Source organism: Lysobacter cavernae (assembly GCF_042648505.1).
Classification (GTDB): domain Bacteria; phylum Pseudomonadota; class Gammaproteobacteria; order Xanthomonadales; family Xanthomonadaceae; genus Lysobacter_L; species Lysobacter_L cavernae.
In genome coordinates, this window is the sequence record NZ_JBHRXK010000006.1 from 55,536 (window position 1) to 113,206 (window position 57,671).

Here is a 57,671-nt window from a genome sequence, read left to right on the forward strand (position 1 = left end):
CGCCTCCAGCGCGGCATCGAGCAAGGCTTCGGGCACGGCGCACTCGACCTTGAGCTTGGGCAGGAAGTCGACCACGTACTCGGCACCACGGTAGAGCTCGGTGTGGCCCTTCTGTCGACCGAAGCCCTTGACCTCGGTGACGGTGATGCCGGACACGCCGACTTCGGTGAGCGCTTCGCGCACCTCGTCGAGCTTGAACGGCCGGATGATCGCGGTGATCAGTTTCATCTCGCAGCTCCGTGGGGTAACAAAACGTGAGGTGGGTAGGAATGCGCCATCGCTCAGAACGCCTTGCTCAGCGTGAGCACGACCGTGTCGTCGGCGATGTGGTTGCCGTGCGGGTTGGTGTAGAGCGCCTGTTCGGCATCGGTGTCGCTGTAGGCCAGGGCGATCGAGAAGCCGCTGTCGAAGCCCTTGGTGACGCCGAGCTTCCAGTCGATGTAGGCGAAGTCCTCGTTGTTCTCGATCCACTGCTTGCCGACGTGCGCGTTGAGCGTCCAGCTGGGCTTGAACTCCCAGTTCGCATTCGCCTCGAGGTAACCGCTGCCGTCCGAGTCGGCGTAGCCGAACAGGTCGGTGAGGGCATAGGAGTACTTGGCCGTGAACACACTGGCGCTGATGCCGACGTAGAGCTCGGCCGTGTCGGCGCTGTTGAAGCCGGACGGAAAGTCGCCCGGGTACCAGTAGTAGATCGCGCCGACGTCGAAGCCGACGACGTCGTTGAACTTGCCGCGATAACCGCCGTAGCCGTCGAGCTCCAGGCTGCTGGAGATCGGCGCCAGCGGCGTGGACAGGTCGGACAGCCAGTTGATGTTGCTGCCCCAGGCGCCGAGGTAGAAGCCGTTATCGGCCGCGAACTCGACACCGCCCTGCAGCGCGGGCTCCTGGTTGGTCTGCGAGACGCCGCGGAACAGGTAATCGCTGGTCAACGCCAGCGAGCCGGATACGCCGGCGTGCGCAGGCGCCATGCCCAGGCAGGCAACGGCGAGTACGGCCGATGTGGCCAACGTATTGCGAACAGCATGGATGCGAACTGCATTGATGCGAGACGACATGACGCAGGCTCCTCATAAGCGGTGGCCCCTCCCCGGTCATTGCTTCATTGCGCTTGCACGCGGGCCTTTTCCTGGCGGCCGCGTCACTCGCCCTGCGGCGGGTGGAGCCCGTCGATTCGGTTACCTCACTGGTGGATTACTTGCCGTTCCTTCTCCCTCCGGAGAAGGTGCCCGAAGGCGGATGAGGGTCGGGCGCTCCGTTCACTCGACGGCCGCGGCACGCTGTCACCCCTGCCTGGCGTCACGACGTTCCCGCGAGCGGCCGGTCATCCGCCGACCCTCACCCCAGCCCCTCTCCATCGGGAGAGAGGCTGCAGCAGCTGCATCAGATCGCGTAGTACATCTGGTATTCGAGCGGGTGCGTGGCGGCGCGGAACTTGGTCACTTCCTGCATCTTCAGTGCGATGTAGCCGTCGATGAAGTCGTCGGTGAACACGCCGCCAGCCTTGAGGAAGTCACGGTCCTTGTCGAGCGCTTCCAGCGCCTGGTCGAGGCTGTGGCACACGGTCGGGATGTTCTTCTCTTCTTCCGGCGGCAGGTCGTAGAGGTCCTTGTCGCTCGGTGCGCCCGGGTCGATCTGGTTCTTGATGCCGTCCAGGCCGGCCATCATCAGCGCGGCGAAGATCAGGTAACCGGAGTTCATCGGGTCCGGGAAACGGATCTCGATGCGGCGCGCCTTCGGGTTGGCGACGTACGGGATGCGGCACGAGGCCGAACGGTTGGACGCCGAGTACGCCAGCATCACCGGCGCCTCGAAGCCCGGCACCAGGCGCTTGTAGCTGTTGGTGGTCGAGTTGGCGAAGGCGTTGATCGCGCGCGCGTGCTTGAAGATGCCGCCGATGTACCACAGCGCCATCTGCGACAGGCCGCCGTAGCCGTCGCCGGTGAACAGGTTGACGCCGCCCTTGGCCAGCGACTGGTGCACGTGCATGCCGCTGCCGTTGTCGCCGACGATGGGTTTCGGCATGAAGGTCGCGGTCTTGCCGTTGCGGTGGGCGACGTTCTTGATGATGTACTTCATCGTCAGCAGCTCGTCGGCCTTCTTGACCAGCGAGTTGAACTTGGTGCCGATCTCGCACTGGCCGGCGTTGGCCACTTCGTGGTGGTGCACCTCGACCTCGATGCCGACGGCTTCGAGCGTCTTGCACATCTCGGCGCGGATGTCGTGCAGCGAGTCGAGCGGCGCGACCGGGAAGTAGCCGCCCTTCACGCCCGGACGGTAGCCGGTGTTGCCGCCTTCGTACTCGCGGCCGGAGTTCCACGCCGCCTCTTCCGAGTCGATGTGGAAGAAGGTGTGGCCCATGTCATTGGCATAGCGCACCGAGTCGAAGATGAAGAACTCCGGCTCCGGGCCGAAGAACGCCTGCTCGGCGATGCCGCTGGCCTTGAGGTAAGCCTCGGCGCGCTTGGCGACGCCGCGCGGGTCGCGCGAGTAGGCCTGCATGGTGGCCGGGTCGAGGATGTCGCAGGTCAGGACCAGGGTCGGGTCGGCGGTGAACGGGTCGAGGAAGGCGGTGCTGGCGTCGGGCAGCAGCACCATGTCGGACTGGTGGATGCCCTTCCAGCCGGCGATCGACGAGCCGTCGAACATCTTGCCGTCCTCGAACAGGCCCGGCTCGATGATCGACTTGGGGAAGGTGACGTGGTGCTGCACGCCGCGCAGGTCGGCAAAGCGCAGGTCGATGAATTCGACCTTGTGGTCACGGATCAGCTTTTCGACGTGTTCGATCGACATTGCGGGCACAGCCTCGAGTGAAGGGATACCCTCATGTAGCAATCGGCGTGCCAACTTTTTTCACCGTCTAACAAATTGATTTATAAGGATTCACAGGCACAGCGCCCGGCATTTAGCATCAATTTCGTGCGTTTTGTGCATCTATTGCACCAAACTGGTGCTTTCAAGGCATCCGTTATGCTGGCCGGCCCGTTCACGCCCGCCACGACCTCCTGCATGACCGACCTGCTCGCCGCGCTGCTGCTCGGCATCATCGAAGGCATCACCGAATTCCTGCCGATCTCCAGCACCGGCCACCTGCTGATCGCCCAGCACTGGCTGGGCCGGCGCAGTGACCTGTTCAACATCGCGATCCAGGCCGGGGCGATCCTGGCGGTGGTCCTGATCTACCGGCAGCGGCTGTGGGGCTTGGTGATGGCGTTTGCCGGCCGCGACAAGCCCGGCGCCTACGACCCGCTTGGGGTCGACATCACTCCGGCGCAGTGGCGCGGCTATGCCTACAAGCTGGCGGCGGCCTTCGGCGTGACCGCGGCGGGTGGGCTGCTGGTCAAGGCGCTGGGCTGGGAGCTGCCGGAGACGGTCACCCCGATCGCCTGGGCGCTGATCCTGGGCGGCGTGTGGATGGTCGCCGCCGAACAGCTGGCGGCGCGGCGCGCGGCGGTACTGGGCGAACGCCAGCACATCACCTGGCTGGTGGCCGTGCTGGTGGGCATCGCCCAGGTGGCGGCCGGGGTCTTTCCGGGCACCTCGCGCTCGGGCGCGACCATCTTCGTGGCGTTGCTGGCGGGCACGACCAATCGTGCCGCCGCCACGGAATTCGCGTTCCTGGTCGGCATCCCGACCATGTTCGCCGCCACCGCCTACGAGCTGGCGCACGTGATCGGCAACGGCGAGGCCGCGCACGAGGACTGGAGCGCGCTCGCGGTCGCCTTCGTCGCCTCGGCGATCACCGCCTTCGTCGCGGTGAAGTGGCTGCTGCGCTACATCCAGAGCCACCGTTTCACCGCCTTCGCGGTGTACCGCTTCGTGCTGGGCGCGGCGTTGCTGTGGCTGGTGCCGACCGGCAGCTGAATCGGCAATGCACCCGGCGCCTGCGCCTTCACCCGGTTCTGCGCAGCGGTGCGTTTCCATAGGCCCACCTTCTGGAGACTGGCGATGAAGCGACTTGCACTGCTGACCCTTCCCTTGGCCTTGACCGCCTGTACCAAGGCACCACAGGACACGCCGCCGGCACAGACCGCGCCTGCGGCTGCAGCCACGGCACCGGCCAATACGGCCCTGGATGCGGCCGCTCTCGGCGGCTACCACTGGCAGCTCGACCAGGCGCTCGACGCCAAGGGCCAGCGCATCGAGGCGCTGTTCGCGCGCGCCGACCGGCCGCTGCAGCTGGATTTACGCGACGGCCGCGTCAGCGTCAGCAACACCTGCAACCGCATGAGCGGCGGCTACACGATCGCTGGCGACAAACTCGAGATCGCGCGCCTGGCCTCGACGATGATGGCCTGCGCCGATCCCAAACTGATGGCCTTGGACCAGGACATCGGCCAGCGCCTGCAGGCGCCGCAGACGCTGGCGCTGCGCAGCGGCGACACGCCGCAGCTGACCCTGACCTCGGCCGGCGGCGACGTGCTGACGTTCCGCGGCGAAGCCACCGCGGACACGCGCTACGGCGGCCCGGGCGCGACCGCCTTCTACGAGGTCGCGGCGCAGACCCAGCCGTGCAGCCACCCGTTGATCCCCGACAAGCAGTGCCTGCAGGTGCGCGAGCTGCACTACGACGAGCGCGGCCTGAAGTCCGGCACGCCGGGCGAGTGGCAGCCGCTGTACCAGGACATCGAGGGCTACGAGCACGTCAACGGCGTGCGCAACGTGGTGCGGCTGAAGCGTTACGCCGTCAAGAACCCGCCGGCCGATGCGTCGTCGGTGGCCTATGTGCTCGACATGGTCGTCGAGTCGGAAACCGTGAAGGCGAAGTAAGACCGCCTTGCCGCAACGGCTGTGGCGCCGTCAGTCGGGTGACGGCACCGCAGCCTCGCCGGTGCACCGGCTCACCCGGTGACGTCGGGGTTCAGCGAGTACGTCGCGTAGATCACGGCCTCGTCCAGCACGTGGCCGTGCATCGCGGCGAACACGTCGGCGGCGGTGAAGCGCGCCGGCACGTCCAGCTTCTCGACATCCAGCGCGAACACGCGGAAGAAGTAGCGGTGCAGGCGCAGGTCGTTGGGCGGCGGGAACGGGCCGTCGTAGCCGCGCCAGTCGCCGGCCATGGCGCTATCGCCGGCGAACCAGCCGGTGTAGTCGTTGAGGCCCTGGCGCGCGCCGGCCGGACCGGCCGGTTGCGCCTTGCCGTGCGCCACCACGCCGTCGCTGCAGCTGCCAGCCGTGATTTCGCGCAGGCCGGCGGCCAGGTCGACCATCGCCCAGTGCACGAACTCGCCGCGCGGCTGGTCGGCCGGGATCAGCACGCCGGCCTGGCCGACCATCTCGGCCACGGTCGGCACGTCCGGGTCGATGCACAGCAGTGCGAACGAACGGGTGCCGTCCGGCACCCCGTCCCAGGCCAGGTGCGGGTTGCGGTTGGGCGCAAAACCGAAGCCGTCGGCCGTGGCCTGGCCGGCGGCGAACTGCGCCGGCAGGCGCTGGCGGTGCTCGAAACTGTCGCTGCGAATGCGCATGTCGCCTCCGTGGATCGGGGATGAGGGTCGCTGCGGTGATCAGGCCGCCGGGTAACCCAGCCGCTGGGCCACCGGCTCGAGCAGCGCGAACGCCTCGGCCAGCGGCTCGGCGAACGTGCGCCAGTGGCCGGGGGCGAGGCGCGCCGTGCCGAGCGTCGCCGGCGATGGCGTCATCACCCGGGTCTGCAGGGCGTCGGCGAGTGCCTGGGCGACGCCACGCGGGTCCTGGGCGATGTCGTCGAGCCGGACCAGCCGATGCGGGAACAGGTCCTGCTCGTGCAGCTGCGCCACCTGCTCCAGCGTCGCCGCCAGCCAGCGCGCGCCGGCTTCCGGCGAAGCCAGTGCAAACGGCACCGGGCTGCCGTAGGCCAGCCAGTCCAGCAGCATGTCGCGCGGGTCGCGCAGGGCGATCATCAGCACCGCCTCGGGCAGGTACGGGCGCAGCGCCAGCAGCAACGCGTTGTCCCACCACAGCAGCCAGTCGAACACGGTGCCGTCGCTGATCCCGCGTGCCGGCAGCCCGGCGCGCCACAGGTTGATCTGGTAGGCCGCATCGAGCGTGCCGTCGACCAGACCGGCCGTGGTCGGATAGCGCTGGAACAGGTCGTTCGGCGGCGTGGCGCCGAGGCGATCGGCGCGCACCGGCGCCCCGCTCTCGCCGAGCGTCACCGCCAGCCGCTCGACCAGCGAGCCCGGCGCGCCCCACAGCAGCAGCACCGGTGGGGTCGATTCCGCCACCGGCGCCAGCTCCGGCCACTGCGCGATCGGCGCGCTCGGTTGCGGCAGCGGCAGGCGCTCGCCGACGACCTCGGCATGCAGTTCGGCCCAGGTCGCCGCCGCCGCATCGGGCTGGCCGGCGATGTCGAAACAGCGGCCGAGCAGCTGCCGCAGCGAACGCTTGATGTTGATGTCCTGCGCTTTCGCCAGCAGGCCCTCGACGCGCATCACCGCCGCGTCCGGGTCGCGCCGCAGCAGCTCGTCGACGATTCGCAGCTCGGCCTGGGTGTGGCCGGGCTGCAGCTCGATGATGCGGCGCGCGACGGCTTCGGCCTGGTCGTGCTCGCCGGCGCGGCCGTGGATGGTGGATTGCGCTTCCAGCGCCGGCACGTGCTCCGGCATCGCCACCTGCCAGCGCGCGACCACGTCCCGCGCGCCCTCACCGGCGAACGGCTCGAGCGCCAGCCGCGCGCGCCACAGGTCGGGCAATTGCGTGTGCGCTTCCAACGTCGTGTCGAGGGTGCTGCGCGCTTCGTCGACGGCCTCGAGCCGACGCCAGGCCTCCATCAGGGCGAGCAGGGTGCGGCGGTCCAGCGGCTGCGCCGCGAACGACTCGCGCAGGCGCGCCAACGCGCTCTCGTTGCGGCCGCCTTCGAGTTCGAGCTCAGCGACCAGGCGCTGCAGGGCCGGGGTCGCGGCGGCGCCGTCCAGCAACGGTGCCAGCTCGTCGGCGGCCTCGCCCGGGCGACCCTGGCGGCGCACCAGGTCGGCGATCAGCGAGCGCAACGCGCGCGAATCCGGGTCGCGTTCGAGCAGGCGGCGGAAGGCCTGCTCGGCGAAGGCGAAGTGGCCCTTGGCCAGGTAGGCGAAGCCCAGCGCGTGGCGCAGCTGCAGGTCGTCCGGCGCGCGCTCGGCGGCGCCGCTGAGGATAGCCAGGGCGCGGTCGGCGTCGCCGCGGCGCAGCGCCAGCGAGCCTTCGACCGCGGCCACGTGCGGGTGCTCGGGGGCGATGCGCGCGGCGGTGCGGACCAGGCGCTCGGCCTCGTCGAGGTCGCCGCGGCCGACCGCGAGCTGCGCCTGCACGATGTAGGCCGGGAACTGGTTGGGGTCGAGCCCGGTGGCGCGGGCCAGCGCGGCCTGGGCCTCGTCGAGCTGGCGCTCGGCCAGCAGCAGGCCGGCGCGTTCCAGATGCAGGCCGGCGTCGTCCGGGGCCAGGCCGATGGCGTGGTCGATCGCCGCCAGCGCGGCCTCGCGATCGCCGTCCAGGCGCAGCGCGGCAGCCAGCAGGCGGTGCGCGGTGGCGTCTTGCGGCTGCGTGGCGACGGCATCGCGCGCGGCGGCCAGCGCTTGCGCGGCGGCGCCGCGACGCAGCGCGTCGAGAATGGGTTCGTACATGGACAGCTCGGTTGCTCGGACGAATCCGCGATTGTAGCGGCTGCGGGCATTGCGACCGGGCGCGACGGCACTTCCAGCGTTGCCTCGGGCTGGAAACAAACTCAGCCCATCGCGTCCATCATCCGCTGCGCGATCCAGCGTTCGGCGAAGCCGTCGAGCCGGGCGCTTTCGAGGAAGCCGCAGTGCCCGCCCCACGGCGCGATCTCCAGCCGCGCCGACGGCGGCAGCCGCAGTTCGTCGAAACCGGCGACCGGGATCACCGGGTCGTCGGCCGCCATCAGGATGCTGGCCGGCACCTGCAGCGCGGCCAGGCGGTCGCCGGCGATCGAGTAACCGTCGAAATAACGCTCGAGCGTGCCGAAGTCGGTGTGGCGCTCGATCATCCATTGCGTCAGCGGGCGCATGCGCAGGCCCAGCACGCTGTCGTCAAACGCATGCTGCTGCGGGAACAGCGCTCGCTTGCGCGCCAGCGAGCCGCGCCACTTGCGCTCGAAGTACCACAGGTACAGCGGCAGGCCCTGTTCCATCGCGTCCATCGTCCGCCCCGGGTCGAGCACCGGGCAGACCGCGGCCACGTGCGCCAGCGCCAGCCCCGCGGCCGGCGCGTGCAACGCCAGGCGCAGGGCGAAGTTGCCGCCGAGCGAGTAACCGGCCACGCACAGCGGCTGCAGCGGAAAGCGCCGCGACACCTCGCACGCGGCATGCACGACCTCGCCGATGCGGTTGGAGTGGAACAGCCCTTCATTGAGGTGATGGGTGTTGCCGTGGTCGCGGAAGTTGAGGCGGAACACGGCGAAGCCACGCTGCAGCAGCTGCGCCGCGGTCAGGCGCATGTAGCTGGAATCGACGCTGCCCTCCCAGCCGTGCAGCAGCAGCACCAGGCCGCGCGGCGACACGCCCGGCATGACGCTGTGCAGGCCGTGCAGGCGCACGCCGTCGCCGCCGTCGATCAGGTGCTCGCTGGTGACCGCGCCGAGCACGGCCAGGCTGCGCTCGCCGTAGCGCCGGCGCAACGGGCTCGAGCCGAGCACCGACTGCACGTGCGCGTTGCGCAGCCAGTGCGGCGGGCGGTAGTCGGCGGCGGTCAGCATGACGGGGACCATAACCGGTGAAAGTCCGGGTGTTGCAAATCGTGCAGTCGCACCAGGGCCAACGCAGTCCTCAACCGGTCATGGCCTCGACGATGCGCGCACGTGCGAGTTCGGCGATGCGGCGGCGGCCATCGGTCTCGCCGGGCGCGATCGGTTCCAGGAAATGGATCTCGGCCAGGCGCGGCGGCTCGCCGAGCAGGCGCACGAAGTTGCCGAAGAAACTCTCGCCCGGCGCAAACGCGACCACCGCCTGGGCGTTGCCGCGCTCGCCGTAGCGCAGCGCCACCGGCTGCACCGGCACCCCGGCCTCGACCGCGGCCAGGAAGATGCGGGCGTGGAACGGGCCGATCTCGCTGCCGCCGCGGGTGCCGCCCTCGGGAAACACCCCGACCGAGCGCCCCGCGCGCAGTCGCGCCAGCATCTCGTGCAGCACGCCGCCAAGCGATTCGGTGCTGCCGCGCGCGTGGAAGATGGTTTCGCCGCGCGCAGCCAGCCAACCGACCACCGGCCAGCTCTCGATCTCGCGCTTGGCGACGAAACCCATCATGCGCTGGCTGTGCAGCGCCTCGATGTCGATCCAGCTGACGTGGTTGGCGACGAACATCGCCGCGCCCGGCAGCGGCTCGCCAATGCGGCGCAGGCGGAAACCGAACACGCGCATCAGCCCCGCCGACCAGGCACTGATCAGGCGGTGCTCCAGGCGCTCGTCGCCCAGGCGCAGGCTGCCGATCGGCGGCGTCGACAGCAGCAGCACCAACGGCAGGTCGATCAACACGTGCCACGCCAGCAGCGGCACGCGGATCAGGTAGCGGAGCGCGCGCGCGGCCGGCGTCGCGAACGGCGCCGTCGCGCCGGCGTGGGGGGACGGCGCATTCATTGTCGACCACGATACCGAAGCACCGGCAGCGCAGCCAGCGTTATGCGCTCATGCGTGCGCCACGACCGCCAGGGTCAGGCGCGAAACGCAGACCAGACGGCCGCGTTCGTCCTCGATGCGGATCTCCCAGACCTGGGTGCGCGCGCCGACATGCAGCGCACGCGCGGTGCCGGTGACCACGCCGTCGCGCGCGGCGCGCAGGTGGTTGGCGTTGATCTCGACGCCGACGCAGACCTCGCCCTCACCGACGCAGAGATTGCCGGCACTGCTGCCCAGCGTCTCGGCCAGCAGCACCGAGGCGCCGCCGTGCAGCAGGCCGTAAGGCTGCCGGGTGCGCGCGTCGACCGGCATGGTGGCGCGCAGGTAATCGGGGCCGAGCTCGGTGAAGACGATGCCGAGCGTCTCGATCGCGGTGCCGTGCGACAGCGCGTTGAGTTCGGCCGGGGTCTGCGTGCCGCGGAACAGCGGCCGGGGCGATGCGTGGGCGTTCATCGCGCCACGATAACGAGCGATGCGGCCGGCGGCCAAGTCGTCACGGCCGGCTCGGGTGCCCGGTTCGAGTGGCTCCAGGAAAAAAAGGGCCCGGGTTGGCGACGCCGTCGGAGAGGGGGGGCGTCGCGGCCCGGGCCGGGGAAACAGGGGAGGACTCCAGGGGTGATGACCCAGGGTCACGCGCAACGGAAGCGCGGCTGCGCCCAGTCACGGGTGTAGCGGCGGTTGCTGGCGTAGCCACTGCTGTTGCCGTAGCCGATGCCGAAGTCGCGCTCGCGGTGGGTGTGGCGGACCGGCGGCGGCGCGGCGAGGGCGCGCGCGATCGGGGTGGTCGGGGCGGCGTTCGGGCGGAAGGCGTTCATGGCTTGGGTCCTGGAAGTCGGTGCAGCAGGGGGATCAGGCGCAACGGAAGCGCGGCGGCGCCCAGTCGGCGATGTAACGGCGGGCGCTGGCGTAGCCGCTGCTGTTGCCGTAGCCGATGCCGAAGTCGCGCTCGCGGTGCAGGTGGCGGACCGGTGCGGCCAGCAGCGTGGCGGCGGGCTTGACCGTGGAGGACGTGGGGACGGTCAGCGGAAGGCGGATGACGTTCATGGCGGTGTCCTGTCGGGGGCTGTGAACTGGTGTGCTGGTAAAGTACAACACCACATCAATTCCGCCATGGGCCAAAAGTCACCCCACCGAAGACCTACCTGCGTGGGGTGCGGCCGCAGCCGGAACTCCCTGATCAAGATAGGGATTTGGCCGAAATGGTTGCCATGACTGATGACAGGGGGGCCGCCGGGACCCGCGCTGGCGCCGCTCCCGGCCGGAAACAGGCCATCGGGCGGGGGGACTGCCGTCACGTTCACCGGCCTGACTCGAGCCCGGCAACGGCAGGCCGGAAGTCACGACTGCGCGAAACCACCCCTCCGTCTGCAGTCCGGGCTACGGGCCCTGCGATGCGCGGTTTCTAGAGGATCGGCGCCAGGCCCGCGCCGAAGGCGGTGAAGATGCGCGTGGTCAGGCCCTTGAGGCCGAGCGCGACCTCGGGAAAGTCGCCGACCGGGCGGTAGCAGGCGCGAAAGCCCGGATCGCTGGGCGGCAACGGCTGCGGGCAGGCCGGGCCGGGCACGAACTCGTAACTGGTGGCGTAGCGCATCGGCCAGAAATCAAACAGCGGCAGCGCCTCGAACGCCTTGCCGATCGAGTAGTCCAGGCCGGAGAACACCGGCGGCTTGTCGCGGCGCGCGATCACCCAGGAGTTGGCCGGGGCGATGTCGCGGTGGATGCTCGCCGCCAGCGCCGCGGCAAAACCGGCGTCCTCGATCACCACCGCGCTCTCGGTGTTGTAGTGGTCGCCGCGCGGGTCGAAGTTGTGGGTCCCGACCACGCCGATCCGGCCGTCGATGACCAGCGACTTGGCGTGCATGCCGATGCGCACGCCGGCACGCTTGAGCGGCACCGGCTGGTTGGCGCCGCGCGTGGTGTAGCGCAGCGCGGCGTACTCGCGCGACAACGCGCGCCGGTACTGCTCGCGCCCGACCGCGCTGCGCCGGTCGTAGCGATCGCGCAGTTCGCGGTGCCGGGTCTGCACCTCGTCGTCGCCCGCCCCCCCCGTCTCGCCACTGAGCGCACGCTCCGGCGAGAGCGCACCGGGGTCGGCATCGGTCGCGGCCACCGCCGTGCTCACGCCCAGTTCCGGCAGCGCCGCGCCGGTGGCGGCGATGTCGATCGGCGCGTCGGCCGGAAAGGGCTTGTACTCGTAGATGTTGAAACCGAATTCGCGCAGGTAGCGGCGCTTGTACTTGTACGACAGCGCGTAGGCGATGAAGGCGTCGGTCGCCGCCAGGCTGTTGGTCGAGACGATCACCCGCGGTCGTTGCTCGCGCGGACGCTGCTGCAGCTGCCGGAACATGTCCTGCGCCGCTTTCGACAGCACCAGGTACGGCGTCTGCAGCAGCACTTCGTCCTGCGCCGACTCGATCAGCTCGCGCAGCGAGCCGGTGGCCTGCGCCTGCTCGACGGTGTGGGCGCGGTGCTTCTCCGGCGTGTCGGAGATGTAGCGCACCGCGCCGACCGGCAGCGCCTGCGCGCTCAGTCGCTGCGCTACCAGCGCCGCGTCGCCGGCGTCACGGCGCATCGCCTGCGCCCGTTGCGGACGCTCGAACTGCGCCGGCGGCAGCGCCGGCACGCCCTGCTTCAGCAGCCGCGCGCCGACGTCGTTGAGGCGCTCCACCGCGACGCTGCGGCGGTCGTCCCAGAACAGCGCGAAGTCCGCGCCCATCACGTGCGCAACCGGACCGGCCACGAGCAGGTCGCGGTCGCGGAAGTTGTACTCGTCGTCCCAGTCGTAATAGTCGTCCTGGTAGTTGCGCCCACCGGTGATGCCAACCGCGCCGTCGATCAGCAGCAGCTTGGTGTGCATGCGCTGGTTGAGCCGGCGCCAGCAGCACGCGGCGGCCAGCGCGTACTGCGGGTAGCTGGTCTGGGCGCGGCCGAGCACCGGGCTGTACAGGCGCAGCTCGAAGTTGACATGGGCGCCGGCCAGCGCCGCCAGCGTGTCGACGTGCTTGAGCGCGGCCAGTTGGTCGATCAGCACGCGCACGCGCACGCCGCGGCGGGCGGCGGTGAGCAGTTCGTCAAGCACCAGCCGGCCGGCGTCGTCCTCGTCGAAGATGTAGGTCTGCAGGTCGATGGCGGTGGTCGCGCTGCGGATCAGGTTGATCCGCGCCAGCAGGGCCTCGGGGCCGCGATCGAGGATCAGCGCGTAATGGCGCGGCGCCGACGCTGTCGACTCGGCAAACGCGCGCGTCGCCAGCTCGCGCAGCGGCGACGGCTGTGCGCAGGCATCGATGCGGGTGCAATCGAGTTGTGTCGAGCGCGCCGCCGCCACCAGGGCCGTGGCGCGATCGCGCTGCACGTTCGACAGCGAGGCGCAGGCCGACAGGGCCAACGCCAGCACGACGACCAGCGCGCGCGCGGCCGCCGTCACCGTGCCGGCTCCAGCAGGCGCACGCGCAGGGTGAAGCGCACGCGGTCGATCAGGGCCAGCTGCCAGCCGTCGAGGCCGTAGTCGCCGCGGCTGATGCTGCCGGTGGCGAGCACGTCGCAGTCCTTGCCCGGGCGCGCGCAGGCGGCCGGCGCCAGCACGAAGGTTTCCATGCGGCTGACGCCGTGCATCGACAGCTTGCCGCGCAGGCGACCGCCACGATCAACCACGTCGGCGTGGTGCGGCTCGGACAGGAACTCGATGCGCGGGTAGCGCGCCGAGTCGAAGAAACGCGGGCCGCGGGCGAGTTCGGTGTAGCGCGCCGAGTCGGCGACCTGCACCGCCGCCGTGGCCAGCACGATGCGCACCTGGTGGCGGCCGTCCGGCAGCACCGTCAGCTCACCGGCGTAGTCCGGGAAGTCGCCGGCCACGCGCTGGCCCCAGCGCGTGCGCAACTCGAAACCGAAGCGGGTGTGGAGCGGGTCGAAGGACTCGGTCGTGGCTTGCTGGGCCGTGGCTGGCGCGGCAAGCGCCGCCCAGGCCAACAGCGCGCACAGCAGGATCCGGGCGGAGCGGCGCAGGCTTGCTGTCACGGCCACCAGAAGGCGCTGAGCTGGGCCGCGCCCGGCTCCAGTGCGCTGTCGACCGGCACGCTCAGCACCGCGATGCCGCCCGGCGGCATGCCGCGGTAGTCGCCGGACTGGCCGCTGTGCAGCAGCGCGGCCAGGCGCTCCAGGCCCGGGTTGTGGCCGACCAGCATCAGTCGCTCGACCTCCGGGTGGGTGTCGGCCAGCGCGATCAGGGTGCCCGGCGAGGCCTCGTAGATCGACGGCTCGATGCGCTGGTCGATGTAACCGACCGTCGCCAGCACCGCTTCCAGGGTCTCGCGGGTGCGCCGCGACGGCGAGCACAGCACGCAGTCGGGCACCAGCTTGTTGGCGGCGAGCCAGCGGCCGGCGGCCTCGGCTTCGGCCAGGCCTTCGGCCGACAGCGGCCGGTCGAGATCGGCCTGGCCGTTGCCGGCGGGTTCGGCATGGGCATGGCGCAGCAGGATCAATTCACGCATTCGCGTCACTACCTCGAAGTGTGGGCGCCATTATCGTCGAGCCACGGTGCGATGCCGCACTCAGGCCTTCTTCAACCACTTCAGCAACGGCTGCCAGTCGTCCTGGTGCTCGCGCACCTGCAGCGAGTGGTAGTCGAACAGGCTCTTGCCGAGCCCGGTCATCAACACGTAGGCCTGGCTGTCGCGCAGCTGCGCCACCACCGGGTAGGGCCAGGCCGCGAGCAGGTCGAGCGCCTGCTGCGAAGCGTTGGTCCACGGCTTGAGCTTGTTGCCGACCAGGCCGACGCGCAGCGCGCCGCGGCGCACGCGCGGATGGCGGGCCAGCGAGTCCAGGAACGGCACCGTCGCCTCGATGTCCAGGGTCGAGGGCTGCACCGGCACCACCACGGTGTCGGCGACCTCGAGGAACGCGTCCAGCTCGTCGGCCATGGCCCCGGCCGGGGCGTCGATCACCAGGCGCTGGGTGTCGTCGGGCAGCTGCTTGCGCCAGGCCTTGCGGCGGGTACCGTCGAGCGGCAGCACCGCGCTGTCGAGGCCGGCGCGGCGCTGCGCCCAGCGCGTCGAGGACTCCTGCGGGTCGGCGTCGACCAGCGCGGTGCGCAGGCCGTCGAGCGCCGATTGCGCGGCGAGGTGGGTGGCGATCGTGGTCTTGCCCACGCCCCCCTTGGAACTGGCCACCAGCACGGTCTTCATGCGAGCTCCCTCTGGGCGGAAGCCGCAGCGTACACCGCGACCGCAGCCGGAACCATCGCCAGCGCACCGGCGGGGCCATGGGGAGAATCGGGAGGAAGAAGAAGGATCGCACCCTTGCTCGTCATTCCCGCGCAGGCGGGAACCCATGGACGTTGTCTTTGACTCACCCTCGGCACGGACGCCGTCCCTGGACTCCCGCCTGCGCGGGAATGACGAACCGTGGGGCATCCACGATGCTCGTGCCCATGAGCAGTCCTGCGGAGCTACCGATCCCCTTCGACAGCCGATCGCGGAGCGCGTGATCGCCGTTCGACATCAAGATGCGTCAGATACAAGCGCAAATCGAACTCCAGCTGGTGGTAGTCCGGCGCCATGTGCGTGCACAGCTGGTAGAAAGACTTGTTGTGCTCGGTTTCCTTGAGGTGCGCCAGTTCATGCACCACGATCATCTTCAGGAAATCGGCCGGCGCATCGCGGAAGACGGTGGCGATGCGCATCTCGCGGCTGGCCTTGAGCCTTCCGCCCTGCACCCGGGAAATGGCCGTGTGGGTACCGAGCGCATGCTTCATCACCTGCAGCTTGCTGTCGTAGATCACCTTGCCCAGCGGCACCGATTGGCGCAGGTGCCGGTCTTTCAGCGCCTGGACATAGGCGTACAGCTGGCCGTCGCTTCGCACGGCGTGGGGCTGGCGGTACTTGTCGACCAGCATCGCGCCCAGTCGATCGCGTTCGATCAACTCGTGCACCCGCGCCTGTATGTGCTGCGGGTAGCCGGCGAGGTACTTCAGGCGTTCCATCAGCGAAGGCAAGGTGGTCAGCGGGGACGGCGGGTATGATGGGCCGGAAATCCTGAACAAGTAACTGCGACATGGCGAAGGCGAATCCGCTTCAGGAACAGCTGCTCAAGGCGGGCCTGGTCAAGAAGTCCAAGGTGGCCGAGGTAGCGCGCGAGCAGAACAAGGCCCGGCATGCCAAGGGGCCGTCGGAGCCCAGCGAAATCCAGCTGGACGCGGAGCGGGCACGGGTCGAGAAGGCCGAGCGGGACCGCGCACTCGCTGCCGAGCGCAAGGCCCAGGCACGCATCACCGAACTTCGCGCGCAGGCGCGGCAGATCATCGAAGACCGGAAAGTGCCGCGCTCGGGCGAGAGTGAGTACCGCTTCACCGTGGACGGCGCCATCCGCACCGTGCTGGTCGACGATGACCTGCGCAAGAAGCTGTCCCTGGGCGCGCTGGTGATCGTCCGCCTGGACGAGCGCTACGAGCTGTTGGCGCGCGCGGCCGCCGACAAGGTGCGGGAGCGCGACGCCAGCATGATCGTGCTCGATCATGGCCAGGACGCGGGCGCCGCGCCGTCCGCCACGACCTCCGAAGACGAGGCGTATTACGCGCAGTTTCAGGTGCCTGACGACCTGGTGTGGTGACCGCGGCGGCCAGGAGCTGGCCCAGCCCTGCTAATAACCCCAATCGCCCACCGTCGCTCGATGGTGGGACAACTTCCGGCTGCGGGTTAAGGCAACGCTGAATAAGTGCCGTCATCCCCGCGAAGGCGGGGATGACGGGCAATAGGGATTTGATCAGCGTTGCCTTAATCGATCCGCCACCGATTCAGTACCCCGCCGCCTGCCCGTCCTTGCGCGACTCGCTGGCGCCGATGTAACCGCCATTCGGATTCACCATGATCGCCTGGTAGCCGCCGTAGGGGCCGTCGGCGAAACGCACGCTGTGGCCCTTGCGCATGAGCTCGCGCACGGTCTCGTACGGGAAGCCGGTTTCCAGGTCGAGCTCGCCGCCGTCGCTCATCGCCGCGGCCTGCCCGGTCGGCTCGGTGGAGCCGTCGTGCTGGATGCGCGGCGCGTCGCCGGCTTCCTGCAGGTTCATGCCGAAGTCGATCAGGTTGATCACGATCTGCGCGTGGCCCTGCGGCTGCATCGCCCCGCCCATCACGCCGAACGACAGCCACGGCTTGCCGTCCTTGGTGGCGAACGCCGGGATGATGGTGTGGAACGGACGCTTGCCGGGCGCAAACAAATTGGGATGATCCGGCTCTTGATCAGAATGCTTGAGCACGAACTGCTCGCCGCGGTCCTGGAAGATGAAACCCAGCCCCGGCGGCGCCATGCCGCTGCCCATGCCGCGGTAGTTGGACTGGATCAACGAAACCATCATGCCGTCGCTGTCGGCGACGGTCATGTAGATGGTGTCGCCCTCGTTGAGCTGCGCGATCACGCCCGGCTCGACCGCCTTGGCGGCGCGCTCCATCGAGATCAGCTTGCCGCGTTCGCGCGCGTAGTTTTTCGAGACCAGCTTCGCCACCGGCGTCTTGTAATACGCGGGGTCGGCGTAGGAGGCGGCGCGATCGGCGAAGGCCAGCTTCTTGGCCTCGGTGAACAAGTGCACGTGCTCGACGCTGCCGAAGCCGTAGCGCTTGAGGTCGTACGGCTCGAGCAGGTTGAGGATCTGCAGCGCGGCGATGCCCTGGCCGTTGGGCGGCAATTCCCACACGTCGACGCCGCGGTAGTTGGTGCTGACCGGCTCGACCCATTCACCGGTGTGCGAGGCGAGGTCGTCGTAACTCAGGAAACCGCCATTGGCCTTGAAATAGGCGTCGATGGTGCGGGCGATGTCGCCCTTGTAGAACGCATCGCGGCCGCCCTGGGCGATCTTTTCCAGGGTGCTGGCCAGGTTCGGGTTCTTCCACATCTCGCCGGTGCGCGGGGCGCGTCTTTTCCCGGGGATGTCGCCATCCACCGTGAACTGCTCGGCGAAGCCCGGCCATTTCGACAGGCTGGGGACGCTGCGGTTCCAGTAATAGGCGATGACTTCATGCACCGGATGGCCCTCGCGCGCGTAGCGGATGGCCGGCGCGAGATCATCGGCGATGGGCTTGCGGCCGAACTTGCCGTGCAGCGCAAACCAGGCGTCGACGGTGCCCGGCACGGTCACCGGCAACGGGCCGTGCGGCGGGATGTCCTTCAGCCCGCGCCGCTGGAACTCGGCCAGCGTCAGCGACCTGGGCGAACGGCCGGAACCGTTGTAGCCGTACAACTTTTTTGTCTTCGGGTCCCAGACGATCGCGAACAGGTCGCCGCCGACGCCGTTGCCGGTCGGCTCCATCAACCCGAGCGCGGCGTTGGCGGCGATCGCCGCATCGACGGCGCTGCCGCCGGCCTTCATCACATCGAGGGCGATCTGGGTGGCCAGCGGGTGCGAGGTCGCGGCGATCGCGTGCGGCGCGTAGACCTCGCTGCGGGTGGCGAACGGCTTGCCGGTGATGCGGTCGGCGCACATGGCGGTCAGGGGCAGGCAGAGCAGGAGGGTGGCGAGCAGAGGACGCATGGCTGGGCCATTGAGGAAAACCAGCCTCGATATTATCGCTGCGTGAAATCGCGCACGACCCTACTTTCGGCATGCGGCCAGGCCGTCACCGCGCACGCGACACCGCGCGGCCGCACGCGCGTGCGGCCGGATCGTGACGCTTCGAGCACCGGAACCGATGCGGCCACCGCGGCCGCAACGGCGCTTACGGCCAGCTCGGCGGGTTCTGCGCCCAGGCGGCCTGCACTTCGGCCAGTGCGGCGCGCTCGCCTTCGCTCCAGTCCGGCAGCAGCGTGGTCAACCCGGCGCTGCTGCTCCACTGCTGCGGCTCGCTGCGCACCGCGGCGGCGTACCACTGCACCGCCTCGTCCTTGCGATCCAGCGACCACAGCACCAGCGCGAACGTCGGCGGCATCCACGCCGCGGCGATGTTGCGCGACTCCAGCAGGGTGCGCCATTGCGCCAGCGCGCCTTCGCTGTCGCCGGCACGGTACAGGTCCCAACCGTAGTTCCACGCCACCGAGCGCCAGATGCCGTCACTGCGGTCGATCGTGGCCAGCGCGCGACCGTAGAGCTGTCGCCCCAGGTCGGCCCGGCCGGCTTCCATGGCCAGATGCGCCAGCTGCGCCACTTCGGCCTTGGCGCGCGGGTTGCGTTCGATCGCCTTGGCCAGTTTTTCCATCGCGGCGTCGCCGCTGTCCTTGATGGCCTGCACCGGTTTGGTGGCGCTGGCGTCGGCGGCGAAATAGAACTCGACCGGCTTGGGCAACGTCTGCGCCGCCGCCGGTCCGGCCACGGCCAGCAAGCCCGCGAGCAGCAGGTGTCGTTTCATCATTGTTCGGGTCCCCTGAGAACATCCTCCCCGCGCGCATGCTAACCCGGACGCGGGCGCAGGCGTGACCGCAGCCACGCTTCCACCCGTGTCCGCACAGGGATCAGCCGCCGCTGGGCACCAGGGTCACGCGATCGGCGACCCACATCGCCGGCCGGGTGTCACCGGTCATCAACAGGCACAGGTCCTGCTTGCCGCGCACGTCCTGAGGCAGGTCGACCGTCAACTCGACGAAACCGTCCTTGTCGGGAGCGGCCGGCATCGGCGCTTCGGCAATGACCTTGCCTTTGCAGCCACCGGCGCGGACCACCAGCTCGCCGTGCGCGCTCTTGGCCGGCTCGAAGGTGCGGCTGGGCTCGTCGTGGGCCAGCTGGAAGTAGTACGGGATGCGCCCGGCGCGCACGCGGATCTGGCCGATGCCGTCCAGGTCGGCGGCGTTCCACTGCCAGCACGGGTAGAAGATCGTGACGTTGAAGATGGCGCGCTCGCCGTCGGCCGGGCCGTCGTCCTCCAACCGCAACAGCAGACGACCGGCATCGGGGCACACCGCCAGTTGCTCGTCGCTGCGGCTGAGCAGCGAAGCGGCATCGATGCGGAACTCGCTGCTGGCAACCAGGGCCCGGTCGCCGTGGAACGCCGCCGCGCGCACCTGCGCGGGCAACTTGACCGGGAACGGCGCGTCGTACGCCTTCGCAGTGGCGCCCGGCTCGGAACCGTCGGTGGTGTAGCGCACCGGATAACCCAGCGGATTGCTCAGCGTGATCTGCGCGGTACCGGCGCGGCGGTCGTCGTCGACCGCAATGGCGACCTCGAACGGCGTGCGGGCGTAGTCGATGCCCAGCGCCTGCAGGCGGTGCAGGTGGCCGGGCAGGCGCGCGAGGAAATCCTCGAAGCGCTTGTCGGCGCGCGGCGTCCAGCCGGTCTCGGCCACCGCCGCCAGGCGCGGGTACAGGTGGTGCTCCAGGCGCGCGTCGGTGCGGGTGTGCTCGGTCCACATGTTGGCCTGCAGGCCGAGGATGTGGCGCTGCTGCGCCTGCGTCAGCTCCTTCGGCACCGGCTCGAACGCGTACGCGTCCTGCAGCGTGTTGGTGTCCGGGCGCCCCGGCGGCTCGTTGGGCGAGGTGGTCTGCAGGTAATCCAGGTACAGGTCCGAGGACGGCACCATCACCACGTCGTGGCCCTGGCGGGCGGCCTCGATGCCGCCTTCGATGCCACGCCACGACATCACCGCGGCCTCCGGCGGCAGGCCGCCTTCGAGGATCTCGTCCCAACCGATCATCAGCTTGCCGTGCCCGACCAGGAAGCGCTCCAGGCGCTTGAGCATGTAGCTCTGCATGCCCTCTTCGCCGGCGACGCCCAACTCCTTGATGCGCTGCTGCACGCGCGCGGATGCCTTCCACTGGTCCTTGACGGCCTCGTCGCCGCCGAGGTGGACGTAGCGGCCGGGGAACAGCTCGACCATCTCGGCCAGCACGTTCTCCAAAAACACCAGCGTGCTGTCCTCGGCGTTGAACAGATAGGTATTGACGCCCCATTCGTTGAGCGGCGCCGGGCGGTCGCCGAGCACGCCCAGCTCCGGGTACGCGGCGATCGCCGCCTGCGCGTGGCCGGGCACGTCGAGCTCCGGTACCACGGTGATGTGGCGCGCCGCCGCGTAGGCGACGACCTCGCGGATCTGATCCTGGGTGTAGTACCCGCAGTACGGACGCGGCTGGCCGCTGGCCGGATCACGCCCGCCGTCGCCGGCCGGGATGCGGCAGCCGCTGATCTGCGTCAGTTTCGGGTAGCGCTTGATCTCCATGCGCCAGCCCTGGTCGTCGGTCAGGTGCCAGTGGAAGACGTTGAGCTTGTGCAGCGCCATGGCGTCGAGCAGCGTCTTGATCTCCTCGACGCTCTGGAAATGCCGCGCCGAGTCGAGCATGAAGCCGCGCCAGCCGAAACGCGGCGCATCGTCGATGGTGACCGTGGGAATGGCCGCCGTCGCAGCCGGGTCGAGCGTGGCCAGCTGCCACAGCGTCATCGCGCCATTGAACAAGCCGGCCGGCGTCCGCGCGACCACGCGCGCGCCCTCGGGCTTGACCTCCAGCCGGTACGCCTCCGGCGAGGCGCCGGCGAATTGCGCATCGAGCACGAATGCGATCGCCCCGCTGGCCGGGGCTGCAATCGCCGTCTGCAGCTTCGGCTTGCCGCCGGTCACCAGCAGGTCGGCGAACGTGCGCGCCACCGCCTCGGCCTGGGCATCGGACGCCAGCAGCGCGGTGGTCGGCGTCAACGTCAACTGGCCCGGCCCGCGCTCCAACCGGGCGGGCCGCGGAATCAATGACAGCGGTGCGATGGCCGGAGCGGCGCTGACCGGCGCCTGCACCGGCGTCGCCTCATCGCGCGCCTTGCAGCCGCCCAATGCCAGCACGGCCAGGCACGTCGCCATCCAGGCCGCCCGATGCGGCGCGCAGGTCATCCAGCTCATCGATCCACTCCCTAATGTGTGTCAACCCATAGCAAGCAGGCCCGGGGTTGCCGGGCCCGCCTTGTCGCCTGCCACCGCAATGAATCTTGTAACCCGGCAACGCATCGAGTGACTCGTGCGGGCGGATCAGCGAAGTGTTTTTTTGAACGGGCAGCGGCCGGGGGTATTCCCGGCCGCGTGCCGTGTCGCGGGGCCCGTGGGCCGCCGACTCAGTACTTGAAGCGGAAGTTCAGGTAGTACTGGCGACCGTTGTTGTAGAACGCCTGCGGATGGCCATCGGCCACGTAGTAGCTCAGTTCCGGGTCGTTGAGGTTCAGCGCATCCAGCGAGATCGACAGCCAGTCGGTCGCCTTGAAGCCGACCGAGGCCGACAGCGTGCCGAAGTCGTCCTGGAAGTACTGATTGGCGCGCAGCATGCCGTGGTAGAACGACGAGCGGAACGTGTAGCCGATACGGGCGTTCCAGCGGTCGTTCTCGAACCAGCCCGACACGTTGTAGGTGTTCTTCGAGGTGCCCACCAGCGCGTCGCCACCATCGGCCTCGCCATCGGCGTAGGTGTAGTTGGCCGAGATGCCGAAGTAGTCGCCGATCGGCTGCTCGTAGGTCAACTCCACGCCCTTGACCTTGCCGTCGCTGTTGACCGGCAGGGTGACCTCGTAGTTCTCGATCATGCCGGTCTGGTCATTGACGTACGGGCGCACCACGGTGCCGTACTTGACGTAATTGTCCAGGTCCATCGAGAAGATGCTGGCCGCCAACAGGCCACGTTCGACGAAGTACCACTCCAGCGAAGCGTCGAAGTTGGTCGAGATGATCGGGTCCAGTTCCGGATTGCCGGCCGAACCGGTGTGGGTCAGGTTGGACAGCGACACCGAACCGGCCAGCGCCGAGTAGTCCGGCATGGTCATCGTCTGCGACGCCGCCAGGCGCATCACCAGGTCGTCACCGAAGTTGTAGCGGAAGTTGGCACTCGGCAGGACCTTCTGGTGCGAGTTCTTGTCACGCACGCGGATGAAACCACCAAACAGGCTGACCACGTCCGGCGCCTGGCCGCTGCCGGCGACGCTGTCGAAGTAACGGATGTCCTGGCTGACATCGACATAGCGCAGGCCGGCGTTACCGCTCCAGTTGTCGCCCTCGAAGTTGAACTGGACGTAGGCCGCGGTGTTGTCTTCGGTGATGTTGAACTCGCTGGCGTAGTTCTCGCGGGCACCGTCCTTGCGCACGGTCGAGTTGTTCTTGACCGCCTGCTCCAGCGCGTCCTGGGTGAAGTACCAGATGTTGGTCGGGAAGCTGCCGCCCAGGGCACTGCCGAAGTCGTTCGGGTAGTTGCCCACCGGTGCACCGGCCAGCGCGCCGGCGATGTTGCCCGGGTCGGAGCCGTACGGGCTGTTCACTTCGCGGGAGTGCTGCGAGTAACGGGCACCGAAGTTGATCGACGACAGCACGCCGCCGTTGCCGTACCAGGTGGCGTCCAGGTTCAGCCAGTCTTCCTTGTCGATGACGTCGAAGTACTGGATGCCCCAGGTGCCGAAGCCGGCGGTGGTCGGGCCCGACGGGTTGTTGAGGTACCAGTTGACGGTGCTGTCGGTGCCGCGCACCTGCCAGCCGCCGCCGCTGGTGCCGGTCACGACCTCGGCGATGTTCTGCGTCGGCGTCGAACCCTCGCCCTTGGTGTGGCCGATCTGCGACTTCAGCGAGAAGCTGTCGTTGACGTCCCAGTCGGCGTCGAAGGTGACGTAACCGGTCTTCGCCGCCGATTCCGGACGCGAGATCATGTCGTAGATGCCGTTGCCGATCGGGTTGCCGTCGGCGCCTACGGCGCCGGCATAGTCGGCCTTGACCAGGGTGCCGTCTTGCACCACGTAACCCGGCAGCGGCGCCACGCGCGGCACGAAGTTGCCGGTGTGCAGCATGTAGTTGCGGTTGTAGTTGGCCGCGTCCATGTCGGAATAGAACGCGCTCAGGCCCAGGGTCAGATCGTCGCTGGGCTTGGCCTGGAATTCGAGCAGGCCGCCCTTGCGCTCACGGGTCTGGCTGAAATACGCCGAGCCCGGCAGGCTGGGGTACTTCACGCCGACCAGGTCGGGGTTGGTGGCCGCCACCGGATCGGTCGGGGCGATGGTGAGGAAGCCGCCGACGATTTCCTGGCCGTCGCGGCGCAGCTCGCGCTCCTGGTAGAACATCTGCGCCATGAAGCCGAAGGTGTTGGCGTCGTTCTTGTAGTTGAACAGGCCGCTGACCTGCGGCTTGGTGCTGCCGGCCAGGTCGGAGTAGACCGCGCCCAGCGTGCCCTCGGCCGAGATCTGGTTGGCGAACTCGAGCGGCTTGCGGGTGATGACGTTGACCGAGCCGGCGCTGCCGCCTTCGATGAAGCGGGCTTCGGAGGTCTTGTTGACGATGGCCTGGCTGACGATTTCCGACGGCAGCAACGAGTAGCTGACGCTGCGGCCGACGGTCTCGGTCTGGCTGAGGATGAACCAGTCGGCGCTGGCGATGGTGTGGCCGTTGACCAGGGTCTGGGTCAGGCTCGGGCTGGTGCCGCGCAGGCTGATGCGGTCGTTCTCGTCGAAGCCGCCTTCATTGGCGCTGGAGGAGCTGGTGCTCACGCCCGGCAGGCGCTGCAGGGTGTCGGCGACGTTGTGCGCCGGCAGCTTGCCCACGTCCTCGGCCGTGACGGCCTCGATGTGCGTGGCGGCGTTGCGCTTGGTGTCCAGCGACTTTTCCTGCGACGCGCGGATGCCGGTGACGATCACCGCGTCCAGGTCGGTGGCCTCCTGCGACGAGGCGGCCGGTGCCTGTGCCGCTTCCGGTGCAGTGGTCTGCTGCGCCATAGCGGATCCGGCGAAGCCGAGCGCCGCGACAATACTGACCGACAACATGGTTTTGCGAAGTTTCATTGCTCTCCCTCCCACGGGCTTGTGTGCGACTTCGCCGTGCTGATCTGTTGATCAGCGCTTCGGCGTCATGTGTCCGATGCCGCGCCCGGCTCGCGCCGTGGCCCGGTTCCGTTTGGTTGCGCGGCATTGCTGCCGCCCTGCTCTTGCACGTACTCCAGGTACCAGCTGGCGGCGCCGATCACGCCCAGCCGTTCGTTCTCGATCAGCCGCACCGGCACGCGCTCGAGCGCGGCGTGCATCACGCCCTTGTTGAGCAGGCGCGCCTGGAAAGTGCTGTGCGGCAGGAAATCCTTGAGCTGCGGCAACAGGCCGCCGGCGATGAACACCGACTTGGCGCTGCTGACCGAGATCAAATCGCCGATCACGCTGCCGAGCAGCGCGCAGAACGTCAGCACCGCCTCGCCGGCAGCGTTGTCGCCGCGCCGTGCCGCTTCGGTGATCGCGGCCGGGGCGCGCAGACTCGGCTCGATGCCGTCGAGCGCGCAGATCGCGTCGTACAGGTTGACCAGGCCCGGCCCGGAGACCAGCTGCTCGGTCGGCACGTGGCCGCCGCTGCGCTGCTGCAGCCAACGCAGGATGTCGATCTCGCGTGCATTGCCCGGGGCGAAGGCGGTATGCCCGGCTTCGGTCGGCAGCACCACGGTGCCGCCACGGTGCGGAATGCGCACGGCGGCGCCGAGGCCGGTGCCCGGACCGACGACCAGCACCGGGCCGGGGGCCGACTCGGCCACGCCGGGCGTGAGCAGGGTCGAATCGCTGGGGTCCATGCACTGCGCGGCATGGGCCGCGGCCTGGAAGTCGTTGATGACCAGGATGTCGTGCAGGCCCAGCTCGCGGCGCAGCTCGGACAGCGAGATGCGCCACGGCAGGTTGGAATTGATCACCGTGTCGTCGAGCACCACGCCGGCGCTGGCGATGGCGACGCGGTCGACACCGGCGCAGCCGCCGTTGGCGGCGATGAAGTCGGCCAGGATCGCCGCCAGGCTCGGGTAATCGGCGCACACGTACTTGCGGTGCGCCAGCACGGCGACCGCGTTTTCACCGGGGCCACCGGCGCGGACCAGGCCGACGCGGGTGTGGGTGCCGCCGACATCGGCGGCGATGAAGCGCGGGTCGGGCTGGGCGATGGGGTGCACGGCGTTCACCGCAGACACCGGCCGGCGCGCGCGCGCAGCGCGGTCCCGTGTCGGCTGATCCGGTTTGGTGACTCGCTCCAATCCCACTGCATGCCTCCCTCCGTTGACCGCCGGCGCCCCACCGGCGTGGCCGAGACTGCCCTCCAAATGACAACGTTGTCAACAAGGTGTTACGAAATTGTTGTAAGCCCTTGCAAATCCGAGCCAGGCCCCGCCTGTATTGATGCATCGCAACATCGCCAAACTCCCTGTTCATGTTGTTCGGTGGCGCGATTTGAGGCGCAGATGTCTGGCTTGCCGGTCAAACTTATGACAACGTTGAGTCAACGGATGTCGTACGAGCCATCGAGCTCGGTGCAGACGTGACGCGGCGGGGCGGCTCCCCCGCATTCCTTGGGAGGGGAGTCTCAATGTCCACATCCACCGCCGCCGGGCGCAGCCACTACGGCTCGATCGCGATCATCGGCGCGCTGTTCTTCATCTTCGGCTTCGTCACCTGGCTCAACGGCCCGCTGATCTCGTTCGCGCAGCTGGCCTTCGATGTCAGTGAATCGCTGGCCTTCCTGATTCCCAGCGCGTTCTACATCTCGTACTTCGTGCTCGCGCTGCCGTCGTCGCTCATCCTCAAGAAGACCGGCATGAAGAAGGGCATGGCGCTGGGCCTGTTCCTGATGGCGGTGGGCGCGGTGGTGTTCGGCCAGTACACGACGCAGCGTGTCTATGGCGGCGCGGTCAGTGGCATCTTCATCATCGGCGCCGGCCTGGCGATCCTGCAGACCGCCTCCAACCCCTACATCAGCATCCTCGGCCCGATCGAGGGCGCGGCGCAGCGGATCGCGGTGATGGGCATCTGCAACAAGCTCGCCGGCTGGGCCGCGCCGTACGTCATCGGCACGCTGGTGATGCACGGCATGGGCGACGTCGCCAGTCGCGTCGCCGGCGCCGATGCAGCGAGCAAGGAGCAGATCCTCAACGACTTCGCCGCGCGCATCCACGACCCGTACATGCTGATGGCCGGCCTGCTGGCGCTGCTCTCGGTCGCCATCCTGTTCTCGCCGTTGCCGGAAATCCGCGCCGAAGACGTCAATGCCGACGGCGGCAAGAGCGGTTCGCGCAGCCTGTTCCAGTTCCCGCATGTGTGGCTGGGCGCGCTGTGCATCTTCGTCTACGTCGGCGTGGAAGTGATGGCCGGCGACGCCATCGGCACCTACGGCCAGGCGTTTGGCCTGCCGCTGGACGAGACCAAGTTCTTCACCGGCTTCACCCTGGCCGCGATGCTGCTGGGCTACATCATCGGCCTGGTCCTGATCCCGCGCTTCATCTCGCAGGAGCGCTACCTGAGCCTCTCCGCCGTCCTCGGCGTCGCGCTGGCCACCGGCGCACTGCTCACCCACGGTTACGTGTCGGTGTACTTCGTCGCCGCGCTGGGCTTCGCCAACGCGATGATGTGGCCGGCGATCTTCCCACTGGCGATCCAGGGCCTGGGCCGCTTGACCGAAAAGGGCTCGGCGCTGCTGATCATGGGCATCGCCGGCGGCGCGGTGATCCCGCAGCTGTTCGTGCACTTCAAGCAGCATTTCGACTTCCAGGCGGTGTTCTTCGCGCTGGTGGTGCCGTGCTACCTGTACATCCTGTACTTTGCGCTGCGCGGCCACCGTGCCGGCCTGACGCGCGCCGCGGTCAACGGCACGGCGGCGACGCAGAACGGTTGACACTCCAGCCTCCGGCTTCGGTGCAGCCGAAGCCGGAGGGCCCCAGACGCCCGCGCACGTCATTCACATCGCCGGCGCGGGTGGTTAGGCTAGTCGCATCTCCGCCGTGTCGGCCGACACGGCGGTTTCGTCGGCGGCGCTGCTGCCGAAATCACGCGAGGCTTCGGTGCGCAGACCCACGATCAAAGACGTCGCCGAGCGCGCCGAGGTTTCGCTCAAGACCGTCTCACGCGTCATCAACGACGAACCCAGCGTGCAGGCCAGCACGCGCGACCGCGTGCAGCAGGCGATCGCCGCACTGGGCTACCAGCCCGACCCGTCGGCGCGCAGCCTGCGCAGCGCGCAGCCGTACGCGCTCGGCCTGGTCTACGACAACCCCAATCCCTATTACGTGATCGCGGTGCAGGCCGGCGTGTTGTCGGTGTGCCGCGAGACCGGTTACGGCCTGCAGATCCATCCCTGCGACTCGTCGTCGAAGAACCTGGCCAGCGAACTGATCGACCTGGTCCAGCACTCGCGCCTGGCCGGGCTGGTGCTGGCGCCGCCGATGTCGGAGCGCAACGAGCTGGTCACCGAGCTGGTCGCGCACGGCGTGCGCCTGGTGCGCATCGTCTCGGCCGCGGCCGACCCGCAGGACGGCAGCGCCTGCGTCTACGTCGACGACCGCGACGCCGCCTACGACATCACCGAGCACCTGATCCAGCTCGGCCACAGCCGCATCGGCTTCCTCTGGGGCGGCCAGTCGCACGGCTCCTCGTGGGAGCGCTACAAGGGCTACGAGGACGCGCTGCGCGAGTACGGCATCGAGCTCGACCCGGCGCTGGTGGTCGAGGGCGACTACTCGTTCGACGACGGCTTCCGTGGCGCGAGGCGCCTGTTCGCCCTGCCCGACCGGCCGACCGCGATCTTCGGCAGCAACGACGAGATCGCCGCCGGCGTGCTCGCCGCCGCCAAGTCCAGTGGCATGAACGTGCCCTACGACCTGTCCATCGCCGGTTTCGAGGACAGCCCGTTCTCCAAGCAGAGCTGGCCGGCGCTGACCACCGCCAAGCAGGCCACCCAGGAGATCGCCCAGCACGCCGCGCGCCGGCTGCTGCAGGAGATCCGCGAGCACGCGCCGCTCAAGCCGCTGCCCAACGAGGGCTTCAGCCCGGAGCTGGTGGTGCGCGGCTCGACCGCGCCGCCACGCCCCAAGCCCTGACGCCGACGGCCGCACGGCCGTCACCGCCCTTTATCGTCGGTACGCGCAGCCTGCTGCGCGACGATCGCACGCGCACGACGCGGCGGTCTTTGCACCGTCGTTTCGTGCACCATCGTTCGGTACGGCAGAACCCACGCGAACGGAGACGTCTGCATGTCGGCCCAACCCGAAACGCCACAGACCCTGCCACCCGCTCCGCCCGCGCCCGAGGCGCTGCGCGACCCGGCGCTGGTGTCCGTGTTCGAACACGACCGCGCCCTGGTCAAGCTTGGCCGCGGCATCCACGTGCTCAAGGCGATCGACTGGCCGCTGGAACTGGAGCAGCGCTTTCTCGACGGCTGGCGCGCCGGCCGCCCGGAACTGCCCGCCCCGCCCACGCAGGCGCAAGCGCTGGCAGCGGAGATCGAGGCCCTCGATGCCTTGATGCACCGCATCGACCGGGGCCACCCGCTCGGCCAGTGGCTGTACAAGACCGCCTGGAGTTATCGCGTCGCGGCGCAGATGCTGGCCAGCGTCGGCACGCCCGAGTACACGCGTTGCGCGACCCTGCTGTATGGCCGCCCCGATCATCTGTACCCCAGTCAGGACGCGACCAACGCCGATGCCGCGCGCGAGTTGCTGCGGGTCACCGACGAACTGATCAACGACCGCCTGCTGCCCGAGGTGCCGAGCGACATCGAAGCGCCCGAGTTCGCCCGGCGCCTGCGTGAGCGCATCGACCCGTTCTTCGACCGCGATCGGGTCGAGGTCGTGCTCGATCCGGCGTTGCCGTCCAAGGCCACCGCCGGCAGCAAGCGCGTGACCCTGCGTTCGACCGCCGTGTTCTCCGAACGCGACCTGGAGCAGCTGATCCAGCACGAGGCCTTCATCCACACGGCCACCTCGCTCAACGGCAAGCACCAGCCGTATCTCACCGCGCTCGGCCTGGGCGCGCCACGCACCACGCGCGCACAGGAAGGCCTGGCGACGTTCTCGGAGATCATCACCGGCGCCATCGACATCGCGCGCCTGCGCCGTGTCGCCTTGCGCGTGGTGATGGTCGAGCGCGCGCTCGACGGCGCCGACTTCATCGAGGTCTTCCGCGGCTTCCTCGATGCCGGACAGAGCGAAGTCGAAAGCTATCGCAGCGCGGCGCGCGTGTTCCGTGGCGGCGACGTGCGCGGGCGCGTGTGCTTCACCAAGGACGGCGCGTACCTGGAGGGCGTGCTGCGCATCTACGCCTTCATCTGCAAGGCGTTGCAGGAAGGCCGCGGCGAACTGCTGCCGCTGCTGTTCGCCGGACGCGTGACGGTTGCCGACACGGTGCTGCTGGAGCCCTACCGCAACAACGGCCTGATCGTGCCGCCGCGCTACCTGCCACCGTGGGCGCGCGACCCGCAGCGGGTGCTGTCGATCATGGCGTTCTCGACCGTGGTGCAGCGGCTGCGGCTGGACCGCCTGACGGTGCAGCGCTTCGTCGACTCGGAGGACGAGATCATCGAGGCCTCCGGCATCGGCGATTGACTGGCCGCCGACGGCAGGGCCGCGCGCACCGCGCCAGGCCTGCCGTCTTGCCGCGCGGTACGCGACGGACGCGGATCAGGCGCGCAGCAGGGTCGCCGCGCGGGCCAGGGCTTCGATCGCGCCCCATTCCTCGGCCGCGAGCAGGCGTGACGGCGTGATCCAGGAGCCGCCGACGCAGGCCACGTTGGGCGTGGCCAGGTAGTCGCGGGCGTTGTGCGCGCCGATGCCGCCGGTGGCGCAGAAACGGATCTCCGGCAGCGGGCCGTGCAGCGAGCGCAGCGCGGCAGCGCCGCCGGCGGCTTCGGCCGGGAAGAATTTCTGGAAGATGAAACCGTGCTCGGACAGCGTCATCGCCTCGCTGGCGGTGGCGGCGCCCGGCAGCCACGGCAGCGCCGAATCCTTGGCCGCGGCGATCAGCGCCGGCGTCGAGCCGGGCGATACGGCGAAACGCGCGCCGGCTGCTTCCGCGTCCTTCAGGTCCTGCGGCTTGCGCACGGTGCCGACGCCGACGATGGCGCCTTCGACCTGATCGGCAATCGCACGCACCGCATCGAGCGCGGCGCGCGTGCGGAGGGTGATTTCGATCGCCGGAATGCCTCCGGCGACCAGCGCGCGCGCCAGCGACACGGCGTGTTTGGCGTCTTCGATCACCACCACCGGCATCACCGGGGCGACGTGCAGTACGGATTCGAGCAGGCTCATTCAATTCTCCAACTGTTGTTTGCTGTCACCCCCGCGAAGGCATGTCCTGCGCGGGGGTGACGGAATGGATTTGCTGTGGCGTGGCGTGTCACGGCACAAGGCCGAAGATGCCGCCACCGGCATCGGCGGCGGCGGCAGCGTTACGGAATACCGTGAACAGTTCACGGCCCATGCCGAACTGGTTGGTCGACAGGTCGGCGCTGGCGGCCTCGCGCGCGTTCCAATCGGCGACGTCGACCTGCACCTCAAGCGTGCCGGCGTGCGCGTCCAGCCGCAGCACGTCGCCGTCGCGCAACCGGGCGATGGCGCCACCGCAGGCCGCTTCCGGACTGACGTGGATGGCGGCGGGCACCTGGCCGGACGCGCCGGACATGCGCCCATCGGTGACCAGGGCGACGCGGTGGCCGCGCTTCTGCAGCACCGACAGCGTCGGCGTGAGCTGGTGCAGCTCGGGCATGCCATTGGCGCGCGGGCCCTGGAAACGCACGACCACAATCACGTCGCGGTCGAGCTCGCCGCGTTCGAAGGCCTGCTTGACCTCGTGCTGCTCGGCAAACACCCGGCACGGCGCTTCAATCACGAAGCGGTCTTCCGGCACCGCCGAAACCTTGATCGCGGCGCTGCCGAGCGGGCCGCGCAGCATGCGCAGGCCGCCGTCGGCACGGAACGGCTCGGCGACCGGGCGCAGGACCGTGGGATCGCCGCTGCGCCCGGTCGCCGGCACGTAATCGAGCTGGCGTTGCGCATCCAGTCGCGCCTCGACGCGGTAGCGCGCCAGGCCCGGGCCGGCGATGGTTTCGACATCACCGTGGACCAGGCCGGCGTCGAGCAGCTCGCCGATCAGGTAGGCCAGACCGCCGGCGGCGTGGAAGTGGTTCACGTCGGCACTGCCGTTGGGGTACACGCGCGCCAGCAACGGCACCGCATGCGACAGCGCCTCGAAATCCTCCAGGCGCAGGTCGATGCCGGCCGCCGCGGCGATCGCGATCAGGTGCAGCAGGTGGTTGGTCGAGCCACCCGTCGCGTGCAGGCCGACCACGCCGTTGACGATGGCGCGCTCGTCGATGATCCGCCCGACCGGACGGTAGTCGTCACCGAGCGCGGTGATCGCGGCGGCGCGGCGCGCGGCCTGTGCGGTCAGAGCATCGCGCAGCGGGTCGTCGGGGTTGATGAAGCTGGCGCCAGGCAGGTGCAGGCCCATCAGCTCCATCAGCATCTGGTTGGAATTGGCGGTGCCGTAGAACGTGCAGGTGCCGGGGCCGTGGTAGCTCGCCGCCTCGGCTTCGAGCAGTTCCTCGCGCGTGGCCTTGCCCTCCGCGTAGCGCTGGCGCACGCGCGACTTCTCGTCGTTGGGCAGGCCCGAGCTCATCGGCCCGGCCGGCACGAAGATCGCCGGCAGGTGGCCGAAGCTGAGCGCGCCGATCAGCAGGCCCGGCACGATCTTGTCGCACACGCCCAGGTACAGCGCGGCGTCGAACATGTCGTGCGACAGCGCCACCGCCGTCGACAGCGCGATCACCTCGCGCGAGAACAGCGACAGCTCCATGCCGGTGCGGCCCTGGGTCACGCCGTCGCACATCGCCGGCACGCCGCCGGCGACCTGCGCGGTCGCGCCGACGCTGCGCGCGGCCTGCTTGAGCAGGAACGGGAAGCGCTCCAGCGGCTGGTGCGCGGAGAGCATGTCGTTGTAGGCGGTGACGATGCCGAGGTTGGGCGCATGGCCGCCGCGCAGCGCGGCCTTGTCGCCGGCGCCGCAGGCGGCAAAGCCGTGGGCGAGGTTGCCGCACGACAGCGTGGCGCGATGCGGGCCGTGGCCGGCGGCGGCGTCGATGCGGGCGAGGTAGGCGGCGCGGTGCGTGCGGCTGCGCTCGCGGATGCGGTCGGTGACTTCGGCGATGGTGGGGTGCAGGGTCATTGCGGGTCGCTCGATTGCGGGACGCTTGGTGGTACTTGTGACTTGCTTGCGGCGTTTCGGCCGGCCCTTCACCCGTCATTCCCGCGAAGGCGGGAATCCAGGGACGTTGCTTCTGCTTTTGAGTCAGCGCTGGTAGCCCGGGTAAGCGCAGCGCACCCGGGGACGAGCAAAAGCCAAAGCTTCCGTCCGCTATCGCGGCCGGGTCACTTTCTTTTGCTGGCCCAAAAGAAAGTGACCAAAGAAAACGGCCTTCCTCGACTCGGCAAACCTAAGGTTTCGTTGTTATGGGGATTTTCCGACTCGCCTTCCTGGCTCGGTCGGAAAACGACGTGCATCCATGCACGTCACCCTTCGGGTCTGGAGACTCCTCGGGCATTCGCAGATCAATCAACATCACGGACTCCAAAACAACTGCGGCACCACCGGCGCACCGGCCAGCACCGAACGAATCGGCAGCGTCGAGCGCGGATCGCGTGCGGCGGTGTCGAGCACCTCGCGTTTCTTCGCGCCCTCGATGTGCAGGTACAGCGCCGGCGCGGTGAAAATCGCGCTCAGCGTCAGCGTCATGCGCGGTTCCGGCGCGGCGGCACTGCGGATCGCCAACACCGGCGCACGGCCGCTGGGTTGCAGGCCGATGTCGCGGTGGCCCTTGCAGTGCGCGCCCAGGTCCGGGAACAACGACGCGATGTGGCCGTCCTCGCCCATGCCCAGCACCACCGCATCCAGCGGCAACGCCTCGTTGGTGACCCGGGTCAGCACCGGCAGCAGCGCCGACTCCGGGGTCGGCGTCGGCCGCCGCAGCGGCAACAGCTGTGCCTGCGCGGCCGCGCCCTGCAGCAAGGTCTCGCGCAGCAGGCGCTCGTTCGAACGCGGGTGATCCGGCTCGACCCAGCGGTCGTCGACCGGCACTACCAGCACGTGCGCCCAATCCAGGGTCTGCTTCGACAACTCGGTGAGGAACGCGCGCGGCGTGCTGCCGCCGGACACGGCTAGACGCGCGCGGCCGCGCCGCGCGATCGCGCCGCGCAGGTCGGCGGCGACGGCTTTGGCCAGGGCCGAAGCCAGCGTCGCACTGTCGTCGAAAACGTGCTCGCGCAGCGGCAGCGGGTCGGGGGTGAGCACGGTCAGTCGCTCTGCATGCAGTCGTTCAGCCCGCATCTTCATGCCAGGTCCTTCCGTCGCGTTCGATCAGGGCCACGGCGGCGCTGGGGCCCCAACTGCCGGCGGTGTAGGGTTTGGGCGCATCGCTGCTGGCCTGCCAGGCGTTGCGGATCGGATCGATCCAGTCCCACGCCGCCTCGACCTCGTCGCGGCGCATGAACAGCATCGCGTTGCCACGCACCACGTCCATCAGCAGGCGCTCGTAGGCCTCGGGCTGGCGGCCGCCGAAAGTCTCGGCGAAGCTCAGATCCATCGGCACGCGACGCAGGCGCAGGCCGCCGGGGCCGGGCACCTTGTTCATCAGCCACAGCTTCACGCCCTCGTCGGGCTGCAGGCGGATGACCAGCTGGTTCGGCGCGATCGGCTCGGCCAGTTCGCCGAAGATCGAATGCGGCACCTGGCGGAACGTCACCACGATCTCGGACATGCGCTCGGCCAGGCGCTTGCCGGTGCGCAGGTAGAACGGCACGCCGGCCCAGCGCCAGTTGCGCACCTCGGCCTTGAGCGCGACGAAGGTTTCGGTGCGCGAGTCGTCGCGGCCGAGTTCGTCCAGGTAGCCCGGCACCGGCCGGCCCTCGACCGCGCCGGCGCGGTACTGGCCGCGCACGGTCAGCTGCGAGGTCGCGCCGTTCTCGATCGGGCGCAGCGCGCGCAGCACCTTCAACTTCTCGTCGCGGATCGCGTCGGCGGCCAGCGATGACGGCGGCTCCATCGCCACCAGGCACAGCAGCTGCAGCAGGTGGTTCTGCACCATGTCGCGCAGCGCGCCGGACTTGTCGTAGTAGCTGGCGCGGCGCTCCAGACCGACGGTCTCGGCCACGGTGATCTGCACGTGATCGATGTGCTCGGCCTTCCACAGCGGCTCGAACAGCGCGTTGCCGAAGCGCAGCGCGGTCAGGTTCTGCACCGTCTCCTTACCCAGGTAATGGTCGATGCGGTAGATCTGCGACTCGGCGAAGACATGGCCGAGAGCGTCGTTGATCGCGGCGGCGCTGGCGCCGTCGTGGCCGATCGGTTTTTCCACGACCACGCGCGTGGTCTCGCCGGTCAGGCCGTGCGCCTGCAGGCGCGCACCGACGCTGCCGAACAGGTCCGGGCCAACGGCGAGGTAGAACACGCGCACGCGTTCGCTGTCGACGCGCTGCGGATCGGTGAGTTCGGTGGCCAGCTCCGCCCAGCCGGCGTCGGCGTTGAGGTCGATGCGGCGGTAGTGCAGCAAGTCGAGGAACGGCTCGAGCGCGGTGGGCGCGCGCGGGTCGTCGGCCAGCGACTTCTGCAGCGCCTCGCGGACGCGGGCCCGATAGGCGCCGTCGTCCTGGCTGTCGCGGGCCAGGCCGTAGAGCCGGGTGCCGGCGACGATCTGGCCGTCGACGTAACGGTGGAACAGGGCCGGCAGCAACTTGCGCAGGGCGAGGTCGCCCGTGCCACCGAAGATGATCAGATCGAAAGGCGCCATCGGCGCGGCAGCGGGGGTCACGGCACTCTCCACGAAAGCAAGACCAGAACCATACCAGTGACGATACCAGTCAAATACCAGCCGCGCAAACACCGTTCGCCAAAGGATTTATTGAATACGTACTGGGGGCCATGTTGCCGCATTGGTATCTCACTGGTATTGTTACGCCATGGAGACCTATCTGGTCAACGAGTTCCGCCGCCAGACCGACGCGCGCCGCGCGCCGGCCTACGAGCACCTGCGCCGCACCCTGCAGCACGCCATCGAGAACGGTGAGTTGACCGCCGGCCAGGCCCTGCCCGGCGAACGCGAACTGGGCAAGCTGCTCGACCTGTCGCGCGTCACCGTGCGCAAGGCGATCGCCGGCCTGGTCGGCGACGGCCTGCTGCTGCAGCGCCAGGGCGCCGGCACCTTCGTCGCCGAGCGCATCGTCAAATCCTTTTCCAAGCTGACCAGCTTCACCGACGACCTGCGCGCGCGCGGGCTCGACCCAAAATCGGTGTTTCTGGAGCGCGCCATCGGCGAGGTCACGCCCGACGAGGCGATGGCGCTGAACCTGTCGCCCGGCGCGCAGGTGGTGCGTTACTACCGTCTGCGCACCGCCGGCGATCAGGCGCTGGCGCTGGAGCGCACCGTGGTGCCGCAGAGCGTGCTGGCCGACCCCGAACTGGTCGTCAACTCGCTGTACGACGCCTTCGATCGCCTCGGCCTGCGCCCGACCCGCGCCCTGCAGCGGCTGCGCGCGATCGCCTTCGATGCCGAGCAGGCGCGCTTGATGAACCTCGCCGAGGGCAGCCCCGGACTGTTCATCGAGCGCCGCACTTTCCTCGACGACGGCCGTGTCGTCGAATACACGCGCTCGTTCTATCGCGGTGATGCGTACGATTTTGTCGCGGAGTTGCAGAGCGAATGAGTGCGGCCGCAGCCTTCGCTGGCGCTGCGGCTTTTGAACAGCCGACCAGCTTTCCAGACCCGAAGGGCGGCGTGCATGGATGCACGCCGTTTTCCGACCGAGCCAGGGATGGCGAGTCGGAAAATCCCCTTAACTCTTCCGATCACTTGATTGGTTTGTCGAGGGCTGCCGTTTCTTTTGGTTACTTTTCTTTGGGCAAGCAAAGAAAAGTGACCCGGCCGCGGCAGCGGGCGGAAGCGTTGGCTGTTGTTCTCAACGACACACCACGGCAAGAGCAACGTCCCTGGATCCCCGCCTGCGCGGGGATGACGAACAAGAGCAGCGGCAAAAGCCGGCGCACATCCATGTGCGCCGCCCTTCGGGTCTAGCAATCTGCTCGGCTGCTCACAAGAAAAAAACAACAAATGCGCCCACTTGCTCGGGCACCACACACCAACCCGGATCACCCAGAGTCATGATCGCCGCCACCACGACCAAGATGTACGCCGAAGCGCAGGAGACGGCCGACGCCGTCGCCCGCCAGTTCGCCGCCAACGCCGACGTCATCGACGCACTGGTCGCGCAGCTGAAAGCCAACCCGCCGCGCTTCATCGTCACCTGCGCGCGCGGCAGCTCCGACCACGCCGCCACCTACGGCAAGTACCTGTTCGAGACCACGCTGGGCCTGATCACCGCCTCGGCCTCGCCGTCGGTGGGTTCGGTCTATGCGGTGCAGCCACACCTGGACGGCGCGCTGTTCGTCGCGATCTCGCAGTCGGGCAAGAGTCCCGACCTGGTGCGCAACGCGCAGATCGCCAAGGCCGCCGGCGCCCGGGTCGTGGCCCTGGTCAACGTCGAGGACTCACCGCTGGCGCAACTGGCCGACACCGTGATCCCGCTGCGTGCCGGCCCGGAGAACAGCGTCGCGGCGACCAAGAGCTACCTGTGCTCGCTGGCCGCGCTGTTGCAGCTGACCGCGCGCTGGAGCGGCGATGCCAAGCTGCTGGCCGCACTCGATGCCCTGCCCGACGCGCTGCGCGCGGCCTGGGCGCAGGACTGGTCGGCGCTGGTCGATGGCCTCAAGGACGCGCGCAACCTGTTCGTGGTCGGCCGTGGCCTCGGCCTCGGTGCGGCGCAGGAGGCGGCGCTGAAATTCAAGGAAACCTGCGGCCTGCACGCCGAGGCGTTCTCCTCGGCCGAGGTCAAGCACGGCCCGATGGCGATCGTCGGCCCGGGCTTCCCGGTGCTGGCCTTCGCCCAGGACGACGACACCGGCGCCAGCACGGTCGCGGTGATCGAGGAATTCCACAAGCGCGGCGCGCCGGTGTGGCTGGCGCGTCCAGGCGCGCACCGTGACGATGCGCTGCCGATGCCGGCCTCGCCGCACCCGGCCTGTACGCCGCTGCTGGCGATACAGAGCTTCTACAGGGCGGTGAATGCACTGGCCGTGGCGCGCGGGCACAACCCCGACGTGCCGCCGCACCTCAACAAGGTCACCGAGACGGTCTGAGGCCGATCATGTCCAGCGCGCCGCACACCCTGGTTTTCCATAACGGTCCCGTGCTCACCCAGCGCGGCTTCGAGGAGGACGTCAGCGTCGTCGTCGAGGACGGCCATATCGTCGCCGTGCTGCCGGGCGAGGCCGCGGGCCAGGGCGCGCAAGTCGTCGACCTACAGGGCCGGTATCTGGTGCCGGGCTTCATCGACACCCAGGTCAACGGCGGCGGCGACGTGCTGTTCAACGACGAGCCCACCGTCGACGGCCTGCGCCGGATAGCCACAGCGCACCGCAAGTTCGGTACCACCGGGCTGATGCCGACGCTGATCAGCGACGACGTCGCGGTGATGTGCCGCGCCATCGCCGCCACGCGCGAGGCGATCGAACAGGACGTGCCGGGCATCCTCGGCATCCATCTGGAAGGGCCGTACCTCAATGCCGCGCGCAAGGGCGTGCACGACCCGGCCAAGTTCCACACGCCCGGCACCGAGGAGCTCGACATGATCGCCTCGCTCGACAACGGCAAGACCCTGCTGACACTGGCGCCGGAGCGGTTCCCGGCCGAGACCCTGCGCGCGTTGGCCGCGCGCGGCGTGGTCCTCGCCGCCGGCCACACCGCGGCCAGCTACGAACAACTGCGCGACGGCTTTGCCGCCGGCATCCGCGGCGTCACCCACCTGTTCAACGCGATGACGCCGATGAACAGCCGCGAGCCGGGCGGGGTCGGTGCCGCGCTGGAAAATCCCGACGCCTGGTGCGGCCTGATCGTCGACGGCCACCACGTCCACGATGCCTCGCTGCGCGTGGCGATCGCCGCACGCCCGCGCGGCAAGATGATGCTGGTCACCGACGCGATGCCACCGGTCGGTGGCGAGCGCGAGGACTTCGAGCTGTACGGCGTGACGATGAGCTGCCGCGACGGCCTGTGCAGCACCGCCGACGGCACCCTGGCCGGCTCGGCGCTGGACATGGCCACGGCCGTGCGCAACACCGTGCAGCGCCTGGGCCTGCCATTGGAAGAGGCCTGCCGCATGGCATCGGCCTACCCGGCCGACTTCCTCGGCCTGGGCCACCTGCTGGGCCACATCGCCCCGGGTTACCGCGCCGACCTGGCGGTGCTCGACCGCGAGCTGCACGTGCGCGGCACCTGGATTGGCGGCGCCGCGGGCTGAAGAAAAGCACTCCACCTCGGCACGTTCGTCCTGCGTAGCGCAGCGAAGTTGAAAGATCCGGCAGGTCGCTGAGACCTGGTTGGCCCGCTCATCCTTCGACTCCAACGCTGCGCGCCTACAGGACGAACGGTGCAAGGAGACGGGGGACCAGACCCTGAACAGGCCTGGGCCGTGATTCTCCGTTGGATGGCGAAGCTCTCCTGAGGGCCCGGATAGCTCCGATCGGCCCTATTTGGTCGCGCTGCTACAATTCCGGGTCTTTGCCCGGCACTTTCGACCGGCCCCGGATGGGGCGGCGACGCGTTGCCCGGCAGTCCTCGCAGCCACCACGCGGCGTACCGCCGCGACGAGCCATGCCCATGACCAGCACCGCCGAACTCAGCTCGCCGTCCTCGGCCAACACCGCGCTCACCAACTCGGTGCTCGACACCGACTACTCGCTCGAGCACAAGTACAGCCGCGAGAAGGGCCGCATCTACCTCAGCGGCGTGCAGGCACTGGTGCGGCTGCCGCTGATGCAGCGCCTGCGCGACGAAGCCGCCGGCCTCAACACCGCCGGTTTCATTTCCGGCTACCGCGGCTCCCCGCTCGGCGGTTTCGACCTGGAGCTGTGGCGTGCGCGCAAGTTCCTGGAGAACGCCGGCGTCAAGTTCACCCCCGGCCTCAACGAGGACCTCGGCGCGACGATGGTCTGGGGCACGCAGCAGACCAACCTGTTCCCCGGCGCCAAGGTCCAGGGCGTGTACGGCATGTGGTACGGCAAGGGCCCGGGCGTGGACCGCACCGGCGACGTGTTCAAGCACGCCAATGCCGCCGGCACCTCGCAGTACGGCGGCGTGCTGGCGCTGGCGGCCGACGACCACGCCTGCCGTTCCTCGACGCTGCCGCACGGCTCGGAAGACGAGTTCGTCAGCGCGATGATGCCGATCCTCAACCCGGCCGGCGTGCAGGACATCCTCGACATGGGCCTGCTCGGCTGGGCGATGTCGCGCTACACCGGCCGCTGGGTCGGCTTCAAGACGATCGCCGAGACGGTGGAGTCCTCGGCCTCGGTCGAGGTCGACCCGATGGCCACGCGGATTGTCTTGCCGGACGACTTCGAGATGCCGGCCGGCGGCCTCAACATCCGCTGGCCGGACCCGCCGATGAACCAGGAGATGCGCCTGCACAAGTACGCGGTCAAGGCCGCGCAGGCCTTCGCCCGTGCCAACCAGATCGACCGCATCGTCATCGACTCACCGCGCGCGCGCCTGGGCATCGTCACCACCGGCAAGTCGTACCTGGACGTGCTGCAGGCGCTGGAATACCTGGGCCTGGACGAGCAGGCCTGCGCCGATCTCGGCATCCGCGTCTACAAGGTCGGCATGACCTGGCCGCTGGAGCCGGTCGGCATCACCCGCTTCGCGCAAGGGCTCGAGGACATCGTCGTCGTCGAGGAGAAGCGCGCCTTCATCGAGCGGCAGATGAAGGAGACCATGTACAACTGGTCGCACGGCGCGCGCCCCAGCATCGTCGGCAAGTACGACGAGTCCGGCGAGTGGATCCTGCCGAGCACCGGCGAGCTGACCCCGGCCACCATCGCCGGCGTCATCGGCCGCCGCATCCAGAAGTTCCACAACTCCGAGCACATCGAGAACGTGCTGCGCTGGATGACCGAGAAGGAGTCCGAGCTGGCGCTGCCGCGTGCGCAGTTCCCGCGCGTGCCGCATTACTGCTCGGGCTGCCCGCACAACACCTCGACCGTGGTGCCGGAAGGCTCGCGCGCGCTTGGCGGCATCGGTTGCCATTACATGGTGACCTGGATGGACCGCAGCACCGACACCTTCACCCACATGGGCGGCGAAGGCGTGACGTGGTCGGGCCAGGCGGCGTTCACCGAAACGCCGCACGTGTTCCAGAACCTCGGCGACGGTACCTACTTCCATTCCGGCTCGCTGGCGATCCGCCAGTCGGTCGCCACCGGCGTCAACATCACCTACAAGATCCTCTACAACGACGCGGTCGCGATGACCGGCGGCCAGCCGGTGGACGGCACGCTGTCGGTGCCGCAGATCGCCCAGCAGGTGCGCTCTGAGGGCGTGCAGACCATCGTGCTGGTGTCGGACGACATCGCCAAGTGGTCGGACAAGAGCATTTTCCCGAGCGGTCTCGAATATTTCGATCGCAAGGAACTCGACAACGTGCAGAAGCGCCTGCGCGAAGTGAAGGGCACGTCCGTCCTGATCTACGACCAGACCTGCGCCACCGAGAAGCGCCGCCGCCGCAAGCGCGGCAAGATGGTCGATCCGCAAAAGCGCGTGATGGTCAATTCGCTGGTCTGCGAGGGCTGCGGCGACTGCGGCAAGAAGTCGTTCTGCGTGTCGGTGCTGCCGAAGGAAACCGAGTTCGGCCGCAAGCGCGAGATCGACCAGTCCAACTGCAACAAGGACTACAGCTGCGTCAACGGCTTCTGCCCGAGCTTCGTCACCGTCGAAGGCGGCGGTTTGAAGAAAAAGAAAGGCAGCAACGCCAAGGATCGCCTCGCCGACCTGCCGATGCCGCAGATCGCCAGCGACCTGTCGCAGCCCTGGAACATCCTGCTCACCGGCGTCGGCGGTACCGGCGTGGTCACCATCGGCGCGCTGCTGGGCATGGCCGGGCACCTGGAGGGCAAGGGTTCGTCCGTGCTCGACCAGACCGGCCTGGCGCAGAAGGGCGGCGCGGTGACCACGCACATCCGCATCGCGCGCACACCGGCCGACATCCACGCCGTGCGCATCGCCGCCGGTGAAGCCGACCTGGTGCTGGGCTGCGACATGGTCGTGGTCAACGATTACTGGGTGCTGTCGAAGATGCGCGCCGGTCGTTCGCGCGTCGTGCTCAACAGCTACGAGGCGATGCCCGGCACCTTCACCACGCGCCCGGACATGCAGTTCCCGGCCACCGACATCATCGCCGCGGTCAAGGTCGCGCTCGGTGGCAACCCGCGCGCCGATCAAAACATGCACGTCGTCGACGCCACGCAGCTGGCGACCGCGCTGATGGGCGATGCCATCGCCACCAACCTGTTCATCCTCGGCTACGCCTGGCAGCAGGGCCTGGTGCCGCTGTCGCTGGACTCGCTGATGCGCGCGGTCGAACTCAACGGCGCCGCGATCGAGATGAACAAGACCGCGTTCGCCTGGGGCCGCCTGGCCGTGATCGACCCGGCCGCCGTGGCTGCGGCCGCCGGCCTGATCCGCAACGCCCCGACCGCGGCCGAAGCCACGCCAGGCACGCTGCCGATGCTGTCGCCCGGCCCGTGGGAAAGCACCGAATGGGGCGCCACGTCGGCGCCGCGCAGCACGCGCAAGGAAGACGAGCTGCGCCACGTGCCGGCGCACGGCGGCGACAACATCGCCTTCCTGCCGCTGGACGATGTGCGCCTGTCGCGTTCGCTGGACGAGCTGGTCGAGCGCCGCGTCAAGTTCCTCACTGACTACCAGGACGCCGCCTACGCCAAGCGTTACAGCGATTTCGTCGCACGCGTGCACGCCGCCGAACGCAACGTCGCCGGCACCACCGACCTGACTGAGGCCGTCGCCCGTTACGCCTTCAAGCTGATGGCCTACAAGGACGAGTACGAAGTCGCGCGCCTGTACACCAGCGGCGATTTCAAGAAGAAGCTGGAGCAGCAGTTCGACGGCGACTACAAGCTCAAGTTCCACCTCGCCCCGCCGCTGTTGGCCAAGAAGGACGCGCAGGGCCGCCTGATCAAGCAGGAATTCGGCCCGTGGGTGTTCACCGCGTTCAAGCTGATGGCCAAGCTGCGCTTCCTGCGCGGCGGCGCCTTCGACATCTTTGGCAAGACCGAAGAGCGCAGGATGGAGCGCCAGCTGATCGAGGATTACTTCACCACCGTCAACGGCCTGCTCGGCGCGCTCGACCGCGGCAACGTCGCCTTGGCCGCCGAGATCGCCAGCATTCCCGAGCACATCCGCGGCTACGGCCACGTCAAGGAAGACCACCTGCACAAGGCCAAGGCGCGTGAGGCCGAGCTGTTGAAGGAGTGGAACAACCCGCTGCGGATCGTCAAGGTCGCGTAAGCGCACCTCGCCACGGATTGAAAGCAAGCCCCGCATGCGCGGGGCTTGTTGTATGGCCGATGCGCTATCGCACCGGCGAGCGTGTCACTTCGGCGCGTAGATCTTCGACAGCCGGTCCGGCATGCCGGCGATGCGTTCCAGATGCGGGTACTTCAACCCGTCGCGGTAATCCAGGCGCACGGTCTTGACCACTTCGCCGTGCTTCACCACCAGCTCGATCGGGCGCTGGCCGTCGCGGTTGGCCTTGATCGCATCCTCCAGCCGCTCGTTCTCGAAGGCGTAGCCGTTGATCGCCAACAGCGTGCTGCCCGGGGCGATACCGGCGTCGAACGCCGGGCCGTCCCAGCGCACGCCGCCGACGGTCGCGTCCTTGTTCGACACGGTCATGCCGAGCGAGGCGCTGTAGTCGGCGGACTTGCGATCGCCCTGCACGGTCTTGTGGTAGGCGCTGGGGGTATCGGTGTAGACCAGCTTCCAGCCGCTGCCGGCCAGGCCGTCGAGTGGCGCGGCATTGGCGTCGACACGCTCGCGCAGGAAGCTCGCCCAGTCGTGCTTGACCACGCCGTCTAGGGTGCGCACGACCTCGTCGAAGTCGTAGGGATTGACGTCCCAGTCGCCGTCGTTGACGCCGAAGAACGCCTTGGCGAAGTCGTCGAGCGAACGCTTGTCGCCGCTCAGCGCGCGCAGCTTGGCATCGACCGCGAGCCAGATCAGCTGGCCGGCGCTGTAGTAGTCCTCGCTGAGTTGCCAGCTGCGGTAGGCCTGCGGTTTGCGCGCGTTGATGATCGGGTCGAACGTGGTGTCCTGGACGTTGCGCCAGGCGAAGCCGGGGCGGTCGTTGCTGTAGGTCGCCACCGTCAGCGCCAGCGCGTCGCGCGCCTGCTCGGCCGTCCACAGGCCCGAGCGCGCGGCCAGCACGACGCCCCAGTACTGTGTCTGGCCCTCGTACACCCACAGCAGGGTGTCGCTCATCGGCACGTTGAAGCTGGGCGTGGCCAGGTCGGCTGGGCGCCGGTACTTGCCGTTCCAGGAATGGGTGAATTCGTGCGGCAGCAGGTCGCGGTCGGGCGCGTTCTTGTCCCAGTCGGTGAAGTATTCGGGGCCAACCCCATTCTCGCTGGAGCGCTGGTGCTCCAGGCCGTTGCCGCCCATCTGGTCGGACAGCGAGAACAGGAAGTCGTAGTGGTCGTAGTGGCGCGCGCCAAACAGCTTGTAGGCCTGGTCGACCAGCTTGCGGTGCGCGGCGATCTGCTCGGGCTTGGCCTCGAGGTACTTGGGGTCGTCGGCGACTATGTTGAGTCGCACCGGCACCTTGGCGCCGGGGTCGAGGTCGACCTGCTTGAAATAGCGGCCGGCGTAGACCGGTGAGTCCAGCAGCACGTCGAACGGCACCGGCCGGTAACGCACCGTGTCGCCGTCGCGCGCGGCCACCTCCAGCGCGGTGCCGGCCTGCCAGCCGGCGGGATACTTCACCGTCGGCGCGATCTGCACGCGCCGCGCGTAATGCCCGGCCGGGTACAGCGCGACCTGGTTCCACTGCAGGTTGAGCATGTCCTGGGTCATGGTGATGCGGCCCTGCTCGCCGGCGGTCGGCGTCAGCACGTCGAAGCCGACCTGCAGCTCGCTGACACCGTCGGGCACGACCAGCCGGAACGCGTAGACGTCGAGCGGATCGCGGCGCCAGTCGATGCGCTGGCCGTTGCCGCTGATCTTCAGCCCGGCGACGCGGTTGATCGGGCCGCTGGGCGAGTGGTTGCCGGGGATCCACTGCGGGTACAGCAGCGTCAGCGGGCCGGGCCGCACCGGAATCGTCTGCGTGGCATGGAACACGCGGTGCGCCAGGTCGGTGGCATCGACGGTCAGCGTCAGCGTGCCGGGATAGGCCACATCCTGCGGCGGCGCGGTCTGCGCCTGGGCCATGGAGGACAACGACAGCAATGCGGCGGCGAGCGTGCTCAGGCGCAGCGCGCCGGACAACGGACGAAGCATGGATCGACCCCTGAAGGTTGCGGTAAATGTTGACGCGGTGAATCCCGCATCCTCGGTGCAGCGGCCGGCGCCGCCCCCTGCCATTCGGCACGGTTGGCGTGACCACGGCCACGTTCGCCCGCTTGGGCAAAGTCGTCGGCCCGCGCTCAGACCGGCCGGCCGCTCTCGCGCATCAACTGGTCGAACCGGGTCCAGCTGAGCTTGCGCCGGTAGACCTTGTTGGTCGGCCGCCATTCGATCGCGCCCTTGGACACCAGCAGGGTGCCGAAGCGCTTGCCGTCGCGCTCGACGACGAATTCGATGTCCTCGCGACCCAGCTCGCGCTTGGGCAGGTTGAAGATGACCTTGTGTGCCATGCGCCAGCTCCGTCGCGCCGCCTCGCGCGGCTGCCGTGGACTCTAGCGCGGCGGCGTCAACACCACGTCGGCGCCGCCACGTCGCCACACCAGGCAGCGGTTGTGGGCCGGCATCGCCACGTCCTCGACCAGGCGCAGGCCGATCGCCCGCGCCAGCGCATCGACCGCCTCGAAATCGCGGATGCCCGAGGCCGGATCGCGTGCCTTCAGCCAGCCGTCGAACTCACGGTTGCTGTCGCTGGTGCAGGCGCCGTGGTAGTTGAACGGCCCGTACACCGCGACCACCGCATCCTCGGCCAGCACGCCGTCGAGCCCGGCGAAGCAGGCCTCGGCCTGTGGCCAGGCCATGATGTGCAGCGTGTTGGCGCTGAACGCCGCATCGAAACGGCCGCCCTCGCCGCTCGCACGCGGCCACGGTCCGCTGGTCACGTCGAGCGCAACCGGCGCTGGCGTATTGGCCAGCGCCGCGTCTTCCAGCCACAGGCGGATGCCCGGCAACGCCTCGGCGCGATCACTGCATTGCCAGCGCAGCCACGGCAGCGCCGCGGCGAAATACACCGCGTGCTGGCCGGTGCCGCTGCCCACTTCGAGCACCTGCCGTCGATCGCGGAAATGGCGCTGCAGCACCGCCAGGATGGGGTCGCGGTTGCGGTCGCAGGCGGGGGCGTAGGGCTTCAACCCGCTTCTCCTTCACCCGAGCGGGCGTCATCGTGCATGCGCGGACTCTAGCGCCGGGGCGCCAAGGCCGCGACCGGGTGGTTCCACTTCGCACTTCCACGATCCCACGGTCGCCATCTAGCCCGAACGTCACTTGACGACCCGCAACCCCCTCCGCACAGTCCGAAAGGCTTTGCCGTCTTCTCTGTCCGCTGCATCGTCCTATGCCTGCGGGCCCATCTGGGGGTACAACAACAATGGATAGACGTTCTTTCCTGACCATGTCCGGCATCGGTGTCGCCGGGCTGATGCTGCCGTTCGGCCGCGCCATCGCCGCCGAGGCGCTGCTGGTGCCGCTCGACGTCGCCAAGAAGAAGGCCCTGGCCGATGCCGCACTGGCCGCGGCGACCGCATCGGGCGCCTCGTACTGCGACGTGCGCATCGGCCGCTACCTGCGCCAGTTCGTGATCACGCGCGAGGACAAGGTCCAGAACGTGGTCAACACCGAGTCGACCGGCATCGGCATCCGCGTGCTGGTCAACGGTGCCTGGGGCTTCGCCGCCACCAACGAGCTGGGCACCGCCGGCGTGGCCAAGGCCGCGCAGCAGGCCGCCGCGATCGCCAAGGCCAACGCCAAGATGCAGACCGCGCCGGTGCAGCTGGCCAAGGCGCCGGGCGTCGGCGAGGTGTCGTGGAAGACGCCGATCAAGAAGAACGCGATGGAAGTGCCGCTCAAGGACAAGGCCGACCTGCTGCTCGGCGTCAATGCCGCCGCGATCAACGCCGGCGCCAGCTTCGTCAACTCGATGCTGTTCCTGGTCAATGAGCAGAAGTACTTCGCCTCCACCGACGGCAGCTACATCGACCAGGACGTGCACCGGATCTGGGCGCCGATGACGGTGACCGCGATCGACAAGGCCAGCGGCAAGTTCCGCACCCGCGAGGGCCTGTCCTCGCCGATGGGCCTGGGTTTCGAGTACCTCGACGGCGACAAGGCCGGCAAGTTCGTCTCGCCCAACGGCGTGGTCAACTACGGCCTGTCCTACGACATGTTGGAAGATGCGGTCGCCGCGGCCAAACAGGCCAAGGCCAAGCTGACCGCGCCGTCGGTGAAGCCGGGCAAGTACGACCTGGTGCTCGACCCGTCGCACACCTGGCTGACCATCCACGAGTCGGTCGGCCATCCGCTCGAACTCGACCGCGTGCTCGGCTACGAGGCCAACTACGCAGGCACCAGCTTCGCCACGCTCGACAAGCGCGAGCAGCGCTTCCAGTACGGCAGCGACCTGGTCAACCTCTTCGCCGACAAGACCCAGCCGGGCAGCCTCGGCGCGGTCGCTTACGACGACGAAGGCGTGAAGACCAAGAAGTGGGACCTGATCAGCAACGGCAAGCTGGTGGACTACCAGACCATCCGCGACCAGGCCCACATCCTCGGCAAGACCGAATCCGACGGCTGCTGCTACGCCGATTCGTGGTCGAGCGTGCAGTTCCAGCGCATGGCCAACGTCTCGCTGGCGCCTGGCAAGAGCAAGCTCAGCGTCGCCGACATGGTCAAGGACGTCGAGAACGGCATCTACATCATCGGCGACGGTTCGTTCTCGATCGACCAGCAGCGCTACAACGCCCAGTTCGGTGGCCAGTTGTTCTACGAGATCAAGAACGGCCAGATCACCCGACAGATCGAGGACGTGGCTTACCAGATCCGCACGCCGGAGTTCTGGAACGCCTGCGTCGCCGTCTGCGACGACAGCGACTACCGCCTGGGTGGCTCCTTCTTCGACGGCAAGGGCCAGCCGGGCCAGGTCTCGGCTGTCTCGCACGGCTCGAGCACGGCGCGCTTCAACGGCATCAACGTCATCAACACCGCCCGCAACCTCGGCTGACCGGCGCCAGGAGACTTACGAATGAGCATTCTTACCGAAGAGCAGGCCAAGGCCATCCTCGACAAGGTCATCAAGCTGTCCAAGGCCGACCAGTGCACCGCGTCGCTGACCGGTTCGATCGACGGCAACATCCGTTTCGCGCTGAACAACATCTCCACCAGCGGCATCGTCAGCAACACCGACCTGGCCGTGGAAGTGGCGTTCGGCAACCGCGTTGGTACCGCCACCATCAACGAGTTCGACGATGCCGCGCTGGAGCGCGTGGTGCGCCGGGCCGAGGACCTGGCCAAACTGGCGCCGGAAAACCCGGAGTTCATGCCGGCGATCGACAAGCAGAGCTACAAGGCCAGCCCGACCTTCAGCGCGTCGACCGCAGCGATCACGCCGGAGCAGCGCGCCCAGATCGCCGCTGCTTCGATTGCGCCGTGCAAGGCCGAAAAGCTCATCGCCGCCGGCTTCCTCGAGGACGGCCAGAGCTTCGTCGCCTTCGCCAACTCCAAGGGCAACTTCGGCTACCAGCAGGCCACCGCATTCAACTACACCTGCACGGTGCGCACCGAAGACGGCCGCGGCTCGGGCTGGGTCGGCCGCAACGTCAAGGACGCGTCCGACTTCAAGGCCGACAGCGACATCCGCACCGCGATGCGCAAGGCCACCGAGTCGGCCGAAGCCAAGGCGCTGGAGCCGGGCAAGTACACCGTGATCCTGGAGCCGGCCGCGGCCGCCGGCCTGATCTCGTTCATGATGAACTTCTTTGACGCGCGCCAGGCCGATGAAGGCCGCAGCTTCCTGTCGAAGAAGGGCGGCGGCAACAAGCTCGGCGAGCAGGTCTACGATCCGCGCGTCAACATCAGCGCCGACCCGTGGGACGAGCGCGCGTCGGTGATGCCGTGGGACAGCGAGGGCCTGCCGCGCGAGAAGACCGCGATCATCGAGAACGGCAAGGTGTCGTACCTGCAGTACTCGCGTTACTGGGCCAAGAAGCAGGGCAAGCGTGCGGTCGGCGAGCCGGGCAACCTGCTGATGGCCGGTGGCGACAAGACCACCGCGCAGCTGGTCGCGGGCACGCAGAAGGGCATCCTGGTCACGCGCACCTGGTACATCCGCATGGTCGATCCGCAGACCGTGCTGCTGACCGGCCTGACCCGCGACGGCACCTTCTACATCGAGAATGGCGTCATCAAGCACCCGGTGAAGAACTTCCGATTCAACGAGTCGCCGGTGATCATGCTCAACAACATCGAGGAGCTCGGCAAACCGGTGCGTGTGTCCGGCGACGAGTCCTCGTTCGTGATGATGATTCCGCCGATGAAGCTGCGCGACTTCACCTTTACCTCGCTCTCGGATGCGGTCTGATCAGCAATGCAACGCCGGGATTTCCTGAGTTCCACCGGCCTGGGCCTTGCCGCGATGCTGCTGCCATTCGGCCGCAGCATCGCCGCCGAGGCACTGCTCGAACCGGTTGATGGTGCGCGTCGTCGGCTGCTTTCCGACGCCGCGCTGACGGCCGCCCGTGGCGCCGGTGCGCAGTATTGCGACGTGCGCATCGGGCGTTACCTGCGTCAGTCGGTGATCACCCGCGAAGCGCGGGTCGAGAACATCGTCAACGGCGAGTCCTCCGGGGTCGGTGTACGCGTGCTGGTCGACGGCGCCTGGGGCTTCGCCGCCACCAACGTCGCGACGACCGATTCGGTCGCCGCGGTAACCCGTCAGGCCGCCGCGATCGCGAAGGCCAACTCGCGCCACCAGACAAAGCGCGTCGAACTGGCGCCGACGCGCGGTGTCGGCGAAGTGCGCTGGGCCACGCCGATCCGCAAGAACGCGATGGCGGTGCCGATCAAGGAGAAGGTCGACCTGTTGCTGGGCGTCAACGCGGCGGCGATGAAGGCCGGTGCGGACTTCTTCAACTCGACCCTGTTCCTGATCAACGAGCAGAAGTACTTCGCCTCCACCGACGGCAGCTACATCGACCAGGACGTGCATCGCATCTGGTTGCCGACCACGGCCACCGCGATCGACAAGGCCAGCGGCAAGTTCCGTACCCGCAACGGCCTGTCGGCACCGATGGGCATGGGCTACGAGTACCTGGATGCCGACCCGGCGGGCAAGTTCGCCCTGCCCGGTGGCGTGACCGCATACGGCCGCAGCTACGACGTCATGGAAGACGCGGTGGCCAGTGCCCGTGATGCCCGTGCCAAGCTCAAGGCGCCATCGGTCAAGCCGGGCAAGTACGACCTGGTGATCGACCCGTCCAACCTGTTCCTGACCATTCACGAGAACGTCGGCCACCCGCTCGAGCTCGACCGCGTGCTCGGCTACGAGGCCAACTACGCCGGCACCAGCTTCGCCACGCTCGACAAGCGCGAGCAGGGTTACAGGTTTGGCAGCGACATCGTCAATTTCGTCGCCGACAAGACGCGCCCCGGCAGCCTCGGCGCGGTCGGCTACGACGACGAGGGCGTCAAGACCCGGCAGTGGGACCTGATCCGCAACGGTGTGCTGGTCGATTACCAGGCCACGCGCGACGAAGCGCATATCCTCGGCCACAGCGAGTCGCACGGTTGCAGCTACGCCGATTCGTGGTCGAGCGTGCAGTTCCAGCGCATGGCCAACGTCAGCCTGATGCCGGGCAAGACGCCGCTGAGCGTGGCCGAGATGATCAAGGACGTCGAGCACGGCTTGTACGTGCATGGCCGCGGCTCGTACTCGATCGACCAGCAGCGCTACAACGCCCAGTTCGGCGGGCAGCTGTTCTACGAGATCAAACAGGGCAAGGTCACCGGCCTGGTCGAGGACGCGGCCTACCAGATCCGCACGCCGGAATTCTGGAACGCCTGCACGGCGATCTGCGACGAGCGCGATTTCCGCCTGTACGGGTCGTTCTTCGACGGCAAGGGCCAGCCCAGCCAAGTCTCGGCGGTCTCGCACGGCGCCAGCACGGCGCGCTTCGACGGCATCAACATCATCAATACCGCCCGGTCGATATGAACCGGGCGCAGTTCCTCCGCCTGGTACTGGCAGGCGCGGCGGGGGCCGTGCTGTCGCCGCTGGCGCGGGCGGCAGGAGCTGAGTACGACTTCTGGCTGACCCGGCTCAAGTACGACTCCGGCGACTGGGACGTCGACCAGCGCATGCCGGCCAACCTGATCACCTCGCTGATCGACTACACCAGCCTGCGCGTCGACCCGAAGGAGCACGTGCTGGCGCTGGCCGATCCGAAGATGCTGACGGCACCGTTCTGCTATCTGGCCGGGCACAAGCTGGTCGAGTTCAACCCGGACGAGCGCCGCAACTTCGAGCGCTACGTGCGCAACGGCGGCTTCGTCTTCGTCGACGACTGCAACCATGACATCGACGGCCTGTTTGCCAAGTCGTTCGAAGCGCAGATGGGTTCGATCTTCGGGCCGAAAGCGCTGAAGAAGCTGCCCAACACGCACCCGCTGTACCGCAGCTTCTTCGAGTTCAAGGACGGCCCGCCGGCGACCGGCTTCGAGCTCAATGGCTGGGGTGACGACATCGTCCACGACTACCTGCAAGGGATCGAGATCGACGGCCGCCTCGGCGTGCTCTACAGCAACAAGGACTATGGCTGCGAGTGGGATTACGACTGGCGCAACAAGCGCTTCCTGGCCGAAGACAACACCAGGTTCGCGGTGAATATCGTGATGTATGCGTTGAACAGCTGACAATGAATGCATCCAGCCCTCTCACGTCGTCATTCCCGCGAAGGCGGGAACCCAGCGACGTTGCATTTGCGTTGGGGCTGGCGGCGAAGGCGGATGACGCGAAGAGCAAAGACACTGGGTTCCCGCCTTCGCGGGAATGACGGTTCCAGATAACCAGGACCTGCAATGAACAACACCCCATCCGAAACCGACATCCAGGCCCAGCTCGCAAAACTCGGCACGCTACGCAGCGCCATCGCCCAGGCCATCGTTGGCCAGGACGCCGTGGTCGAGCAGCTGCTGATCGGCCTGCTCGCCGGCGGCCACTGCCTGCTCGAAGGCGTGCCCGGCCTGGGCAAGACGCTGCTGGTGCGCTCGCTCGGGCAGGCGCTGGAGCTGCAGTTCCGGCGCGTGCAGTTCACCCCCGACCTGATGCCCAGCGACATCCTCGGCACCGAACTGCTGGAGGAAGACCACGGCACCGGCCACCGCCATTTCCGCTTCCAGCCGGGCCCGATCTTCACCAACCTGCTGCTCGCCGACGAGCTCAACCGCACCCCGCCGAAGACGCAGGCGGCACTGCTGGAGGCGATGCAGGAACGCACCGTCAGCTACGCCGGCGTGACCCACACGCTGCCGGCACCGTTCTTCGTGCTGGCCACGCAGAACCCGCTCGAGCAGGCCGGCACCTACCCGCTGCCCGAGGCGCAACTCGACCGCTTCCTGCTGCACATCCGCGTCGACTACCCGAGCGAGCGCGAGGAGCACGACATCCTCAGCGCAACCACCGGCACGCATCACGCGCAGGTGCCGCAGGTGATGCACGGCGAGGAAGTGCTGGCGCTGCAGGCGCGGGTGCGCGAGGTGCACCTGGGCGAGGATCTGCTGAGCTGGATCACGCGACTGGTGCGCGCCAGCCGCCCGAGCGAGACCGCGCCGGGCGAAGTGCGGCAGTGGGTGCGCTGGGGCGCCGGCCCGCGTGCCGGGCAGTCACTGGTGCTGGCGGCGAAGGCGCGTGCGCTGCTGCACGGGCGACTGGCGGCGACCCGCGAGGACATCGTCGCGCTGGCCGCGCCGGTGATGCGCCACCGCCTGCTGCTGTCGTTCGCCGCCGAGGCCGAGCAGAAAAGCGCCGACGACGTGATCGCCGCACTGCTGCGCACCGTGCCGTTCGCCGCCTGAGCGCAACCGCTGCATGACCATCGCCTCGACCATCGCCGACTTCATCCCGCCTCCGGTGCGCGCGCGGCTGAAAGACCTGCGCCTGACCTCGCGCCGCGCGGTCGGCCTGCAGGGCCTCGGTCTGCACCACAGCCGCAGCCGCGGCGCCGGCCTCGAGTTCGCCCAGTACCGCGCCTACGAGCCCGGCGACGAGCTGCGCCAGGTCGACTGGAAGCTGTACGCGCGCTCCGACCGCTTCTTCGTCCGTGAGGCCGAGCGCGAGAGCCCGCTGGCGGTGTGGCTATTACTCGACGCGACCGCCTCGATGGCGCAGGAAGACGCCGCGCGCCCCGGCTGGTCGCGGCTGGCGGCCGCCAAGGGCCTGGCCGCGTGCGTGGCCGAGCTCGCATTGCACCAAGGCGACCGCTTCGGCCTGGTCGCGCTACGCGGCGACGGCGTGCGCCTGCTCGCACCCGGCAGCGGCGTGCGTCAGCGCGATCGCTTCCTGCTCGAGCTGCACGCGCTGTCGGCGCACGGTGCGTGGCCGACGCCGGAACAGCTGCGGCCGCTGTGGGAGCGCATCGGCGCCGGCGATCTGGTCGTGCTGCTCAGCGACGTATTCGATGACGGTGCGATCACGGTCGCCGAACGATTGGCGGCAGCGCGGCGCGAAGTGCTGGCCATCCAGATCCTGACCGCCGAGGAGCGCGACTTCCCGTTCGCCGGCGGCCACCGTTTCCGCGATCCGGAGACCGGCGAGGAGCTGCTCGGCGACGGCGCGACGATGCGCGGTGAGTTTCTGACCCGCTTCGCCGCCGCGCGCCAGGCCTTGCACGCGCGCCTGGACACCAGCGGCATCCGCCACGCGCAGTACGTACTCGACCAGGCCCTCGACCTGCCGCTGCGGCGCCTGTTCGGTGCGCGCGGTTTTGATGAGCGCGGCGCCGCGGAGTACGCGTGAGCGTGCCCGCATGAATCCGGCTTTCTTCGGACTTGGATTCCTGCTGCCGGCGGCATTCGCCGCGCTCGCGGCGGTGCTGCTGCCGCTGCTGATCCACCTGGCGCGGCGCAGCGAGCAGCGCCCGACCGCGTTCGCCGCGCTGCGCTGGCTGCGGCAGAAGCCCAAGCCACGTCATCGCATCCGCTTCGACGAATGGCCGCTGCTGCTGCTGCGCCTGCTGTTGCTGATCCTGCTGGCGCTGCTGATGGCCAAGCCGGTGCTGTTCGGCAGCCAGAGCCATGCGCCTTACGTCGCGGTCGCACCGGGTGTGGATGCGACGCAGGCGCGCGCGTCGCTCCACGCGCCCGATGCACGCTGGCACTGGCTTGCGCCGGACTTCCCCGCGCTGAAGGCCACTGCGCCCTCGTCGCCTGCGCCGGTCAGCAGCCTGCTGCGCGAACTGGACGCGAGCCTGCCGGCCGACGTGCCGCTGACCGTATTCGTTCCGTCGCGACTCGACAGCGTGGACGGTCAGCGCGTGGCATTGAGTCGCAAGGTCGACTGGCGGGTGCTCCCTGTGCGCACGGCGATACCTGCCGCTGCGCCAGTGACCACCGTACCGGCGCCGATCGTCAGGCACGCCCCACAGCGCGGGCCGTCGTTGCGTTACCTGCGCGCGGCCTTCACCGCATGGCGCCCGGCCAACGCGCCCGCGTCGGGCTTCGACATCGTCCCGATGACGCAGCCACTGCCGCGCGACGCGCGCCAGCTCGTCTGGCTGGTGCCAGGCGAGTTGCCCGGTCCCGTGCGGGACTGGATACGCGCCGGCGGAATCGCGCTGGTCGATGCACAGGCGCGCATCGACGACCTGCCGCCAACGGTGCCGATGTGGCGCGACGACAACGGCGACGTGCTGGTCGATGGCGCCGCGTACGGTCGCGGGCGGCTGATGCGCCTGCATCGCGCGCTCGTGCCGGAGGCGATGCCGCAACTGCTCGACCCCACCTTCCCGACGCACCTGCGCGCGTTGTTCGAGCCACCCGCGGTGGCACCCGCGCGCGTTGCCGCATCGGAGCACGCGCCGACAACCGGCGCTGCCGCATCCACGCCGCCACCGCGCGACCTGCAGCCCTGGTTGATCCTGCTGATCGCCGCCGTCTTCATGCTTGAGCGTTGGCTGGCGACGGGGCCGCGACGGGCGGTGGCGCCATGACGGCCGCATTGCTGCTGCGCAACGCGCTGCGCACCGCACGGCAGCGCCGCGCGCTCGACATCGCATGGCGCGCATTGCCGTGGTTGCTGGCTGCAGCCACGCTGGCGTTGCGGTTGTCCGGCAGCGCCACGGCCATCGCGGTGCTGCTGGCGGGCGCAGTCGCGCTGGTCGTCGTCGCGCTTTATCTTGCGCGTCGCCTCGACACGCGCTGGCTGGTGCGCGAGCTCGACGCGCAGCGTCGCGACCTTGAAGACAGCTCGGACCTCCTCTTTGCATCCGAATCGTCGTTGACCGGGCTGGAGCGCCTGCAGCGCGCACGCCTGCAGCAACGGCTGCAGGCCTCGGGCGCACCGGACCTGCGGCCACGCTGGTCGACACGTGCCATCGTCGTCGGTGCGATCCTCGCGACCCTGGTAATTGCGGCCATCGTGTCCTGGCCATCGCGACCGCAGGCCGCATTCGATAACGTGCTCGCGCACGTCACCGGCGAAGCCGCCGCGCCGACCCACACGCGCATGCTCGAACAGCGTCTGCAGGTGACGCCGCCCGCGTACACGCGGCAGCCGGCGCGCGAGGAGCGCGGCCTCGACGCGAAGGCGCCGCAGGGCACGCGCCTGCAGTGGATGTTCCGCCTTGCACCGCAGCCGACCGTCGCCGCGCTGGTGTTCCACGACGGTCGCCGTGTCGCATTGCGCCGCGTCGGCGAGACATGGCATGGCGAGCACGTGCTGATGAAATCGGCGCTGTACCGCCTCGAACTGCGCGACGCCTTGCCGCTGCGCGAGGCGAAGGCGCACCGCCTCGACGCCATCGCCGACCGGCCGCCGCAGCTGCGCGTGCTCGAACCCGACCGCAGCCTGAGCCTGCTCACGCCCGGCCAGCGCAGCTGGGCGGTCGCGTTCGAGGCCAGCGACGACTACGGCGTCGCGCCCAGCGCGCAATTGCGCATCACCCTGGCCCAGGGCAGCGGCGAGAACATCACCTTCCGCGAGCAGACGATGGCGCTGCACGGTCGCGGCAGCGCCACGGTCAAGCGCTATGCGCAGCGCCTGGAGCTGGCGGCGCTGGGCCTGGCCGCCGGCGACGACCTGATCGTGCAGCTCATCGTCCACGACAACCGCACACCGCAACCGCAGTCCGCGCGCAGTCCGAGCCTGATCCTGCGCTGGCCGTCCGACCTCGGTACGCAGACCACCGGACTGGAAGGCATGGTGAAGAAAGTGCTGCCGGCGTACTTCCGCAGCCAACGCCAGATCATCATCGACGCCGAGGCGCTGCTGAAGCAGAAAAAGAAGCTGGCCGGCGATCACTACCTGCAGCGCAGCGACGAGATCGGCGTCGACCAGCGCCTCCTGCGGCTGCGCTACGGCCAGTTCCTCGGCGAGGAGTCCGACGGCGCGCCGCAGCCGCCACCGACCAACGATGCCGAAGATGCGCACGACGAAAGCCGCGCACCTGACGCCCCGCATGACGAAACCGCCGCGCCGGCGCACGACGACGAACACGCCACGCCCGGTCGCGCGCCGACCTTCGGCGAAGACGCCGCGGTGCTGGAGCAGTACGGCCACACCCACGACCACGCCGAGGCGGCAACGCTGCTCGACCCGGACACCCGCACGATCCTCAAGGCCGCGCTCGACCAGATGTGGCAATCGGAACTCAACCTGCGCCAGGGCCATCCCGAGTTGGCGCTGCCGTACGCGTACCGCGCCCTGAAGCACATCAAGGAAGTGCAGCAGGCCAGCCGCATCTACCTGGCCCGCGTCGGCCCGGAGTTGCCGCCGATCGACGAGAGTCGACGCCTGGGCGGCGACCGCGCCGGCCTCGGCCGCCGCGATGACGCGCTCGTCGCCACGACCGCCGCCGACCCGACGCTGGCGACGCTGTGGCAGGCCCTGGACGAGGCCCCGTCGGCGCCGCGCGGCACGACCGTGGCGGATTTCGATGCGATCGATTTCACTGCGCTGGAACGCTGGCTGCGCGAACACGAGGCGCGCATCGCCGATCCGCTCGCGTTCGTGACGGCGATCGATGCCCTGCGCAACGATCCGGATTGCACGCCCTGTCGCCGCCACCTGCGCGCACTGCTGTGGCCGCTGCTGCCGCGACCGGCCGCGACCGTGCCGCGTCGCGGCGGCGGCGACGCCAGCGGCCGTCGCTATCTCGACGCGCTGCGCCAGGAGGCCACGCAATGAGCGCGCTGACCACGGACCTGCCGGCGTCGGCCCTGCCCTGGCTCGTCGCCGGTCTGCTTGCCCTCGCGGTGGTGCTGGCGAGCGCGCGCCTGCTGTACCGGCAGCTGCGCGGCGATGCCGCGCAGCGCTCGCGCGGCTGGCGCCTGGCGCTGTTGCTGCTGGGCCAGCCACTGTGCGCGGCGCTGCTGTACGCGGCACTGCTGCCGCCGACGCGACCGGGCGAAGCCGGCACGATGGTGGTCGCCACGGCCGGTGCCACCGCCGCACAGCTCGATGCGCGCACGACCGGCGACACCCTGGTCGCCTTGCCCGAGGCGCCGTCGCTGGCGGGCGCTGAACCGGTGCCCGACCTCGCCACCGCCTTGCGGCGTCATCCCGGCACGCAACGTCTGCGCGTGGTCGGCGCGGGACTGGAAGCACGCGATCGCGACGCCGTGCGCGGCCTCGCACTCGCCTTCCAGCCGCCTGCATTGCCGCGCGGGCTGGTCGAGCTGTCCGCGCCGCAACGTGTCGCCGCCGGCGCCGGGTTTTTCATCGGTGGCCGCGCCGCGGCGTTGCCCGGCGGCAGCGCCGAACTGCTCGATCCCACTCTGCAACGCGTCGATCGCGTGGCCTTGCCCGCGGACGGCCGCTTCACGCTCAGCGCGACCGCACGCGTGACCGGGCCGGCCCGCTTCACGTTGCGCCTTCGCCCCGGAGGAAGTCCCCTTGGGGGGCGCGATGCGCAGCAGCAGATCGTCGCCGACACCGGCGTACCGCTGCTGATCACCGCCGACAGCGCCCCGCGCGTGCTGCTGCTGGCTGGCGCGCCCAACCCCGAACTGAAGTACCTGCGGCGCTGGGCCCGCGATGCCGGCCTGCCGCTGCACACCCAGATCAGTGTCGGCGGCGGCCTGCAACTGGGCGATGCACCGATC

Annotated in this window: 47 protein-coding genes (2 of these 47 cut by a window edge); 20 read left to right on the plus strand and 27 right to left on the minus strand. The window is 68.9% G+C overall.

Annotated features, from left to right (window positions below; translation table 11 throughout):
- From ACFOLC_RS12905 to glnA, 3 genes are all read right to left on the minus strand, one after another.
- Positions 1–228, minus strand: the 5' portion of a protein-coding gene (locus ACFOLC_RS12905; protein ID WP_386759668.1) for a P-II family nitrogen regulator. 111 nt of this gene lie to the left of the window's left edge; 228 of the gene's 339 nt are visible here — the first part of the coding sequence; it begins with the start codon at positions 226–228; the stop codon falls past the left edge of the window.
- A gap of 53 nt (positions 229–281) precedes the next feature.
- Positions 282–1,055, minus strand: a complete 774-nt coding sequence (locus ACFOLC_RS12910; RefSeq protein ID WP_386759669.1) for a TorF family putative porin — start codon at positions 1,053–1,055, stop codon at positions 282–284.
- Positions 1,056–1,380: 325 nt separating this feature from the next.
- Entirely contained in the window at positions 1,381–2,790 is a 1,410-nt protein-coding gene (glnA, locus tag ACFOLC_RS12915) for a type I glutamate--ammonia ligase (RefSeq protein WP_386759670.1), read from the minus strand.
- 216 nt (positions 2,791–3,006) lie between these two features.
- On the opposite strand from glnA, the gene ACFOLC_RS12920 reads away from it, so the two are divergent.
- Both ACFOLC_RS12920 and ACFOLC_RS12925 read left to right on the plus strand, forming a co-directional pair.
- Entirely contained in the window at positions 3,007–3,861 is an 855-nt protein-coding gene (locus ACFOLC_RS12920) for an undecaprenyl-diphosphate phosphatase (RefSeq protein ID WP_386759671.1), read from the plus strand.
- An 84-nt stretch (positions 3,862–3,945) separates the two neighbouring features.
- The gene (locus ACFOLC_RS12925) at positions 3,946–4,767 is read left to right on the plus strand and encodes an META domain-containing protein (RefSeq protein ID WP_386759672.1); all 822 of its coding nucleotides are present in this window, start codon (positions 3,946–3,948) and stop codon (positions 4,765–4,767) included.
- 71 nt (positions 4,768–4,838) lie between these two features.
- Here ACFOLC_RS12925 and ACFOLC_RS12930 read toward each other — a convergent pair whose 3' ends face one another.
- The 12 genes from ACFOLC_RS12930 to ACFOLC_RS12985 all read right to left on the minus strand — a co-directional run bounded on the left by ACFOLC_RS12930 (position 4,839) and on the right by ACFOLC_RS12985 (position 15,561).
- Positions 4,839–5,465 carry a YbhB/YbcL family Raf kinase inhibitor-like protein gene (locus ACFOLC_RS12930; RefSeq protein ID WP_386759673.1) on the minus strand — a complete coding sequence of 209 codons (627 nt, stop codon included), beginning with the start codon at positions 5,463–5,465 and terminating at the stop codon, positions 4,839–4,841.
- A gap of 39 nt (positions 5,466–5,504) precedes the next feature.
- Entirely contained in the window at positions 5,505–7,577 is a 2,073-nt protein-coding gene (locus tag ACFOLC_RS12935) for a tetratricopeptide repeat protein (protein WP_386759674.1), read from the minus strand.
- A 101-nt stretch (positions 7,578–7,678) separates the two neighbouring features.
- Positions 7,679–8,665, minus strand: a complete 987-nt coding sequence (locus ACFOLC_RS12940; RefSeq protein ID WP_386759754.1) for a YheT family hydrolase — start codon at positions 8,663–8,665, stop codon at positions 7,679–7,681.
- A gap of 73 nt (positions 8,666–8,738) precedes the next feature.
- Positions 8,739–9,545 carry a lysophospholipid acyltransferase family protein gene (locus ACFOLC_RS12945; protein WP_386759675.1) on the minus strand — a complete coding sequence of 269 codons (807 nt, stop codon included), beginning with the start codon at positions 9,543–9,545 and terminating at the stop codon, positions 8,739–8,741.
- A 48-nt stretch (positions 9,546–9,593) separates the two neighbouring features.
- Complete coding sequence (locus ACFOLC_RS12950; protein WP_386759676.1) at positions 9,594–10,037, minus strand: hotdog fold thioesterase; 444 nt, start codon at positions 10,035–10,037, stop codon at positions 9,594–9,596.
- Between the two features lie 176 nt (positions 10,038–10,213).
- The gene (locus tag ACFOLC_RS12955; RefSeq protein WP_386759677.1) at positions 10,214–10,399 is read right to left on the minus strand and encodes a hypothetical protein; all 186 of its coding nucleotides are present in this window, start codon (positions 10,397–10,399) and stop codon (positions 10,214–10,216) included.
- A 34-nt stretch (positions 10,400–10,433) separates the two neighbouring features.
- Positions 10,434–10,628 (minus strand): hypothetical protein, encoded by a 195-nt coding sequence (locus ACFOLC_RS12960; protein WP_386759678.1) that lies wholly within the window; start codon positions 10,626–10,628, stop codon positions 10,434–10,436.
- Positions 10,629–10,986: 358 nt separating this feature from the next.
- The gene (locus tag ACFOLC_RS12965; RefSeq protein ID WP_386759679.1) at positions 10,987–13,008 is read right to left on the minus strand and encodes a phospholipase D family protein; all 2,022 of its coding nucleotides are present in this window, start codon (positions 13,006–13,008) and stop codon (positions 10,987–10,989) included.
- Positions 13,005–13,598, minus strand: a complete 594-nt coding sequence (locus ACFOLC_RS12970) for a YceI family protein (protein ID WP_386759680.1) — start codon at positions 13,596–13,598, stop codon at positions 13,005–13,007. The genes ACFOLC_RS12965 and ACFOLC_RS12970 overlap by 4 nt, the downstream gene beginning before the upstream one ends.
- Positions 13,595–14,071: a SixA phosphatase family protein gene (locus tag ACFOLC_RS12975; protein ID WP_386759681.1), complete on the minus strand. Its 477-nt coding sequence runs from the start codon at positions 14,069–14,071 to the stop codon at positions 13,595–13,597. Before ACFOLC_RS12975 ends, ACFOLC_RS12970 begins: the two co-directional genes overlap by 4 nt.
- A gap of 60 nt (positions 14,072–14,131) precedes the next feature.
- Complete coding sequence (locus ACFOLC_RS12980) at positions 14,132–14,764, minus strand: nucleotide-binding protein (RefSeq protein WP_386759682.1); 633 nt, start codon at positions 14,762–14,764, stop codon at positions 14,132–14,134.
- 263 nt (positions 14,765–15,027) lie between these two features.
- Positions 15,028–15,561 (minus strand): YgjP-like metallopeptidase domain-containing protein, encoded by a 534-nt coding sequence (locus ACFOLC_RS12985; protein ID WP_386759683.1) that lies wholly within the window; start codon positions 15,559–15,561, stop codon positions 15,028–15,030.
- Between the two features lie 71 nt (positions 15,562–15,632).
- Between ACFOLC_RS12985 and ACFOLC_RS12990 the strand changes: the two genes are divergently transcribed.
- Positions 15,633–16,187, plus strand: a complete 555-nt coding sequence (locus tag ACFOLC_RS12990; protein ID WP_386759684.1) for a DUF2058 domain-containing protein — start codon at positions 15,633–15,635, stop codon at positions 16,185–16,187.
- Between the two features lie 184 nt (positions 16,188–16,371).
- Here ACFOLC_RS12990 and ggt read toward each other — a convergent pair whose 3' ends face one another.
- The 5 genes from ggt to ACFOLC_RS13015 form a co-directional block, all read right to left on the minus strand.
- Positions 16,372–18,102 carry a gamma-glutamyltransferase gene (gene ggt / locus ACFOLC_RS12995; protein WP_386759685.1) on the minus strand — a complete coding sequence of 577 codons (1,731 nt, stop codon included), beginning with the start codon at positions 18,100–18,102 and terminating at the stop codon, positions 16,372–16,374.
- A gap of 184 nt (positions 18,103–18,286) precedes the next feature.
- Positions 18,287–18,913, minus strand: a complete 627-nt coding sequence (locus ACFOLC_RS13000; RefSeq protein WP_386759686.1) for a tetratricopeptide repeat protein — start codon at positions 18,911–18,913, stop codon at positions 18,287–18,289.
- Positions 18,914–19,016: 103 nt separating this feature from the next.
- Positions 19,017–21,380: a family 20 glycosylhydrolase gene (locus ACFOLC_RS13005; protein ID WP_386759687.1), complete on the minus strand. Its 2,364-nt coding sequence runs from the start codon at positions 21,378–21,380 to the stop codon at positions 19,017–19,019.
- A 209-nt stretch (positions 21,381–21,589) separates the two neighbouring features.
- Positions 21,590–24,280, minus strand: a complete 2,691-nt coding sequence (locus ACFOLC_RS13010) for a TonB-dependent receptor (protein ID WP_386759688.1) — start codon at positions 24,278–24,280, stop codon at positions 21,590–21,592.
- Positions 24,281–24,345: 65 nt separating this feature from the next.
- Complete coding sequence (locus ACFOLC_RS13015) at positions 24,346–25,425, minus strand: glucokinase (protein WP_386759689.1); 1,080 nt, start codon at positions 25,423–25,425, stop codon at positions 24,346–24,348.
- Between the two features lie 401 nt (positions 25,426–25,826).
- Here ACFOLC_RS13015 and ACFOLC_RS13020 point away from each other — a divergent pair, with 401 nt between their 5' ends.
- From ACFOLC_RS13020 to ACFOLC_RS13030, 3 genes are all read left to right on the plus strand, one after another.
- Entirely contained in the window at positions 25,827–27,128 is a 1,302-nt protein-coding gene (locus tag ACFOLC_RS13020) for a sugar MFS transporter (protein WP_386759690.1), read from the plus strand.
- Positions 27,129–27,294: 166 nt separating this feature from the next.
- Positions 27,295–28,329 (plus strand): LacI family DNA-binding transcriptional regulator, encoded by a 1,035-nt coding sequence (locus ACFOLC_RS13025; RefSeq protein WP_386759755.1) that lies wholly within the window; start codon positions 27,295–27,297, stop codon positions 28,327–28,329.
- A 153-nt stretch (positions 28,330–28,482) separates the two neighbouring features.
- On the plus strand, positions 28,483–29,832 hold the full coding sequence (locus ACFOLC_RS13030) for a flavohemoglobin expression-modulating QEGLA motif protein (protein WP_386759691.1): 1,350 nt from the start codon (positions 28,483–28,485) through the stop codon (positions 29,830–29,832).
- 75 nt (positions 29,833–29,907) lie between these two features.
- Here ACFOLC_RS13030 and eda read toward each other — a convergent pair whose 3' ends face one another.
- From eda to zwf, 4 genes are all read right to left on the minus strand, one after another.
- Positions 29,908–30,534 carry a bifunctional 4-hydroxy-2-oxoglutarate aldolase/2-dehydro-3-deoxy-phosphogluconate aldolase gene (eda, locus tag ACFOLC_RS13035; RefSeq protein WP_386759692.1) on the minus strand — a complete coding sequence of 209 codons (627 nt, stop codon included), beginning with the start codon at positions 30,532–30,534 and terminating at the stop codon, positions 29,908–29,910.
- An 88-nt stretch (positions 30,535–30,622) separates the two neighbouring features.
- A complete protein-coding gene (gene edd / locus ACFOLC_RS13040) occupies positions 30,623–32,449 on the minus strand; it encodes a phosphogluconate dehydratase (RefSeq protein WP_386759693.1) in 1,827 nt (608 codons plus the stop codon).
- Positions 32,450–32,842: 393 nt separating this feature from the next.
- Positions 32,843–33,613 (minus strand): 6-phosphogluconolactonase, encoded by a 771-nt coding sequence (gene pgl, locus ACFOLC_RS13045; RefSeq protein ID WP_386759694.1) that lies wholly within the window; start codon positions 33,611–33,613, stop codon positions 32,843–32,845.
- Positions 33,597–35,087 (minus strand): glucose-6-phosphate dehydrogenase, encoded by a 1,491-nt coding sequence (zwf, locus tag ACFOLC_RS13050; protein WP_449284298.1) that lies wholly within the window; start codon positions 35,085–35,087, stop codon positions 33,597–33,599. Before zwf ends, pgl begins: the two co-directional genes overlap by 17 nt.
- A 148-nt stretch (positions 35,088–35,235) precedes the next feature.
- Here zwf and ACFOLC_RS13055 point away from each other — a divergent pair, with 148 nt between their 5' ends.
- From ACFOLC_RS13055 to ACFOLC_RS13075, 5 genes are all read left to right on the plus strand, one after another.
- Positions 35,236–35,979, plus strand: a complete 744-nt coding sequence (locus tag ACFOLC_RS13055; protein ID WP_386759695.1) for a GntR family transcriptional regulator — start codon at positions 35,236–35,238, stop codon at positions 35,977–35,979.
- Positions 35,976–36,347 (plus strand): hypothetical protein, encoded by a 372-nt coding sequence (locus tag ACFOLC_RS13060; RefSeq protein WP_386759696.1) that lies wholly within the window; start codon positions 35,976–35,978, stop codon positions 36,345–36,347. The genes ACFOLC_RS13055 and ACFOLC_RS13060 overlap by 4 nt, the downstream gene beginning before the upstream one ends.
- An 86-nt stretch (positions 36,348–36,433) precedes the next feature.
- Positions 36,434–37,468: an SIS domain-containing protein gene (locus tag ACFOLC_RS13065; RefSeq protein WP_386759697.1), complete on the plus strand. Its 1,035-nt coding sequence runs from the start codon at positions 36,434–36,436 to the stop codon at positions 37,466–37,468.
- Between the two features lie 8 nt (positions 37,469–37,476).
- A complete protein-coding gene (gene nagA, locus ACFOLC_RS13070) occupies positions 37,477–38,628 on the plus strand; it encodes an N-acetylglucosamine-6-phosphate deacetylase (protein WP_386759698.1) in 1,152 nt (383 codons plus the stop codon).
- Between the two features lie 359 nt (positions 38,629–38,987).
- Positions 38,988–42,692 carry an indolepyruvate ferredoxin oxidoreductase family protein gene (locus ACFOLC_RS13075; protein WP_386759699.1) on the plus strand — a complete coding sequence of 1,235 codons (3,705 nt, stop codon included), beginning with the start codon at positions 38,988–38,990 and terminating at the stop codon, positions 42,690–42,692.
- 84 nt (positions 42,693–42,776) lie between these two features.
- Here ACFOLC_RS13075 and ACFOLC_RS13080 read toward each other — a convergent pair whose 3' ends face one another.
- The 3 genes from ACFOLC_RS13080 to ACFOLC_RS13090 all read right to left on the minus strand — a co-directional run bounded on the left by ACFOLC_RS13080 (position 42,777) and on the right by ACFOLC_RS13090 (position 45,715).
- Positions 42,777–44,657 (minus strand): M61 family metallopeptidase, encoded by a 1,881-nt coding sequence (locus ACFOLC_RS13080; protein ID WP_449284299.1) that lies wholly within the window; start codon positions 44,655–44,657, stop codon positions 42,777–42,779.
- A gap of 170 nt (positions 44,658–44,827) precedes the next feature.
- Complete coding sequence (locus ACFOLC_RS13085) at positions 44,828–45,037, minus strand: hypothetical protein (protein WP_386759701.1); 210 nt, start codon at positions 45,035–45,037, stop codon at positions 44,828–44,830.
- 42 nt (positions 45,038–45,079) lie between these two features.
- Positions 45,080–45,715 carry a DUF938 domain-containing protein gene (locus ACFOLC_RS13090; protein WP_386759702.1) on the minus strand — a complete coding sequence of 212 codons (636 nt, stop codon included), beginning with the start codon at positions 45,713–45,715 and terminating at the stop codon, positions 45,080–45,082.
- Between the two features lie 236 nt (positions 45,716–45,951).
- Here ACFOLC_RS13090 and ACFOLC_RS13095 point away from each other — a divergent pair, with 236 nt between their 5' ends.
- The 9 genes from ACFOLC_RS13095 to ACFOLC_RS13135 all read left to right on the plus strand — a co-directional run.
- Positions 45,952–47,580 (plus strand): TldD/PmbA family protein, encoded by a 1,629-nt coding sequence (locus ACFOLC_RS13095; RefSeq protein WP_386759703.1) that lies wholly within the window; start codon positions 45,952–45,954, stop codon positions 47,578–47,580.
- 21 nt (positions 47,581–47,601) lie between these two features.
- Entirely contained in the window at positions 47,602–48,936 is a 1,335-nt protein-coding gene (locus ACFOLC_RS13100) for a TldD/PmbA family protein (RefSeq protein WP_386759704.1), read from the plus strand.
- A 6-nt stretch (positions 48,937–48,942) separates the two neighbouring features.
- A complete protein-coding gene (locus ACFOLC_RS13105) occupies positions 48,943–50,568 on the plus strand; it encodes a TldD/PmbA family protein (protein ID WP_386759705.1) in 1,626 nt (541 codons plus the stop codon).
- Positions 50,565–51,266, plus strand: coding sequence for a DUF4159 domain-containing protein (locus ACFOLC_RS13110; protein ID WP_386759706.1), 702 nt, complete (start codon positions 50,565–50,567; stop codon positions 51,264–51,266). The genes ACFOLC_RS13105 and ACFOLC_RS13110 overlap by 4 nt, the downstream gene beginning before the upstream one ends.
- A gap of 165 nt (positions 51,267–51,431) precedes the next feature.
- A complete protein-coding gene (locus ACFOLC_RS13115) occupies positions 51,432–52,427 on the plus strand; it encodes an AAA family ATPase (RefSeq protein WP_386759707.1) in 996 nt (331 codons plus the stop codon).
- 13 nt (positions 52,428–52,440) lie between these two features.
- Positions 52,441–53,367 carry a DUF58 domain-containing protein gene (locus tag ACFOLC_RS13120; protein ID WP_386759708.1) on the plus strand — a complete coding sequence of 309 codons (927 nt, stop codon included), beginning with the start codon at positions 52,441–52,443 and terminating at the stop codon, positions 53,365–53,367.
- A 10-nt stretch (positions 53,368–53,377) separates the two neighbouring features.
- Positions 53,378–54,559 carry a BatA domain-containing protein gene (locus ACFOLC_RS13125; RefSeq protein WP_386759709.1) on the plus strand — a complete coding sequence of 394 codons (1,182 nt, stop codon included), beginning with the start codon at positions 53,378–53,380 and terminating at the stop codon, positions 54,557–54,559.
- Positions 54,556–56,754 (plus strand): hypothetical protein, encoded by a 2,199-nt coding sequence (locus ACFOLC_RS13130; protein WP_386759710.1) that lies wholly within the window; start codon positions 54,556–54,558, stop codon positions 56,752–56,754. The genes ACFOLC_RS13125 and ACFOLC_RS13130 overlap by 4 nt, the downstream gene beginning before the upstream one ends.
- Positions 56,751–57,671, plus strand: the beginning of a protein-coding gene (locus ACFOLC_RS13135; protein WP_386759711.1) for a carboxypeptidase regulatory-like domain-containing protein. Its footprint extends 987 nt past the window's final position; the window shows 921 of its 1,908 coding nt (coding positions 1–921); the start codon lies at positions 56,751–56,753; its stop codon lies off the right edge, out of view. Before ACFOLC_RS13130 ends, ACFOLC_RS13135 begins: the two co-directional genes overlap by 4 nt.

Coding starts and splice junctions, on each gene's coding strand:
- ACFOLC_RS13125 (WP_386759709.1), top strand. CDS start 53,378: ATGAATCCGGCTTTCTTCGGACTTGGATTCCTGCTGCCGGCGGCATTC.
- nagA (WP_386759698.1), top strand. CDS start 37,477: ATGTCCAGCGCGCCGCACACCCTGGTTTTCCATAACGGTCCCGTGCTC.
- ACFOLC_RS13060 (WP_386759696.1), top strand. CDS start 35,976: ATGAGTGCGGCCGCAGCCTTCGCTGGCGCTGCGGCTTTTGAACAGCCG.
- ACFOLC_RS13005 (WP_386759687.1), bottom strand. CDS start 21,380: ATGAGCTGGATGACCTGCGCGCCGCATCGGGCGGCCTGGATGGCGACG.
- ACFOLC_RS13055 (WP_386759695.1), top strand. CDS start 35,236: ATGGAGACCTATCTGGTCAACGAGTTCCGCCGCCAGACCGACGCGCGC.
- ACFOLC_RS13105 (WP_386759705.1), top strand. CDS start 48,943: ATGCAACGCCGGGATTTCCTGAGTTCCACCGGCCTGGGCCTTGCCGCG.
- pgl (WP_386759694.1), bottom strand. CDS start 33,613: ATGAAGATGCGGGCTGAACGACTGCATGCAGAGCGACTGACCGTGCTC.
- ACFOLC_RS12955 (WP_386759677.1), bottom strand. CDS start 10,399: ATGAACGCCTTCCGCCCGAACGCCGCCCCGACCACCCCGATCGCGCGC.
- ACFOLC_RS13020 (WP_386759690.1), top strand. CDS start 25,827: ATGTCCACATCCACCGCCGCCGGGCGCAGCCACTACGGCTCGATCGCG.
- ggt (WP_386759685.1), bottom strand. CDS start 18,102: ATGCGTCCTCTGCTCGCCACCCTCCTGCTCTGCCTGCCCCTGACCGCC.
- ACFOLC_RS12935 (WP_386759674.1), bottom strand. CDS start 7,577: ATGTACGAACCCATTCTCGACGCGCTGCGTCGCGGCGCCGCCGCGCAA.
- ACFOLC_RS12950 (WP_386759676.1), bottom strand. CDS start 10,037: ATGAACGCCCACGCATCGCCCCGGCCGCTGTTCCGCGGCACGCAGACC.
- ACFOLC_RS13120 (WP_386759708.1), top strand. CDS start 52,441: ATGACCATCGCCTCGACCATCGCCGACTTCATCCCGCCTCCGGTGCGC.
- ACFOLC_RS13095 (WP_386759703.1), top strand. CDS start 45,952: ATGGATAGACGTTCTTTCCTGACCATGTCCGGCATCGGTGTCGCCGGG.
- ACFOLC_RS13110 (WP_386759706.1), top strand. CDS start 50,565: ATGAACCGGGCGCAGTTCCTCCGCCTGGTACTGGCAGGCGCGGCGGGG.
- ACFOLC_RS13115 (WP_386759707.1), top strand. CDS start 51,432: ATGAACAACACCCCATCCGAAACCGACATCCAGGCCCAGCTCGCAAAA.
- ACFOLC_RS13010 (WP_386759688.1), bottom strand. CDS start 24,280: ATGAAACTTCGCAAAACCATGTTGTCGGTCAGTATTGTCGCGGCGCTC.
- ACFOLC_RS12920 (WP_386759671.1), top strand. CDS start 3,007: ATGACCGACCTGCTCGCCGCGCTGCTGCTCGGCATCATCGAAGGCATC.
- ACFOLC_RS12975 (WP_386759681.1), bottom strand. CDS start 14,071: ATGCGTGAATTGATCCTGCTGCGCCATGCCCATGCCGAACCCGCCGGC.
- eda (WP_386759692.1), bottom strand. CDS start 30,534: ATGAGCCTGCTCGAATCCGTACTGCACGTCGCCCCGGTGATGCCGGTG.
- ACFOLC_RS12910 (WP_386759669.1), bottom strand. CDS start 1,055: ATGTCGTCTCGCATCAATGCAGTTCGCATCCATGCTGTTCGCAATACG.
- ACFOLC_RS13030 (WP_386759691.1), top strand. CDS start 28,483: ATGTCGGCCCAACCCGAAACGCCACAGACCCTGCCACCCGCTCCGCCC.
- ACFOLC_RS13075 (WP_386759699.1), top strand. CDS start 38,988: ATGACCAGCACCGCCGAACTCAGCTCGCCGTCCTCGGCCAACACCGCG.
- ACFOLC_RS12980 (WP_386759682.1), bottom strand. CDS start 14,764: ATGAAGACCGTGCTGGTGGCCAGTTCCAAGGGGGGCGTGGGCAAGACC.
- ACFOLC_RS12945 (WP_386759675.1), bottom strand. CDS start 9,545: ATGAATGCGCCGTCCCCCCACGCCGGCGCGACGGCGCCGTTCGCGACG.
- edd (WP_386759693.1), bottom strand. CDS start 32,449: ATGACCCTGCACCCCACCATCGCCGAAGTCACCGACCGCATCCGCGAG.
- ACFOLC_RS12990 (WP_386759684.1), top strand. CDS start 15,633: ATGGCGAAGGCGAATCCGCTTCAGGAACAGCTGCTCAAGGCGGGCCTG.
- ACFOLC_RS13130 (WP_386759710.1), top strand. CDS start 54,556: ATGACGGCCGCATTGCTGCTGCGCAACGCGCTGCGCACCGCACGGCAG.
- ACFOLC_RS13065 (WP_386759697.1), top strand. CDS start 36,434: ATGATCGCCGCCACCACGACCAAGATGTACGCCGAAGCGCAGGAGACG.
- ACFOLC_RS12985 (WP_386759683.1), bottom strand. CDS start 15,561: ATGGAACGCCTGAAGTACCTCGCCGGCTACCCGCAGCACATACAGGCG.
- glnA (WP_386759670.1), bottom strand. CDS start 2,790: ATGTCGATCGAACACGTCGAAAAGCTGATCCGTGACCACAAGGTCGAA.
- ACFOLC_RS12925 (WP_386759672.1), top strand. CDS start 3,946: ATGAAGCGACTTGCACTGCTGACCCTTCCCTTGGCCTTGACCGCCTGT.
- ACFOLC_RS12960 (WP_386759678.1), bottom strand. CDS start 10,628: ATGAACGTCATCCGCCTTCCGCTGACCGTCCCCACGTCCTCCACGGTC.
- ACFOLC_RS13000 (WP_386759686.1), bottom strand. CDS start 18,913: ATGAAACGACACCTGCTGCTCGCGGGCTTGCTGGCCGTGGCCGGACCG.
- ACFOLC_RS13100 (WP_386759704.1), top strand. CDS start 47,602: ATGAGCATTCTTACCGAAGAGCAGGCCAAGGCCATCCTCGACAAGGTC.
- ACFOLC_RS13085 (WP_386759701.1), bottom strand. CDS start 45,037: ATGGCACACAAGGTCATCTTCAACCTGCCCAAGCGCGAGCTGGGTCGC.
- ACFOLC_RS12930 (WP_386759673.1), bottom strand. CDS start 5,465: ATGCGCATTCGCAGCGACAGTTTCGAGCACCGCCAGCGCCTGCCGGCG.